The sequence below is a fragment of the Jiella sonneratiae genome (assembly GCF_017353515.1).
Lineage (GTDB): Bacteria > Pseudomonadota > Alphaproteobacteria > Rhizobiales > Rhizobiaceae > Jiella > Jiella sonneratiae.
Genome location: NZ_JAFMPY010000001.1, coordinates 55,764 through 113,434 on the forward strand (window position 1 = coordinate 55,764; position 57,671 = coordinate 113,434).

Below are 57,671 nucleotides of genomic sequence, written 5' to 3' on the forward strand. Positions count from 1 at the left end.
GCTCGACCACCTCGAGCAGCCGCGCCACCGTCAGGTCGATGCCAATCGTGCCGGAGGAGACGTTTCCAGCTTCGAGATTCTCCATCGCCCAGGCTCTCGGCCCGTCGGCGACGAAGGGCGGCCAGAAGGCGACGAGATCCTCCGCGGCGATCGAGGTCGCCCGCACCGTCGCCTTCAGACGGTCGGTCGGGGCGAAACCGGAGAGCGAGGCGCTCGCCTCGAAGGCTCCGGTCGCGCCCTTCAGGCTGGCATCGACGAGGCGGATCGCGCCGGTGGAAAGATCGAGCGAGCCGGCGGCGGCGAAGCGGGCCGCGCGTTCGGCCGAGGCGGGGCGGCCGCTCGCCTGTGTCGAGAGGCTGGAGACGAGCTTCGTGGATTGAACCTCGAAGGGCAGGATTCCGGCCGCCGCGGCGCCGAGGTCGAGGCGGCCCTCAATGGCGGCGTCGAAGACCGATCCGTCGGAGAATTGTGCAGCAAGTGCCGCGGCTTCTCCGCCTTCCTTCACCTCGATCGCGAAGTCGCCGTCGACGCGCTCGCCGGATGGTGTCGGAAGCTGCGTGCGCGTCGAGGCGCGGAGCCGGCGCGCGCCCTCGGCGCCGTCGAGGGTCAGGGCGACGGCGACGGGCGGCATCGGCGCCTCGGCTTCGGACATGCCTGGGATGCTCGTCCGGCTGGCGATCTCGAGCCGCTGCATCGCCCCCTCGTCCGAAAGCTCGGCCGAGCCCTCGGCCTCGACCCTCGCCTTTTCGAGATCGGCCGCGATGGCGAGCGAAAAGCTATTCGTGCCGGTCCGGGCGACGTCGAGGCTGGCGACATGCGGCGCGCCGACCCTGCCGTCACCCGCCAGTGCGACGTCGCGGACCGCGAGCGCGTCGAGCGGCAGCCGCTTCAGGCTTTCGCCCGCCCGGTCGAGCGCCGCGAAGATCTCGCCGACGGTCGGCGCCGACAGGCTGCCGCCACCGAGGAGGCTCGGATCGAGGGAGACGTGCTCGGCGGTGATCGCGTCCGCCGCGAGCCCCCCGCCGAGGAGGCGCGGCAGGCTGAGCCCGACCGAGAGTTTTCCGATCGACGCCAAAGGCTGCCTGTCGCCCTGCCGCGTCAGGACCACGTCCTCGAAGCGCATCGCCACGGCGCCGGTCGGCGAGGCGCCGATGCTGCGGTTTCCGATCTGAAGGTCGATGCCGGGCGGCAAGGCGCTCGCGGCGAGCTGTTCGCTCTGGTCGAGGACGAGGCGATTGCCGAACGGGGTCGCGCAGAGCAGCGCGAGCGCGCCGGCGGCGAACACCAGTCCGCCGACGACGAGACCGCACAGGCATCGCCAGACGAAGCTCATCGGCCGCGCTCCGGACGCTCCGGTGACGCAGGCGCGGCCCCATGCTCTCGCCCCGGCAAAGTGCCGAAGACGTCTGCCCCTCCTCGCGGCCTCTTGCGGCCCGCCCCCTTCCGCATCTATCCCTTTCCAGCTCCGTTCCGGCACGGCACCATGGTCGGCCCCCTCCGCTCCGCTGTCGGTCGCGACCCGGTTCCCGGTGCCCTTCGGATGCTCCTTCATGGTTCTCGCGTCGAAAGGATGACACGATGACGATTTCCGTCGGCGATCCCTGCCCCGACTTCAGCCTGCCCGACGATCGTGGCGAAACGGTCTCGCTCGGACAGCTGCGCGGCACGCCCTTCGTCCTGTATTTCTATCCCAAGGACGATACATCCGGATGTACGCGCGAAGCTGTCGATTTCAGCGGGCTGGCCGGGGCCTTCGAAGCTGCCGGCGTGCGAGTCTTCGGCGTGTCGCCCGACCCGGTCAAGATGCACGCGAAGTTCCGCGACAAGCACGACCTCTCGGTGCGTCTCCTCTCCGACGAGGAGAAGGCGCTGCTGTCGGCCGTCGGCGTCTGGGTCGAGAAGTCGATGTACGGCCGCAAATACATGGGCGTCGAGCGCACGACGGCGCTCGTCGATGCCGGGGGCAGCGTCGCGCGGCTGTGGCCGAAGGTGAAGGTCCCCGGCCATGCCGAGGAGGTTCTCGAAGCGGCGAGGCAACTGGCGAAGCCGGCATGAGCGGTACGTCGGACGACGCCGGGCGGCCGCCTGCGACGCTGCGGGCGGCGACGGTCGAGGCGCTCGCCGCCGCCGATCTCGGCGAGAAGGTGCGGCTGACGAACCTCGCCTGCCGGCTGTGGTTTGCCCGCCGGCTCGGCCTTCATGCCGCGACGGATCCGGCGCATCCCGGCCGCCCCGGCCGGCCGGACCGGCCCGAACTGGTCTCGCCGCGGCTCCTGCCGCGGCGCTCGGCCCACAGCGAGGAGGGCCGGATCACGCTGATCCACGCCCTCGCCCATATAGAGCTCAACGCCATCGATCTCGCCCTCGACATCGTCGCCCGCTTCGCGCGCGAACCGATGCCGCGCAGCTTCTTCGACGGCTGGATGACGGTCGCCCTCGAAGAGGCGAAGCATTTCGGGCTTCTGTCCCGGCGGCTCGGCGAGCTCGGCTCGTTCTACGGGGCGCTGCCCGCCCATGACGGGCTGTGGCAGGCGGTCGAAGCGACGGCGCACGATCTGACCGCCCGGCTCGCCGTGGTGCCGCTGATCCTCGAGGCGCGCGGCCTCGACGTCACCCCGTCGATGATCGACAAGCTGAACGGCGTCGGCGACGGCGACACCGCCAAGATCCTCGAGATCATCTACCGCGACGAGAAGAAGCACGTCGCCATCGGCGCCAAGTGGTTCCGCTTCCTCTGTGCCCGCCAGAACGTCAATGCCGCGGGGCGATTCGCCGAGCTGGTGCGCGAAAGCTTCCGCGGCGAGGTGAAGGCCCCCTTCAACGACCGCGCCAGGGCCGAGGCCGGGCTGACGCCGACCTTCTATCGCTCGCTGTCGCCGCGTTCGCGCTGATTTCGCCGCGCCAAAGCCTCACTTGCCAAGGAAACGTTAACCTTAACGATCTCTAATCGCCGTCGACAAAGGGCCCCGGCGCGGGCCGCCAATGAAGCGATCGACGACGATGCAGGCGACGAAGCTGACCAGCACCTTTGGCCGACGCAGGGATCCCCACACGGTCATCATCGCGAGGGGCGACCGGGTCCGGCATTTCACCGTCGGCCGGAGCTGGCTCGTCCTCGGATCGGCGGTGTCGCTGCTGCTCGTCGCCGGCGCCGCGGCGCTGCCGGCCCGCTATGTCTTCGCCCCCTCGGTGGAGCGCGAGGCCGCCGAGCAGCAGTGGCGGACCCGCAACGAATACGAGCAGCGGATCGCGACGCTGAGGGCCGAGCTCGACCGCGCGACGAGCCGGCAGTTCCTCGCCCAGAAGATGGTCGAGAGCAAGGTCGACGTGCTTCTCGAACAGCAGGAGGAACTCGCCGCGCGCTACGAGAAGCTTCAGCCGCTGTTCGAGCGGGCGAAGTCGACCGGCCTTCTGACCAGCGCCGTCCCGGTGCCGACGTCGCGGCCCGACGACGGCGGCGCCGAAGCGCCGGCAGAGGGCGCGGCCGCCGATTCCCTCGCTTCGGCGGATTCCCTCTCCCCGGACGAAGAGGACGGCAGCACGCCGGACGCGGCGTCCTCCGAGCCGACGATCCCCGCCGCGAGCGGCTTCGCGCCGGCCGACGCGGCCCCGACGGCCGACTGGCTCGGCCGGCTGCGCGCCGGCGCCGAGCCCGCCGAGCCCGCCGACCGACCGGCCTCGGCAGACGCCTCGCCGCAGCGGCCGGCACGAGCCGGCGCCGTCATCTCCGACGAAAGCCTGAAGCGCATCGGCGAGGCGATCAGCACCGCCGAACTCGGCCAGATCCGTCACCTCCAGGCGCTCGCCTCCAGCGCCCGCGGCCGCACCGTGCGGATCGCCTCGGCACTCGCTGCCGCCGGCATCCGGGTTCCGGACGAGGCGGGCGAGGACCGCGCGACCGGCGGCCCCTACGAGCCAGTGCCGGCCGAGGACGGCTTCGAAGCGACCGTCGCCGAACTCGACGCCGCGCTCGACGCGCTGCAGCGGGTCGACAGGGTCGCCAGGGACCTGCCGCTCGACCGGCCGATGCCGGTTGCGGCGATCTCCTCGACCTTCGGCGTCAGGGCCGACCCGTTCCTCGGGCGCAGCGCCTTCCATTCCGGCATCGACTTTGCCGAACCCCAGGGCACCGACATCCACGCGACGGCGCCCGGCACCGTCGTCAAGGCCGGTCCCTTCGGCGGCTACGGCAACATGGTCGAGATCGACCACGGCAACGGCGTCACCACGCGCTACGGCCACATGTCGAAGATCTTCGTCTCGGTCGGCCAGAAGGTCGGCAGGACCGATGCCATCGGCGCCGTCGGCTCGACCGGACGCAGCACCGGCCCGCACCTGCACTACGAGGTGCGGCTCGACGGCCGGGCGATCGACCCGGCGAGGTTCTTCCGCATCGGCGACCGGATCCGCGACATCGGCTGAGCCGGCCGCCTGCGCGAGTGGGCACCGCCGAATCGAAACGGGCCGGGTCTCTAGGGAGACGCCGGCCCGCTCGCTTTTCTTATCCCGTCAGACGCCGGCCTGCGCGTCAGGCGCCGGGCCGCGCAAGGACGTCCCGGTCAGTCGACGTCCTCGACCTCGACCTTGCCGCCGTGGACGCGCTGGGCGAGCGCCGCTTCCATGAAGCCGTCGAGGTCGCCGTCCAGCACCTCCTGCGGCGTCGTGTGCTCGACGCCGGTCCGCAGGTCCTTCACCAGCTGATAGGGCTGCAGCACGTAGGAGCGGATCTGGTGGCCCCAGCCGATGTCGCTCTTCGAGGCGGCCTCGGCGTTCGCCGCCGCCTCGCGCTTTTCCAGCTCGGCCTCGTAGAGCCGCGCCTTCAGCATGTTCCAGGCGGTCGCCCGGTTTTTGTGCTGCGAGCGCTCCTGCTGGCACGCCACCACGATGCCGGTCGGCACGTGGGTGATGCGCACCGCCGAATCGGTGGTGTTGACGTGCTGGCCGCCCGCGCCGGAGGCGCGGTAGGTGTCGATCCGGCAATCCGATTCGTTGATCTGGATGTCGATCGTGTCGTCGACGACCGGATAGACCCAGACCGAGGCGAAGGAGGTGTGCCGCCGCGCCTGGCTGTCATAGGGCGAGATCCGCACCAGGCGGTGGACGCCCGATTCGGTCTTCGCCCAGCCATAGGCGTTGTGGCCCTTGATCAGCAGCGTCGCCGACTTGATGCCGGCCTCTTCGCCGGCATGCTCCTCCAGCACCTCCACCTTGAACCGGGCGCGTTCGGCCCAGCGCATGTACATGCGCTCGAGCATCTCCGCCCAGTCCTGGCTCTCGGTGCCGCCGGCGCCGGAATGGACCTCGAGATAGGTGTCGTTAGAATCGGCCTCGCCGGACAGCAGCGTCTCGATCTGGCGCTTGTCGACGTCAGCCTTGACCCCGCGGATCGCCTTCTCGGCCTCGGCGACGATCTCCCGATCGCCCTCTTCCTCGCCCATTTCGATGAGTTCGATCGAATCGGCGAGCGTCTGTTCGAGGCCGCGGATCGCCGTGATGGAGGTCTCGAGATCCTGGCGCTCGCGCATCAGGCTCTGGCCTTCCATCGGGTCGTTCCAGATCGAGGGATCTTCCGCTTTCTGGTTCAGCTGGTCGAGCCGCTTGAGGGAGCGATCCCAGTCAAAGATGCCTCCTCAGCAGGCTTATGGCCTGCTTGATTTCGTCGACCAACGTCTCGATTTCGGCACGCATGCCGCATTCTCCTTGCAATGGGTCCGGCCCGGCACCGCCGCTTCCGCGCGCCGCGCGAGGCGGCGCCCGGGCTCCGGTGGAGGACGGGTCTTAGAGTTTCGACCGCTCCCGCGTCAACATGCCGGGAGATGCCGCGGGCCATCGCGAGGCGCCGAGGGCGGAACGGCGGGCGGCGAGCCGCCCGCCCGCCCGCAGTCAGAACAGGCCGCCGGCGCCCTGGGTGATCGCCTGCTCGGCCTGCTTGGAGACCTGCCCCGTCGAGCCCGGGCCGGAGGCGATCTCGTCGTCGCCGATCACCTGATAGCTGTCGGCAGGGCCGGTGCCCGGCTTGAACGCCTCCATGATGACGTCCGAGCCCTGGCCCGAGGCGCGCATGCCGGTCTTGCGGTTGACCGCGATCAGCTCCATGCCCTCCGGCACCTTGAAGTCCACCGGCTTCTTTCCCTTCAGCGCTTCCTTCATGAAGTCGACGAAGACCGGCGCCGAGGTGTTGCCGCCGACGACGCCGCGGCCGAGCGGCGCCGGATTGTCGTAGCCGATGTAGATGCCGCAGACGAGGTCGGGCGTGAAGCCGATGAACCAGACGTCCTTCTCGTCGTTGGTGGTGCCGGTCTTGCCGGCGATCGGCACGCCGAGCTGCTTGACCACGGTCGCCGTGCCGCGCTGCACGACGCCCTCCATCATCGAGGTGATCTGGTAGGCGGTCATCGGATCGAGCACCTGGTCGCGCTCGTCGACGAGCTGCGGCTCGGCCTGGCCGTCATAGGCGCGGCTGTTGCAGTCGGCGCAGAAGCGCTGGTCGTGCTTGTAGATCGTCCGGCCGTAGCGGTCCTGGACCCGGTCGATCAGCGACGGCTCGATCGACCGGCCGCCATTGGCGATCACCGAATAGGCGGTGACCATCCTCAGAACCGTCGTCTCGCCGGCGCCGAGGGCCATCGGCAGATAGGGCTTCAGGTGGTCGTAGATGCCGAAGCGCTCGGCATATTGCGCCACGAGGTCCATGCCCATGTCGTGGGCGAGGCGGACGGTCATCTGGTTGCGGCTCTGCTCGATGCCGCGCCGCAGCGTCGACGGACCGGCGCTGCCCTCGTTGCCGTAGTTCGAGGGAGACCAGGTGCCGCCATTGCCGTCCGGGAAGGAGATCGGCGCGTCCATGATCACCGAGGCCGGCGTGTAGCCGTTGTCGAGCGCCGTGGCGTAGACGAACGGCTTGAAGGACGAGCCCGGCTGGCGATAGGCTTGGCTGGCGCGGTTGAACTCCGACTGCCCGTAGGAGAAGCCGCCGACCATCGCCCGGACGCGGCCGGTCTCCGGCTCCATGGCGACGAGCGCGCCCTGCACCTTCGGCGGCTGGCGCAGCATGTAGCCCTCGGCGTCGCCCTCCCCGGACTTCTTCTCGACATAGACGACGTCGCCGCGCGACAGGACGTCGTCGGCGCCGCGCACGCGGCCCTTCTTGTCCTTGGTGTTGAGGGTGAGCGCCCATTTCATGTCGGAAACGTCGATGGTGCCGATCTCGCGTTCGCTCTCCAGCGCGCCGGAGACGGCGCGGTGCGGCTGGAGGCCGATGCTGACGCGGTCGGCATTCGCCTCGAGTACCACGGCGAGCCGCCATTCCGGCACGTCGGAGAGGGCGTCGACCTTGCCGAGCTCGGCGCCCCAGTCGCTGCCGATGTCGATGCTGGTGACCGGGCCGCGATAGCCGCGCTGCTCGTCGTATTTGATGAGGCCGTGCTGCAGCGCCGCCCGCGCCTCGCGCTGCATGGCGGGATCGAGCGTCGTGCGCACCGACAGGCCGCCCTCGTAGAGCGTCTTCGAGCCGTAGCGCTGGACGATCTCGCGGCGCACGTCCTCGGTGAAATATTCCGAGGAGGCGAGATAGGTGCCGGACGGCCGCGGCTTCACCTCGATCGGCTTGTCGCGGGCGGTCGTCGCCTCCTCCTCGGTGATGAAGCCGTTCGCCGCCATCTGCGCGATCACCCAGTTGCGGCGGTCGATGGCGCGGTCGTAGTCGCGGAACGGATTGTAGTTTTCCGGCGCCTTGGGAAGCGCGGCGAGATAGGCGGCCTCGGCGACGTTCAGCTCGGTCACCGACTTGTCGAAATAGGCGAGCGCCGCGGCGGCGATGCCGTAGGAGCCCATGCCGAGATAGATCTCGTTCAGATAGAGTTCGAGGATCTTGTCCTTCGAATAGGCCTGCTCGATCCGCAGCGACAGGATCGCCTCCTTGATCTTGCGGTCGAGGGTGCGTTCGTTGGTGAGGAGGAAGTTCTTCGCGACCTGCTGGGTGATGGTCGAGGCACCCTGCATCCGCCCGCCCTTGGCGAGAACCATGACGGCGCGGCCGACGCCTTCGAGGTCGATGCCGGGATGGGTGTAGAAGTTCTTGTCCTCGGCCGACAGGAAGGCGTTCTTGACGAGGTCCGGGATCGCCTGGATCGGCAGGAACAGCCGGCGCTGGGTGGCGTATTCGGCCATCAGCTGGCCGTCGGAGGCCTGGAAGCGCGTCGTCACCGGCGGCTCGTAGTCGGCCAGCACCTGATAGTCCGGGAGCCCCTCGGCGGTCCGCTCGACGTACCAGGCGACCGCCCCGGCGACGATGATGAAGAGGACGGATCCGATCCCGAAAAAATAGCCGATCAGTCTGATCATCAAAACTCCGTCCGGGCGAGCGCCGTGCTTCGCGTCCGGTGTCTGCGGGCGATCGCCGACGCGGCCGCCCTGCCCCCTTGGAACGGCAACGACCGTTCCCGTTCCGCTGTCCATGCCAAGAACCCATGGATCAGTGCCCGCAAATTGCGGCATCGCCATGGATCGCGGCCGATTTTCGGCATTTTCGGGCTCTCAGCTTGCCGAATTGCCACAACTGCCGTGCCGGCTGTCAAGCTTCCGGCAACCTTTTGCTGTCTGCGCCGCCCGGCACGCGTCTTTTGGCGCGTCGCAGAGGCGCCCCGAAGCCCTTCCGGTGCGGCGTTTCAGTCGTTCTTCTGCGCCGCCTTCAGCGCGTCGGCCTTGCCGCCGCGGAAGAAGCGGATGATCGATTCGGCGATCGCCGAGGTGATCTTCCGGCGCCAGTCCTCGTTCTTCAGCAGCTTCTCGTCGGCGGTGTTCGACAAAAAGCCCATCTCGACCAGCACCGACGGAACGTCCGGCGACTTCAGCACCCGAAAGCCGGCCGAGCGCTTGGGGCGGTTGATCAGGTCGACCTTGTGGGCCGAGAGGTCGGCGACGAGCGCCGCGGCGAAATGCTCCGAAAAGCTGACGGTCTCGCGCCGCGTCAGGTCGAGGAGGATGTCGAAGACCTCGGGCGACTTGTCGGTGAGGCCCTCCGGTGCGAAGCGGTCCGAGGCGTTCTCGTTGGCGGCGATCTGCCGGGCGAGCTCGTCGGAGGCGTCCTCCGAAAGCGTATAGACGGTGGCGCCGCGCAACGACTTGTAGTGGATCGAGTCGGCATGGATCGACAGGAACAGGTCGGCGCCCAGCTTGCGGGCGATCGCCGCCCGCTCGTCGAGCGGGATGAAGGTGTCGTCGTTGCGGGTCAGCTCGGCGTCGACGTTCGGATAGGTGTCGAGGATGTCGCGCAGCATCTTGGCGTTGGCGAGGTTGATGGTCTTCTCCATCGTCCCGGACGGCGAGAGCGCGCCCTGGTCTTCGCCGCCATGGCCGGGATCGATGACGATGACGAGGCGGCGCGGGCCGCCGCCCTTGCCGGGCGTCGGCGGAGCGTCGCCGGACGGTTTGGCGGCCGTGACCCGGCCTGCGGGAACCGGCTCGGCGGCTCGGCCGGCGTCGCCGGTCGCCGCGATGTCGACCTCGACGACCTCCTTGCCGTCTTCCGCCGTCCTGTCGATGGTGGCGACGGCGGGCGCCTTCAGCTTGAAGATCACCCGGTAGCGATCCGCCGTCACCATGCCGTGGCGAACCGTCTCGACCAGCGGATTGTCGGGCAGCGTGTCGAAGGGTACCGCCGGCACGGCATCGTCGAAGTCGACGGCGATCCGGTCGGGGTTTTTCAGCGCGAAGCTGCGCACCGCCGTCTTGCCGGTCAGGATGAAGCGGACGACGAGGCCGGTCTTGCCGGCGATCGGTTCGATCTGGGTGATCACCCGTTCGTCGCCCGCTTGCGCCGGCCGGCAACCGGCGACGAGCAGGGCGCCGACGCAGAGATGGAAGGCGATGGCGGCGAGCCGGCGGCCGATGGTCATGCGAACATCTCTCCCTCGAACCCACGGACGACACTTGAACCCGGATGACGGGCCCGCGGCGGCAGGTGGCGGCCGGGATACGGCGCCGCTGCGGCGGGCGCATGGCACGCCGCTCCGGGCAAAGCGCGCGGCGTCCGCAAACCATCGATGCCGGACGACGGATCGTCGCCCGGCGCCGGCGGGGCCTCTGCCTTTCCTGCCGGCGGTATCGGACGAGGCTTGCCCGAGGCTCGGCGCTCCTGCAACTTTTCGCGAGTGAGGGGCGGAACCCGCCTGCCCGAAAGCCTTCCGAACAGGCAGCGCCCTTGTCATGGTCAATATCCCGTCATAAAAGCGGGAGCGAGGTTGAAGATGGCGGAGAATCGATCGTCGCCGCCGAATGGCTCGGAAGATCGTCGCGGGCGCTGCCGTCCGCTCGGGACGCCGATCCGCCGCATGGCGACGCCGCATCCGCCACTTGGCCTCGTGTCGAGGATTTCCGTCGATGCCGCAGCGTGAACTGCGATCGACATACTTCGTCGTTCGACATGCGTGGGTCCGTCCCACGGCAGCGCAGTCGAGACGTTCCATCGGCCGCCCGCGGGCGGTCATCTGTTGTTGCAAGGTCGTGTTTTTGCCGCCGCTGTCCGATTCGCTCTGTATGCCATTGCCTCGCGCCCGCCTCGATGCGGCCGGTCATCAGCGTGAAATCGTCGCGTCGCGGTCGCAAGCCACGGCCCATTCGGGCTCGCGCCCTTCGAAAGACCGCCAGGCGATGAATTGCCGTCCGCGTGTCCCCTGCGCGAGCGCCGGGGAGTCATCTCATGGCAAACAAAATGCTGATCGACGCGTCCCACCAGGAAGAGACGCGCGTCGTCGTCGTCCGCGGTAGCCGGATCGAAGAGTTCGATTTCGAATCGGAACACAAAAAGCAGCTCAAGGGCAACATCTACCTCGCCAAGGTCACGCGCGTCGAACCGTCGCTGCAGGCGGCCTTCGTCGAATATGGCGGCAACCGCCACGGCTTCCTGGCCTTCTCCGAAATCCATCCGGACTACTATCAGATCCCCAAGGCCGATCGCGAGGCGCTGATCGCCGAGGAAATGGCGCGTGGCGCGGAAGAGGACGAGGACGACGCCGACGAGGCGAAGCCGCGCGGCCGCTCCAAGGGCGGTTCCGGCCGCAGGGGCAGCCGGGCTGCGCGCCGCTCCGAAACCGACACGATCGCCGAGACCGTCGACGCTGGCGAGGCGGCTGAAGGCGCGGATGCGCCGGTGGCGACGGCGGAAGCCGGCACCGGGGCCGACGAAGCGGCGGCGCAGCCGGGCGGCGACGAGGCCGTCGGCGACGCGGATGCGGGTGCGGAACCCGCACGTGCCGAAGCCGGCATTTCCGAGGACGCCGCCAATCCCGACGCGTCGGACGACGAGGATCGCGCGGCCGCGGCCGCGGACGACGCCGACGAAGGCGGCCGCGGCGAGGACGACGGCCGCCGCCGGCGGGGCCGCCGGACGCGCCGTTCGAGCGCCCGTTCGAGGGATTCCGGCGCAGACGGCTCGGATGACGACGGCGACGAGGCCGAGGAGATCGACGATCTCGGCTCCGAGGACGCCATGGAGGAGGTTCCGGTCCGCCAGAGCCGCCCGCGCAAGCAGTACAAGATCCAGGAGGTCATCAAGCGCCGCCAGATCCTGCTCGTTCAGGTCGTCAAGGAGGAGCGCGGCAACAAGGGCGCGGCGCTCACCACCTATCTGTCGCTCGCCGGCCGCTACTCGGTGCTGATGCCGAACACGGCGCGCGGCGGCGGCATTTCCCGCAAGATCACCAACGCCGCCGACCGCAAGCGCCTGAAGGAGGTCGTGCGCGATCTCGACGTTCCGCGCGGCATGGGCATCATCCTGCGGACCGCCGGCGCCAATCGCACCAAGGCCGAGGTCAAGCGCGACTACGAATATCTGATGCGCCTGTGGGAGACGGTGCGTACCGTCACACTCTCGTCGATCGCCCCTGCCCTCGTCTACGAGGAAGGCAGCCTGATCAAGCGCTCGATCCGCGACCTCTACAACAAGGACATCGACCAGATCCTCGTCTCCGGCGAGGCCGGCTACCGCGAAGCCAAGGACTTCATGCGGATGCTGATGCCGAGCCAGGCGAAGGTCGTCCAGCCCTATCGCGATCCGACGCCGATCTTCGCCCGCCAGGGCATCGAGGCCCAGCTCGACAAGATGCTGCAGCCGCATGTGACGCTGAAGTCCGGCGGCTACATCATCATCAACCAGACCGAGGCGCTCGTCGCGATCGACGTCAATTCCGGGCGCTCGACCCGCGAGCACTCGATCGAGGACACGGCGTTCCAGACCAATCTCGAGGCGGCCGAGGAAGTCGCCCGGCAGCTGCGCCTGCGCGACCTCGCCGGGCTGATCGTCATCGACTTCATCGACATGGAGGAAAAGCGCAACAACCGCTCCGTCGAGAAGAAGCTGAAGGACTGCCTGAAGAACGACCGGGCCCGCATCCAGGTCGGCAAGATCTCGCATTTCGGCCTGATGGAGATGAGCCGCCAGCGCATCCGCGCCAGCGTCCTCGAATCGACCATGCAGCCCTGCCCGATCTGCGGCGGCGCCGGCCACATCCGTTCCGCCTCCTCGCTCGCGCTGCATGTCGTGCGGAGCATTGAGGAGCACCTGCAGAAGCACGCCGGCCACGACCTCATCGTCAAGGTGCCGACCGCGACCGCGCTCTACGTCCTCAACGAGAAGCGCAAGCGCATCGACGAGCTCGAGCAGCATTTCGGCCTGAGGATCACCATCGAGGCCGACGAGAGCGCCGGGCACCAGGCGGTGAGCATCGAGCACGGCGCCCCGGCGTCGCAGCCGGTGGTCCGGCAGGAAGCCGCGCATCCGGAATCGGTCGCCGCGATCGACGAGGTCGAGGAAGCCGAAGACGAAGCGGTCGCCGAAGAGGTCGAGACGAAATCCGCCGAGGAAGAGAAGGACGACGGCGACGGCGGCAAGCGCCGCCGGCGTCGGCGCCGCCGGCGGCGCGGCGATCGCGGCCAGGAGCGCGGCCAGTCGTCCGACGACGGCTGGTCTGCATCCGGCGACGAGGATGACGGCGAGGAGGCCGACAACGAAAGCGACGAGGCCGAAGGCTCGGGCGACGAGGATTCCGCCTCGGATGCCGACGGCGGCGAGAACGGCGAGAACGGCGACGACGGCGAGAATGGCGACAATGGCGATCGGGGTTCGCGCCGGCGCCGGCGCGGCCGCCGCGGCGGCCGCCGCCACCGCGACGGCACGGGCGATCTCGAAGGCGGCGATGCCGTTGCCGCCCGCTCCGATGAAGCGGACGAGGTCGGCGGGAATGCCGCAGCCGCGGCAGACATGTCGCAGCCGGCGACCGGCGACGTCGTCACCGCCGCAGGCGCGGTCGAGACCTCCGGTGCTTCTGACGCGGACACCGGCTCGACGCTGCTTGGTGCCGGCGAGCAGGAAGAGAGTGGCGAGAACACAGAGACGCCCATCGCGGTGACGTCGACGGTGATCGTGCCGGAAACCGGCGCCGATCATCTCTCGGCGCCCTCGGCGTCGCCGGCCAGCGAGGACGCTGCGCCCGCCGAAAGCCTCGCTCCTCCTGCCGCACAGGACGCGCCGGCAGCCCTCGTGGCTGAAATCGAGACCGCGGACGCGGCCACGGAGGCGTCGCAGGCCGAACAGCCGGCGGCCAACGACGACGCGCCGGCCCCGGCCGAACGCACCGAGCCGGTCGTCACCTCCACGAGCGCCGAAGAGGCGGCCGGCGAGGACGACAAGCCGCGGCGAACCGGGTGGTGGGCCCGCCGCAGTTTTTTCTGAAACTCTTCGGGCTCGGCCGCTAGGCCGGGCCCGAAGTCCTTTCTGGGGACGGAAGCCTTTTTTTCGGGACCGGATCACGCTGCAGCGGCGCCGGTGCCGACCGCGGCCGACGACCCGCAGCCGCACGGGCCCGGCCGTTCACTGCGCTCGCAGCGGCGACGGCGCATCGTCAGGTCCCTCCGCTCCGATCCCGACTGCCATCGCCTTCCCCTCGGCCTGCCGAAGCCGCCCGCGCCCTCGCATGGCGCCCCGCCCCGCCCTGCCGCGCCTCGGCCCGCCGCGCACCACCGACAATGCGATTGACAGCGCCGCAGCGCGGTGATTGTTTGTATGCGAATGAATTGCGGCGAGCGGAAGCGAATATGAGCATCACGGGGCAGGACGCCGCCGGGCCGGCCGTCGATGACAAGATCCGCTGCGATGCCTGCCCGGTCATGTGCTACATCAAGCCCGGCATGACCGGGGCGTGCGACCGCTACGCCAACCGCGCCGGCGAGCTGGTGCGGGTCGATCCGCACGTGCTCATCGAACGGGCGATCTCGGACGGCGCCGAACTCGTCCCCTTCTCGCAGCCTGCGGACTGGGACGGCACGATCGTCTCCGGCCCGGAGCGTTTCGTCACCGCGATCGGCGCCGGCACCACCTATCCGGACTACAAGCCCGCCCCCTTCATCGTCTCGTCCGAGATCGACGGCGTCGACATGGTCACCGTCGTGACCGAGGGCATCTTCAGCTACTGCGGCGTCAAGGTGAAGATCGACACCGACCGTTTCGTCGGGCCGGAGACCCACGCCGTCAGGGTCGAGGGCGAGCGGATCGGCCATGTGACGACCGGCGAATACGGCTCGCAGATGCTGTCGCTCGGCGGCGTCCACCACCTCACCGGCGGCTCGAAGAAGGAGGGCCGCGTCACCTGCCAGGCGCTGCTCGACCTGTCCAACGGCAAGGCCGTGGAAATGACCGTCGACGGCGGCGCGACGCTCGTCGTCGAGGCCGGCAAGCCGCCGATCGTCAACGGCCAGGAAGAGACGCGCATGCGCGTCGGCTGCGGCTCGGCGACCATCGGCATCTTCGCGCGGCAATGGCTCGGCAAGGCCGACGAAGTCGTCGTCGTCGACGATCACATCACCGGCGTGCTCTCCGAACACCAGGCCGGCAAGCTGCTCGACATCCCGCCGACCGGCATCCGCATCAAGGGCCGGCGCTCCACCCCCGGCCGCTATTTCCAGGTGGCCGAGCCCGGCACCGGCTGGGGCGGCACCGACATCTTGGACCCGCTGGCGATCCTCGGCGACTTCGACCCGAAGCACGCCTATCCGGGCCTTAGGCTGCTGATGGTCTCAACCACCGGCGAACACGCCGCCTATTTCGAGCTCGACGAACGGCTGAAGCCGGTGGAGATGGCGATCCCGGAACCGCTGGTCGAACCGGTGGAGCGCATCGCCGAAAACTGCGAGCCGGCGCTCTCCACCGTCCTCTTCGTCGGCGGCGCCGGCGGCTCGCTCAGGGCCGGCGTCACCGAAAATCCGGTGCGGCTGACGCGCTCGGTCCGCGACGCACTGACCAACGTCACCTGCGGCGGCGCCCCGGTCTATCTCTGGCCGGGCGGCGGCATCACCTTCATGGTCGACGTCACGCGGCTGCCCGAGAACGCCTTCGGCTACGTTCCGACCCCGGCCCTCGTCGCGCCGCTGGAATTCACGTTGAGGCTTTCCGACTACGCGGCGCTCGGCGGCCACATGGACCACGTCCGCCCCCTCGCCTCGCTCGCCTCCGGCGACCGCCAGAGCATTCCGGCGCGCCGCGGCAATCCCTGGCCCTTCGCCCGCCGGATCGCCGGCGAGCTGAACACATAGAGGCCCGCATGCGCCGCGAGCCCCAGGTCGCGCTCCTGCCGGACGGCCGCCGGCTGCACCTGCAGGACGGGCCGATCGACCTGATCGTCGAGGCCACCGGCAGCCGTGAAGCCGTCGTTGCGGCCTATCGCGCGGCAGCGGATCGACTCACCGGCCTCCTCGACGGTCTCTGCGCCGAGCTGGCGCTGCTGCGCTCGCCTGCCGGAGAGCACCTCCCCGTCGACCCGGTCGGCCGGGCGATGCTGGCCGCGGTGCGCCCCCATTCGCGGACGGGCTTCATCACGCCGATGGCCGCGGTCGCGGGAGCGGTGGCCGATGCGGTGCTGGCCGCGATGGTCGAGGCGGCGCCGCTGTCCCGAGCTTTCGTCAACAATGGCGGCGACATCGCACTTCATCTGGCGCCGGGCGAAAGCTTCGCGATCGGCCTCATCGACCGGCCGGACCGGCCCTCGCTCTTTGCCCGTTCGATCATCCATGCGGCGGACGGCATCCGGGGCATCGCGACCAGCGGCTGCCGCGGACGCAGCTTCTCGCTCGGCATCGCCGATGCGGTGACGGTGCTCGCCCGCACGGCCGCCGAGGCCGACGCCGCCGCTACCGTCGTCGCCAACGCCGTCGACCTGCCCGGCCATCCCGCCGTCCACCGCGTCGCAGCCTGCGAACTCCAGCCGGACAGCGACCTTGCGGCGCTGCCGGTGACGCGTGCCGTCGGGCCGCTCGCTCCGGCCGAGGTCCGTCGGGCGCTCGAAGCCGGGCGCGCGGTCGGCGAGGCGCTGGCCCGCGACGGGCTGATCGTCGCCGCCGCGCTGCATCTTGCCGGGCAAACCGCAACCACGGGCGCCATGGCGCTCGCCGCCGCCTGAGGAGGGACAATGCCTGAAATCGTCATGCGAAAGCGCCTCGTGACCGTCGAGGAGATCTTTCACGAGGGCGGGCCGCCTGCGGCCGCGCCGCTGCGCAGGGCCGCCGTCCTCGCCGTTGTGAAGAACCCCTATGCCGGGCGGTATGTCGAGGACATCGTCCCGTTCATGGACGACCTCAAGCCCTTCGGCCTGTCCATGGCGAAGGCGCTGATCGACGTGCTCGGCGGCGATGCCGGCGCCGTCGAAGGCTACGGCAAGGGCGCGATCGTCGGGGCGGCGGGCGAGCTCGAGCACGGTGCGCTGTGGCACGTGCCGGGCGGCTACGCGATGCGCGAGCTGCTCGGCGACGCCAAGGCGATCGTTCCCTCCGCCAAGAAGGTCGGCGGTCCGGGCACCCGCCTCGACGTGCCGATCACCCATGTCAACGCCTCCTACGTCCGCAGCCATTTCGACGCGATGGAAGTGGGCGTGCCGGACGGCCCGCGGGCCGACGAGATCGTCTTCGTCCTCGTCATGACCACCGGGCCGCGCATCCATGCGCGCGTCGGCGGGCTGAAGGCGGCCGAGATCAAGGGAGAGGATGGACTGCGATGACGAAGGCCGAGATCCGCAAGATCGTCACCATCGTCGAGGAGGTGTCGCGCGAGATGGACCGTCCGGTCGATCCGCCGACGCGGCGGGCTGCGGCGATCGCGGTGATCCGCAATCCCTTCGCCGGCGGCTATGTCGAGGATCTGACGCCGCTCGTCGAGATCGGCGAGGAACTCGGCGGCCTGCTCGGCGAGCGGGCGGTGAAGGCGCTCGGCATCGAGGCAGCGAGCGCCGAGAGCTACGGCAAGGCCGCCGCTGTCGGCGAGAACGGCGAGCTCGAACACGCCGCGGCGATCCTGCATCCCAAGCTCGGCGCGCCGCTCCGCAAGGCCGTGGAGAAGGGCGCGGCGCTCGTCCCCTCCTCCAAGAAGCGCTGCGGTGTCGGCGGCGTGCTCGACGTGCCGCTCGGCCACAAGGACGCCGCCTATGTCCGCAGCCATTTCGACGGCATGGAAGTGCGCGTTGCCGACGCGCCCCGGGCCGACGAGATCATGGTGGCCATCGTCGTCACCGACAGCGGCCGGCCGCTGCCGCGCGTCGGCGGGCTGACCACCGCCGAGATCAAGGGCGAGGACGGGCTGCGCTGAGGGCGCGGCTCCGTTCAGCCCCGCCTCGACGCTCGATTCCGTGGCTCCCCGTCCCGATCGAGGGGCCGCGGGATGGGCGGACCATGTGCAAGCCCGGACGCTTCGGTTGCGTGCCGATATGCCCTGGAGCCTGCAAAAGCTGCAAGCGAGCAGGGACCAGTGACGACATGGCGAACCGACGTCGCTCCCCTTCGGCGCCGTCATCCTCGGCCTTGTGCCGAGGATCTACTGCCGGCCAATCGACAGAATCCGTGCAGTCTGTCCCTCGACCGCCAAGCGCCCGACAATCAACCCACAGTCGATCCTCGGGACAAGCCCGAGGATGACGGCGTTTCGATCTCGGCGCCGCTTCGGACCGATGGCCTGCAGGAACGATCCGACCCGACGAGATGCAGGCTTCGGGTCGGGCGCGTCGGTCGGCGACGGCAAGCAAGCCGCATCTGCCCCAGTTCCGGACGGCTCCCCTACCCCCCGATCACCGCCGGCAGCTTCTCCGCCGGCGGCGTGTTGCGGCTGCGGCCGGTCCGCACGACGCCGTCGATGACGGTCATGCCGATGCCCGGGAGATCGCCGAGCTCGATCGAATGCAGGAAGCTCCGACCGGCCGAATGCTGGGCCTTGTCCATGAAGACGAAGTCCGCCGAGCGGCCGGTCTCGACCAGGCCGCAGTCGAGCGCCCGCATCCGTGCGGTGTTGCCCGTGGCGAAACAGAAGGCGGTCTCGGCCGGCACCTCGCCGAGCGAGGCGAGCATCGCCACCATGCGCACGATGCCGAGCGGCTGGACGCCGGAACCCGCCGGCCCGTCGGTGCCGAGGATCACCCGTTCCAGCTGGTTCATCTCCTTGGCGGTGCGCAGCGTGTAGAGCGCGGCGCGCTCGTTGCCGTTGTGGACGAGTTCCAGGCCCCGCCGGCAGCCCTCGCAGATGCAGCGGATCTCACCGTCCGGCAGCGCGGTATGGCCGCCATTGACGTGGCCGACGACGTCCGGATCGACCTCGAGCACGACGTCGGCGTCGATCAGGCCGGAGCCCGGGATCGACGGGCCGCCGGTGTGGATCGTCGAGTTGAAGCCGTGCTTGCGGGCCCAGGCCACCATTTCGCGGCCCGTCGCCCCGTCCTTGACGCCGCCGAGCCCGACCTCGCCGAGCAGCCTGACCCCCTGTTCGGCCATCTCGGCGAAATCTTCTTCTACCATGCCCGGCTCGATCACCGGCGCCCCGGCCATCACCTTGACGCCGCTCGGCCGAAAATTCGAGAAGATGCGCTGGGCATAGATCGCCATCGCCTTGACGCCGGCGACGTCGCGCGGCCGGCCCGGCGTGTGCACCTCGCCGGCGGAGATCATCGTCGTCACCCCGCCGTGCAGCGTCGAATCGATCCAGTTGAGCTGGCTCTGGCGCGGCGTCCAGTCGCCGGCCACCGGGTGGACGTGGCTGTCGATCAGGCCGGGGGCGACCACCGTGCCGTTCGCGTCGATCTCGGTGTCGGCGCCGTCGAGGTCGAGATCGGCGGTCTTGCCGATCGCGGCGATGCGGCCGCCGACCGCGACGATCGCGTCGGCGTCGAGGATCGGCCGGGCGATGTCGCCGGACAGCACCAGTCCGATGTTGCGGATCACCAGCTTCGCGTCCGGCCGTATCGCCTGCTGCACGTCCTGCGCCATGGTCTGCTCCTTGCCCGGGCCACCGGCCGTCGGACCGGGGACCGGCGACGGCGATCATCAGATATCGTTCGCATACGAACGATCTTCGGACTATGATCCGGCTTCGGATGTTTGGCAACCGGGGCCGGGACGCGGGCGGATACCGCCGCCGCCGCGTCGGCCGACCGGAAGGGAACGGTGGTTTGAAGACGGCAGGCGACGGCGACGAAGAACCGGTCGGGCGCGACGGCTACGTCCTCGACGAACAGGTCGGGTTTCTGCTGCGCCAGGCCCAGCAGCGTCATGCGGTGCTGTTCGCCGAGTGTTTCGGCGGCGACCTGACGCCGACGCAATGGGCGGTCCTCGCCAAGCTGGCGGAGATCGGCGAATGCTCGCAGAACCTCCTCGGCCGCTACACGGCGATGGACGTCGCGACGATCAAGGGTGTCGTGCAGCGCCTCGACGCGCGGCACCTGGTGCTCAGGCGCCACGATCCCGACGATCGGCGCCAGCTCCTGATCTCGCTGTCGGCCGAGGGCCGCTCGGTCTATACGGCGCGGCTCGCCGACGCCCGCCGGGCGAGCGAGGCGACGCTGGCGCCGCTCGGCGAGCGCGAGCGCGCGATCCTTCTGCGCTGCCTGAGGACGCTGCGGTGATCGGCCGGGCGTATCCCCGAGATGTCGGACCCCCTGAACAAAATCTGGGCGGGCCCCGGAAGTGGCTTGACGCCGCGCAGAAAGATCGTTCGTATACTAACGTCATCGACTGAAGGGGCCGCTGCCCGAAGGATCGGGCGGGACGGCACGAGCTACGTGGCGAGAGGCTGGAAATGCTGAAGACTTTGTCTCGACTGTTCGCAATCTCGACTCTCGTCGGCACCGGGCTGGTTGCCTCGGCCCCGGCGGGTCTCGCCGCAGACATCAAGATCGGCGAGATCAACAGCTATTCGGCGCTGCCCGCCTTCACCGAACCCTACCGCAAGGGCTGGCAGCTCGCCGTCGAGGAGATCAACGCCTCCGGCGGCATCAATGGCGACAAGCTGGTCGTCATCTCCAAGGACGACGGCGGCAAGCCCGCCGCCGCGGTCACCGCGGCCAACGAGCTCGTCGCCCGCGACGGCGTCGCGCTGATCACCGGCGGGTTCTTCTCCAATGTCGGCCTCGCCATCGCCGATTACGCCAAGCACAAGAAGGTGCTCTATCTCGCCGGCGAGCCGCTGACCGACGCGATCACCTGGAGCGAGGGCAACAAGTACACCTTCCGCCTGCGTCCCTCGAACTACATGCAGGCGGCGATGCTCGCCGAACAGGCGGCGAAGCTGCCGGCCAAGCGCTGGGCGACGGTCGCGCCGAATTACGAATACGGCCAGTCGGCGGTGAAGGTGTTCAAGGAACTGCTCAAGAAGGCCAAGCCCGACGTCGAGTTCGTCGCCGAGCAGTGGCCGCCGCTCGGCAAGATCGACGGCGGCGCCGTCGCGCAGGCGCTCGCCGCCGCCAAGCCGGACGCGATCCTCAACGTCGAGTTCGGCGCCGATCTCGTCCAGTTCGTGCGCGAGGGCACCACCCGCGGCCTGTTCAAGGATCGCAGCGTCGTCAGCTTCCTGACCGGCGAGCCGGAATATCTCGAGCCTTTGAAGGCCGAGGCGCCGGAAGGCTGGATCGTCACCGGCTATCCCTGGTACGCCGTCGACACGCCCGAGCATCAGACCTTCATGAAGGCCTATGAGGCGAAATACGACCAGCATCCCTATCTCGGCTCGGTCGTCGGCTATGTCGAGTTCAAGACGATCGCCGAGATCTTGAAGAAGGCGAAGTCCACCGAGACCGACGATCTCGTCGCCGCGGCCGAGGGCATCTCGCTCGACACGCCCTTCGGCAAGATCACCATGCGGGCGATCGACCACCAGTCGACCCTCGGCGCCTTCGTCGGCAAGACGGCGGTCAAGGACGGCAAGGGCGTGATGGTCGACTTCAAATACGAGGACGGTGCGAACTACCTGCCCTCGGACGCCGAAGTGAAGAAGCTGCGGCCGCAGGGCTGACCGTCGGCGGCAGCGCGAAGGCATCGAACGGATCGGGGACTGCACACGGATGGCACTCTATGTCGTGCAGTTCCTGACCGGGCTTGCCAATGCGTCGTCGCTGTTCCTGGCGGCCTGCGGCCTGTCGGTGATCTTCGGCGTCACCCGCATCGTCAACTTCGCCCACGGCGCCTTCTACATGCTCGGCGCCTATGTCGCCTATTCGCTGACCCAGCGGCTGGAGGGCGGCCTCGGCTTCTGGGCCGGTATCCTCGTCGCTGCGGCGGTCGTCGCGCTGGTCGGCGCGCTCCTCGAAATGTCGCTGCTGCGGCGGATCTACCGGGCGCCGGAGCTGTTCCAGCTGCTCGCGACCTTCGGCGTCACGCTGATGGTCGAGGATCTCGTCCATCTGATCTGGGGCCCGCAGGATCTCGTCGGGCCGCGCGCGCCCGGCCTCGATGGCGCCGTCACGGTGCTCGGCCTGCCGGTTCCGACCTACGACCTCTTGCTCATCGTCCTCGGCCCCCTCGTCCTAGGCGCCTTGTGGCTGCTCATGCACCGCACGCGCTGGGGCGTCCTGGTGCGCGCCGCGACTGAGGACCGCGACATGGTGGCGGCGCTCGGCGTGAACCAGAAATGGCTGTTCACCGGGGTCTTCACCCTCGGCATCTTCCTCGCCGCCTTCGGCGGGGCGCTGCAGATCCCGCGCACCGCCGTCACCCACCAGATGGACCTTTCGATCATCGCCGAGGTGTTCGTCGTCGTCGTCATCGGCGGCCTCGGGTCGATCACCGGCGCCTTCCTCGCCGCCGTGCTGATCGCCGAGCTCAACGCCTTCGGCATCCTCGTCCTTCCGGGCATCTCGCTGGTCCTGATGTTCCTGGTGATGGCCGTCGTCCTGGTCATCCGGCCCTGGGGCTTCCTCGGAAAGCCGATCCAGACCGGCGTCAAGACCATCGGCGAGGCGACGCGGCCGTGGCGACCCTGGTCGCCGGCGACGAGTGTCCTCGTCGCGGCGGCGATCCTCCTCGCCGCGCTCATGCCGCTGCTGCTCGGTTCCTACGGCCTCTCGGTCGGGGCGCAGATCCTGATCGCCGTCGTCTTCGCCGTCAGCCTGCAGTTCCAGATGTCGACCGGCGGGCTCGATTCCTTCGGCCATGCCGCCTATTTCGGCCTCGGCGCCTATGGCGCGGCCCTCGCCGTCGAGTGGTCGGGACTGCCGATGGAGGCGGCGCTCTTGGTCGGGCCGTTGGCCGGCCTCGCCGGTGCCCTGGTCTTCGGCTGGTTCTGCGTGCGCCTGTCGGGCGTCTACTTCGCCATGCTCACCCTCGCCTTCGCGCAGATCACCTGGTCGGTCGCCTTCCAGTGGGTGGAGGTGACCGGCGGCGACAACGGCATTCTCGGCGTCTGGCCCTCGGACTGGGCCTCCAGCCCGGCCGCATTCTACTGGCTGACGCTCGCCGTCGCCGTGGTGTGCGTCCTCGTCCTTCGCCACCTCGTCTTCTCGCCCTTCGGCTACCGGCTGCGGGCGGTGCGGGATTCGACCGTGCGGGCCGAGGCGATCGGCATCTCGCGCCAGCGCACCCAGTATGTCGCCTTTGCCGTCTCGGGCACGGCGGCGGGGCTTGCCGGCGCCCTCTTCGCCTTTCTCAAGGGCAGCATCTTTCCCGACGTCCTGTCGATCCCGACCTCGATCGACGCGCTCGTCATGGTGCTCCTCGGCGGCGTCGCCACGGTTTCGGGCTCGGTGGTCGGCGCGATCGTCTACACCATGGCCTCGATCTGGCTGATGAGCGCCACCGACCTGTCGCGCCTCGTCCTCGGCGCGGTCATCGTCTTCCTCGTCGTCGCGTTCCCGCAGGGCATCGTCGGCTCGCTCGCGGGGCTGGTCGCCGGGCCGCTGGAGCGCTGGCGACGGCCCGCAGGGGCGGCCCGGCCGGTCGCCCTTCCGGCGGAGGGCCGGCAATGACGAACGCCCTCCTCGAGGTCGAACACCTGTCGAAATCCTATGGCGGCGTCCATGCGGTCGAGGACGTCAGCTTCCGACTTTTCGCCGGCGAGATGCTCGCCCTGATCGGCCCGAACGGCGCCGGCAAGAGCACCTGCTTCAACATGGTCGGCGGACAGATTCCGGTCGGCGCCGGCCGGATCCGGATCACCGGCCGCGACACGATCGGCTTGTCGCCGCGCCAGATCTTCCGCCTCGGCGTCGGACGCACCTTCCAGGTCGCGCAGGTGTTCAAGTCGATGACCGTGCGCGAGAACGTCGAGACCGTCTTCGCCTCGCGGGACGGCGGCCTCGGCTTCCTCGGCCGCGCCGGCAGCGCCCATCGGACCGCGGCCGAAGAGGTCCTCGCCCTCACCGGCATGGCGGAATTCGCGAAGCGTCCCTGTGCCGACATGGCCTATGGCGACGTCAAGCGGCTGGAACTCGCCATGGCGCTCGCCAACGATCCGAAGCTGCTCCTGATGGACGAGCCGGCCGCCGGCATGGCGCCGCTGGAGCGCGTCGAGCTGATGGCGCTGACCGCCCGCATCGCCCGCGAGCGGCAGATCGGCGTCCTCTTCACCGAACACGACATGGACGTCGTCTTCGCCCATGCCGACCGGATGATGGTCCTGAACCGCGGCCGGCTCATCGCCGAGGGCGCGCCGGAGACGGTGCGCCGGGATCCGCAGGTCAGGGCCGTCTATCTCGGCGAAGGGCTGGTCTACGACCAGGCGGCCGCGGCGCGGAGGGCGGACGCATGAGTGCAGCTTCCGCAAAGCTCGAGGTCGCGGCGCTGAACAGCTTCTACGGCCCGGTGCAGATCCTCTTCGACGTCGGCTTTTCCGTCGGCCGCGGCGAGGTGGTGGCCCTGCTCGGCCGCAACGGCGCCGGCAAGTCGACCACCTTCAAGTCGCTGATGGGTCTCGTCGACCGGCGCGAGGGCGCGATCCGCTTCGAGGCGGAGGACATCGCCCGCCTGCCGACCTACGAGATCGCGCGGCGCGGCCTCGGCTACGTGCCGGAGGACCGGCGCGTCTTCGCCGAACTCACCGTCGAGGAAAACCTCGAGGTCGGCCGCCAGCCGGCTCGCGGCGACGCCGCCACCTGGACGCCGGAGCGGCTCTACGCCCTCTTCCCGAACCTCGCCGAGATGCGCCGGCGGCCCGGCGGCCAGATGAGCGGCGGCGAGCAGCAGATGCTGACGATCTCCCGCACGCTGATGGGCAATCCCTCCCTCGTTCTTCTCGACGAGCCGTCGGAGGGTCTGGCGCCGAAGATCATTGAGCAGATGGCGGACGCGATCCTCGCCATGAAGCGCGAAGGCCTCAGCATCCTCCTCTCCGAGCAGAACCTCCACTTCGCCCGGCTGATCTCAGACCGTGCCTACATTCTCGAAAAGGGCCGCATCCGCTTTTCCGGCACCGTCGCCGAACTCGAGGCGAACACCGCCGTGCGCGACCAGTATCTCGCCGTCTGAGGCCGCAATGACGCCAAAGAGCGACGCCGCGATCTCACTGACGGTCAACGGCACCGACCATCGCCTCGCCGTTCCGCCGGCCGCGCCGCTTCTCGACGTGCTGCGCAACGACCTTCGCCTCAACGGCCCGAAATTCGGTTGCGGCCTCGGCCAGTGCGGCGCCTGCACGGTGCTGATCGACGGGCTTGCCGCCCGCGCCTGCACCATACCCGCCGGATCGGTCGCCGGCCGGCGGATCGTCACCCTCGAAGGGCTTTCGCGGGACGGTCGCCTCGATGCGGTGCAGGAGGCCTTCGTAGCGGAACAGGCCGTCCAGTGCGGCTACTGTCTCAACGGCATGATCATGACGCTGAAGGCGCTGACCCTGCGCGATCCTGCGCCGGACGAGCGGGCGATCCGCGAGGCGCTCCGCTACAATCTCTGCCGCTGCGGGACGCATCTGGAGATTCTCGCGGCCGCCCGCCGCGCTTGCGGGCTTCGGCCTGACGCGCGACTGTCGGCGAGGGACGGGGGCGCATGACCGACGCCGCACGCACCGGCGATCAGGAGGAAGCCCGCCTCGTCATCGAGCGCGGCTCCGCCTCGGGCAGCGCCGAAACCTTCCTTATCGTCCACGCCGACGGCCGCGTCACCGGCCACAACGGCCATGTCGATCTTGGCACCGGCATTGCCACCGCGCTCGCCCAGATCGTTGCGGAAGAGCTCGACGCCGCGCCCGACCAGGTGGCGATGGTGCTCGGCGACACTGGCCGGACGCCGGACCAGGGCCCGACGATCGCCAGCGAGACCATCCAGGTCGCCGCCGTGCCGCTCCGCAAGGCCGCGGCCCAGGCGCGGGGGATCCTCCTGTCGCGGGCCGCGCGCCTCCTCGACGCGGCGCCGGAGGACCTCGCCATCGAGGCCGGCCTCGTCTTCGCGCCGGGCAGCAACCGCCGCCTCGGCTTCGGCGAGATCCTCGCCGGCGCCACCATCCGCGCCGAACTCGACCTCGCCACGCCGGTCAAGCCGGCGGAGGCCTACCGGCTGGTCGGCACCTCGCTGCCGCGCGTCGACATTCCGGACAAGGTCAGCGGCCGCGCCACCTACGTCCACGACGTCCGGCTTCCCGGCATGCTGCACGGCCGGGTCGTCAGGCCGCCCTATGCCGGGCGCGACAGCGGCGACTTCATCGGCCGCAGCCTCCTTTTTGTCGACCGCGCATCGGTCGCCTCGCTGCCCGGCTTCGTCGAGCTCGTGGTGATCGCCGATTTCGTCGGCATCGTCTGCGAGCGCGAGGATCAGGCGGCGGAGGCCGCCCGGCGGCTGAAGATCGCCTGGCGCGAGCCGCCCCCGCTCCCCGGCCTCGACGACCTCGCGGCGGCGTTGACCGCCCATCCCGCGACGCCGCGCACCTTGTCCGACCACGGCGACGTCGAGGCGGTCCTGCCCGGGTCCGCCGTTCGTCTCAAGCGGCGTTATGTCTGGCCCTATCAGATGCACGCCTCGATCGGCCCGTCCTGCGCGGTTGCGGATTTTCGCGACGGGCTGCTGACGCTCTGGTCGGGAACGCAGAACCCGCACATGCTGCGCGGCGACCTCTGCCGTCTGCTGCAGCTTCCCCCCGAGCGGATCGACATCAGGCGCCACGAGGCGGCGGGCTGCTACGGGCGGAACTGCGCCGACGACGTCAGCGCCGATGCGAGCCTCCTGTCGCGGGCGGTCGGCCGGCCCGTGCGCGTGCAGCTCACCCGCGCTGAGGAGCATGCCTGGGAGCCGAAGGGCGCCGCCCAGCTCATCGACGTCGAAGGCGGGCTTTCCGCCGACGGCGGCCTTGCCGCCTACGACTTCGAGACCCGCTATCCCTCCAACCGCGGGCCGAACCTCGCGCTGCTCCTCACCGGTGCCATTTCACCCGACCCGCAGCCCTCGGACATGGGCGACAGGACGGCGATCCCACCCTATCGCTACGCGGCCGAGCGCATCCGCGTCCACGACATGGCGCCGATCGTGCGGGCCTCCTGGATGCGCGGCGTCTCGGCCATGCCGAACTCGTTCGCCCATGAGAGCTTCATCGACGAGCTGGCGGCCGCGGCCGTGGAAGATCCCGTCGCCTTCCGGCTGCGGCATCTGAAGGATCCGCGCGCCGCCGAGCTCGTCAGGGCGACGGCCGGCCGCGCCGGCTGGGTGGAGCGCAGCGGCCCGCGCCGTACGGGCGACGGCAGCGGCGAGGGCGGCAAGCTCTACGGTCAGGGCTTCGCCTATGCCGTCTACGTCCACGGCGCCTTTCCCGGCACAGCCGCCGCCCACGCCGCCTGGATCGCCGAGGTCGCGGTCGACCGCAGGACCGGCGAGGTCGCGCTGGAGCGGGTGGTGGTCGGCCACGACACCGGCCAGATGATCAACCCGGCCGGCGTCAGGCACCAGATCCACGGCAACGTCGTGCAGTCCGCGAGCCGCGTCCTCAAGGAGGAGGTGGCGTTCGAGAACTCCACCGTTGCGAGCCGCGACTGGGGCAGCTATCCGATCGCGCAGTTTCCCGAGATTCCGGACGTCGACGTCCTGATGCTGCCGCGCCCGGCCGATCCGCCGCTCGGCGTCGGCGAATCCGCGTCGGTGCCGAGCGCCGCGGCGATCGCGAATGCGATCTTCGACGCCACCGGCGTCCGCTTTCGGGAACTCCCCTTCACGCCGGAGAGGATCAAGGCCGGCCTCGACGCGGCCTGGGGCGCGCCAGCGCCGCCGGCGCGGCTCGAACCCGCGGCGCCGGCCCCCGCCCCGGGGACGGTGTCGCCGCGCCGTCGCCCGCCGCTGCTGCGCCGGCTTCTCGCTCCCGTCCTCGCCGGTCTCGCCGCGACGATCGGTACCGCCGCCGTCGGCCTCGTTCTCAGGGCGCCGATCGCGCCCGTCGCGCCGCCGGATCCCGCCACATGGTCGGCCGCCACTCTCGAACGCGGCCGCCAGCTCGCCGCGCTCGGCGACTGCGCCGTCTGCCACACCGTTCCGGGCGGCAGCGCCAATGCCGGCGGACGGGCGATCGAGACGCCGTTCGGAACGGTCTATTCGACCAACATCACTCCCGACCCCGAAACCGGCATCGGCGCCTGGTCCTATCCGGCCTTCGCCCGGGCAATGCGCGAGGGGATCTCCCGCGACGGGCGGCATCTCTATCCCGCCTTTCCCTACAGTGCCTTCGCGAAGACCGGCGAGGCCGACCTCGAGGCGCTCTACGCCCATCTGATGGCGCAGCCGCCGGTGCGCGCGACACCCCCGGCCACCGCCCTCGCCTTTCCCTTCAACCTGCGGCCGCTGATGGCCGGCTGGAACGCGCTCTACCACAAGGCCGAAGCCCTGCGGCCGGTGGTTTCCCGCAGCGAGGCCTGGAACCGCGGCCGCTATCTCGTCGAGGGCCTCGGCCATTGCAGCGCCTGCCACTCGCCACGCAACCCGCTCGGAGCCGAAAAGCGCGGCGCGGCGCATCTTTCCGGCGGCATTGCGGACGGCTGGCACGCGCCGGCGCTGGACGGTACGGGCGAAGCGCCGCTCGGCTGGACGCAAGACGCGCTCTACGCCTATCTGAGGACCGGCCGTTCGGCCGAACACGGCGCCGCGGCCGGCTCGATGGCGCCGGTCGTCGCCTCGCTTACGGGGGTGCCGGATACCGACATCCGGGCGATGGCCGTCTACCTCGCCTCGCTCTCGAAAGCTGCGCCCCAGGGCGACCGGCAGGCCGAGGCGGCGCGGCTCGTTGCCGCGAGCGAGGCCGACATCCGGCCGGCACAGAGCCTCGGTGCGCGGCTCTATGACGGGGCATGCGCGGTCTGCCACCGCTCCGGGGCAGAGGCCACGCTGTTCAATGCCGGAACCCCGCTCGCCCTGACGACGGCGGTCAACGCCGCAGCGCCCGACAATCTGATCCGAACGATCTTCGGCGGCCTCGCCCCGGCGGCGAGCGGCGCCCACAGCGCCATGCCCGGCTTTGCCGAAACCTTCACCGACCGGCAGGTGGCGGCGCTCGTTAGCTATCTCCGCAGCCGGTTCGCCCGCGGCCGCGCGCCGTGGGACGATGTCGAGGCGCGCGTCGCGAAGATCCGGGCGTCGCTGTCGGAGGCCTCGACCGCCGGCGGCTGACGGACTGAGCCCGGCGCCGCGTCGTGCGCCAGGGACCTGGCGCGACTTTTCTCACTCAAGGGGTATCGGCGTTCGACCGTCCCCGCAGGCTTCGAGGGTCCGCCGCTTCGCGGCCCGGGCCGCTCCCGTGGCGCGCGGTGCTGTGGGCTTCACGGACAGGGCAATCGATCGAGGGGCCAGACGCCGTCGGCGACGCCGCGTCGTCAGATCAGGCCGAGGGTCCAGGTCACGATCTCGCCGGTGATCTCGTCGAACGCCCGGTTGAGCGCCGCCACATAAGCGCCGTTGCCGCTGCCCGTGACCGGCGCTGCGGCCGAGAACACCCGCGTCTGCCGGACCGTGCCGTTGCGGTCGTTCAGCGCCTTCACCGAGATGTCGATCCGCGCCGTCGCGGCGCCCGCCGTATCGATCTCGAAGCGCCGGATCTCCATGATCAGCTGGTAGTCGATCGCCAGCCCCTGCCCCGGCACGCCCACCGCGCCGATCCGGCCGGTGTTCTCGAAGGCCTGCAGCAGCCGCAGCTGCACCATGCGCGGCAGCCGGTCGCTCCACTGGCTCTTGGCGAGATACTGGACGGCATAGGGCGCCGTCTTGATGACGATCTTGTCGGTGTCGATCGTCTTGATCGCCGTCGGCTCGGGAATGAGGATCTGCGCCCGCGTCGCGCCGCGCACCGCGACATTGGCCGGCGAGGACAGCTCGAACGTATCCGGGGGCACGGAGGTGCAGCCGGCCAGAAGCACGCCCGCGAGCATCGCCATCGCTGCTGTCTTCGTGACGGTCATCGTCGCGACATTCCCCTCGTCTTTCGGCGCGGCGATCGAAAGCGACTCTCGCGCCGTGAAAGCCCAACGTTTCGCCGGGCTTGCACCGTTGCTTGCATCCGCAACCGGGCCTGTCAATCGCCCGGGCGCCCGCGCCGTCCGGCAGTCACACAAACTTCGCCGGCGGGGCCCGATTGCCACAAGCGGCCGGGCGGCCCGGCTTGCAGGGGCCCGGCCCGACGGGAGAGACCGATGCCGCCGCCGCTACCGGCGGGTGCGCCCGTCATACTGCTTCACTTCGTCGCCGCCGTAGATCAGCCGGCTCGGATTGTTGGAGAAGTCGGAGACGGCGTTGTCGATGCGGTTGACCGTGCGGTTGACGTTGCCGATCAGCGACTGGAACTCCCGCAGCCCCTGGCCCGAGAAGCGCTGCAGATTGGCCGAGATCGGCGCCACCTGCTCCTGGATCGACTGGGCGGCGCCGCGCACCGACTGCAGGGCGCCGGAAAGATCGGCGCCGAGCTTGGTGCCGCTTCCCGCCCCGGCGAAGACGTCGTCGATCGACTTGATCACCCCGTCGATCTTGCCGGAGGCGTTCTTCAGGCTTTCGCTCGTCGCCTGGACGTTGGCGACGATCTCGTCGATCTGCGGCCGCTTCGCGCCGAGGTCGGTGGCGACGCCGGCGATCGAATCGGCGGCCTTGGCGACGTTGTCGGTCGCCGCCGAGACGTTGTCGACCGCCCGGTTCACCTTGGCCGGATCGATGCTGGCGAGAAGCGTGTCGAGCTGCGCGCGGGTTTCCGAGAATCCCTTCACGGCTTCGTCGATGGTCAGCACCGCCGAATTGACCCGCTCGACGATCGACTGGATCTCGGGCGTCTTCTCGCGCAGCGCGGTGGTGATCGCGCCGACATTGTCGATCGAGCGGTTGATCGCCTTGGTGTCGATCGCGTCGACCATGCCCTTGGCGCCGTCGAGCGTCGAATTCAGCTTGGTCGATGCGGCGCTGACGTTCTCGCTGATCGGGCCGAGGCTCGCCATCAGCTTGTCGATGTCGCCCGCCCGCTGCGCCACCGTCGTGGTGATCTGGTTGACGTTCTGGGCGCTGTGCGAGAAGGCGCTGATCGCCGAGGAGATCGCCTCCTTCTGGTCATTCACCGTGTCGGTCACCGAAGCGACGTTGGTCGCCGTCCTGGTCACCTGGTCGAGGGTCGTCGCGACCTTCTCCGGGTCCACCGCGGCGATCACCTTGTCGGCGTTCTGCAGCGTCACGTCGAGCCGGTTGGCCACCCGGTTGGCGGTGTCGGAGATCGGCGCCAGATTGGCGAGCGTCCGGTCGAGCTCCTCGCGCCGGTCGGCGACGGTCTTGGTCACCGCCTCGACGTTCGACATGGCGTTCGACGCGCCTTGCACGATCGTGTCGATGGCGCCGGACTGGTCGCTCAGCTTCTGGCTCAGCGCGGCGACGTTGGTCGCGGTCTGCGACGCGGCGTCGATGGTCGAGGAGACCTTCTTCGGATCGATCGAGGCCACAACCTGGTCGGCCGAGGCGAGCGTCCGGTTGAGCGTCGTCGCGGCCTCGCCGACCTCGTCGGAGATCGGGCCGAGATTCTTCAGCAGCCTGTCGATGTCGGCGGAGCGCTCGGCCACCGTCGTCGTCAGCCGGTCGACGTTCTTGGCCGAGTTGGCGAAACCGCTGATCGCCGAGGAGATCGCCTCCTTCTGCTCATTTACCGTGTCGGTCACCGCGGCGACGTTGGTCGCCGTCCTGGTCACCTGGTCGAGGGTGGTCGCGACCTTCTCAGGGTCCACCGCGGCGAGCACCTTGTCGGCGCTGGTCAGCGTCGTGCCGAGCTTCGTCGCGACGTCGGTTGCGGTGTCGGCGAAGGGTCCGAGCGCGCCGACGAAGCGGTCGATGCCGTCGGCATTGCGGGTGATCACGTCGCCGATCCTGCCGACGCCGTTGGCGGCGGACTGGACGGAATCGACGACGCTGCCGATCCTCTCCGACTGGGCGCGGACGTTGTCGCTCACCGCCGTGACGTTGTCGACGATCCGGCCGACCTCGTCGGTGTCGACCGCGGCGAGAATGTCCGTGGCCTTTTTGATGGCGCTCGGCAGCGCGTCGGCGACGTTGCGGGCGCTGACGGCGAGCTTGGAGATGCTGTCGACGAAATTGTCGATGTTGTCGGTGTTCTTCGCCAGCGCCGCGGTGAAGGTCTCGACGTTCTCCGAGGTCTTGGCGACGTTGGCGATGGTGGTCTGGACGCCCGGCCCGGCGTCCTTCACGATGCTCTCGAACTGACCGAGGATGCTGTTCGCGCGGTCGGCGATGTCGCGCGCCGTCGCGAGAATGTCGGTGACGTCGGAGGGATTGGCCCGGATCACCGGCGTCACGCCCTGCTGGCGCGCCTCCTCCATCAGGTTCGCGCCGCTCGGGTCGCCGCCCTTCAGCTCGATGAAGGCGTAGCCGGTCAGGCCCTGGAAGCCGATGTTCGCCTGGGTGTTCTCCTTCACCGGGATGGTCGGGTCGACCATCGTCGTCGCGATGACGACGCCGGGATTGTTGTTGTCGATCCTCAGCGCCGTGACCTGGCCGACCGGCAGGCCGTTGAACAGCACCTGGCTGCCCTGCTGCAGGCCGGTCACCGACCCCTCGATGCGCACGAGCAGCGGCACGCGGCTGTCGCCGCTCGAGGCGAAGACGCTCCAGTAGGTGAAGCCGAAGGCCAGCGCGAGCACGACGAGCGTGAAGATGCCGACACGGACGTAGTTGGCGTTGGTTTCCATCAGGCGGCTCCATCGAACGGGGTCGGCCGCGCCGGCTTCGCATCATTCGTGACGATGGTGCGGGCGCGCTTGCCGTGGAAATAGGATTTCACCCAGGGGTGGTCGTAGTCGAGCATTTTGGCGAGCGGCCCCTCGACCAGCACCTTGCGCTCGCCGAGCACGGCGATGCGGTCGCAGGCCTGGAACAGGCTGTCGAGGTCGTGGGTGACCATGTAGACCGACAGGCCGAGCGTGTCGCGCAGCGTCATGATGAGCTGGTCGAAGTCGGCCGCGCCGATCGGGTCGAGCCCCGAGGTCGGCTCGTCCAGGAACACGATCTCCGGATCGAGGGCGAGCGCGCGGGCGAGCGCGGCGCGCTTGATCATGCCGCCCGAGAGTTCGGAGGGGTACTTGTCGGCGGCGTCCGGCGCCAGCCCGACGAGGTCGATCTTCAGCATCGCCAGCTCGTGCATCAGCTTCGGCGAGAGGTCGAGATACTCCTTCATCGGCACCTCGATGTTCTCGCGCACCGTCAGCGCGGAAAACAACGCGCCGTGCTGGAAGAGCACGCCCCAGCGCCTTTCGACCGACAGCCGCTCGCGGTCGCTCGCCCGGTCGTAGTCGATGCCGAACACCTCGATCGTGCCGGCATCCTTGGCGTTGAGGCCGAGGATGGTGCGCAGCAGCACCGACTTGCCGGCGCCCGAGGGTCCGACGAAGCCGAGGATCTCGCCGCGCCGGACGTCGAGCGACAGATCGTCGAGCACCTTCTTGCCGCCGAAGGCGACGGTGACGCCGCGCGCCCGGATGACGACGTCGTCATCCGCCTGCCGGGCGGCGGCGGGCGCCTTGTCGCGGCCGGTCACCGTGGCGGGGTCTTCGAGCGTGGCGATGTCAGAGTCCGATCGAGGCATAGAAGATCGCGAAAAGTCCGTCCATGACGATGACGAGGAAGATCGACTTGACCACCGAGGCGGTGACCCGCAGGCCGAGGCTCTCGGCGCTGCCGCCGACCTTCATTCCCTCCGCCGCTCCGACGATGCCGATGACGACGGCCATGAAGGGGGCCTTGATCAAGCCGGAGAAGACGGTGAACAGGTCGACGCTGTTCTGGATGCCCTGCAGGTAGTTGGCGATGGAGATGCCGGAATAGAGCTTCAGCGTCAGCATGCCGCCGAGCAGCGCCGAGAGATTGGCGAGGACGGTGAGGAGCGGCAAAGCGATGGCGAGCGCGAGGAGCCGCGGGAAGACGAGGACGCCGATCGGGTTGAGGCCGATGACGTGCAGCGCGTCGATCTCCTCGCGCATCTTCATCGAGCCGAGCTCGGCGGTGATCGCACTGCCAGACCGGCCGGCGATCATGATCGCCGTCAGCAGCACGCCGATCTCGCGCAGGACCAGGATGCCGACGAGATTGACGGCATAGACCTCGCCGCCGAAGCGGCGCAGCTGGAAGGCGCCCTGCTGGGCGATGATGCCGCCGATGAGAAAGGTGATCAGCACGATGATCGGGATCGCCTTGACCCCCATCTGGTCGAGCTGGTTGAAGATCGCCGCGGGGCGCCGCTGGGTGCGCCCGGCCAGCCGGTTGCCGGCCCCGTAGATCGCGCCGCCGATGATGTTGAGGGCGGAGACCGCCTCGTCGCGGACGCCGTAGACGCCGCCGCCGACGCTGGCGAAAAGCGCGAGGAGCAGATTGCGCCGCGCCGGACGCTCCGGCGGCTGCTGCTTCGCCATGGCGGCGCGCACCGCCGAAAAGAGCGCCGCATTGCGGTTCGGGACACCGGCGAGCTCGACCCTGCGGCCGTCTGCCGAAAGGTCCTGCGTCAGGCGCTCGAGGACGAAGGCCCCCGCCGTGTCGATGCGGCCGACCTTCGAACAGTCGAGGACGACGCTGCCGCCGAGATTGGAGCGGGCGGTCTCGGCGAGGAGGCCCTCCATCTCGCCGACGGTGCGCGACAGCCAGTCGCCGCTGGCGACGAGCCGCACGCCGCCGTCCCGCTTCTCGCCTTCGAGAGCGGGCCTGACGGAAGACAGGCGACCGCTGGCGGCGGTCTCGTCGGCCTTCGAAGCCTGCAGCATTCTACCTCGATCCGCATCCGGCCGCCGGGCGGGTTCGTCTCGGCCGCGCCCCGGGCGCAGCGTTCGCAACCCCTTGGCGACCGCCCCCCTTCACTGGCACAGGGCTTCGTGGGAATAAACCGAGGCCAGCCCCGGGGAGATCATTTACCATGCCGCGTCGACTTTCGGTCACAGTGGAGCGCTTTCCGCTTCGCGAGCCCTTCCGGATCGCCCGCGGCGTCAAGACGGAAGCTGTGGTCGTCACCTGCGCGATCGCCGACGAATACGGGCGGGGCTGGGCCGAATGCGTGCCCTATCCCCGCTACGGCGAGAGCATCGACGGCGTCGTCGCAGAGATCGAATCGGTGCGGGCGCTCGTCGAGGGCGGCGGCTCGCGCGACAGTCTCGCTTCGGCGCTGGCGCCGGGCGCCGCCCGCAACGCCCTCGACTGCGCCCTCTGGGACCTCGAGGCGAAGTCGACCGGCGGGCGGGTCGCGGCGATCGTCTGCGGCGAAACGCCCCGGCCGGTGGAGACCGCCTTCACCATCAGCCTCGATTCGGCCGAGGCGATGGCGAGCGCGGCCCGGGCCAGCGGCCGCCAGCTCCTCAAGGTGAAGCTCGGCACGGCCGACGACCGCGAGCGCATCCGCGCCGTCAGGAGCGCCGCCCGCGGCGCCCGGCTCATCCTCGACGCCAACGAGGGCTGGAGCGCCGACAACATCAAGGCGCATCTCCTCGCCGCGGCCGCCGCGGGGGCGGTGCTGGTCGAACAGCCGCTGCCGGCCGGGTCGGACGAGATCCTCGGCACGATCCCGCACCCGGTGCCGATCTGCGCCGACGAGTCCCTGCATGTCGGCGAGGACCTCGACCACGTCGCCGGGCTCTACGACTACGTCAACGTCAAGCTCGACAAGACCGGCGGGCTCACCGAGGCGGTGCGGCTGATCGAGGCGGCGCGCCGCCACGGCTTCGGCGTCATGGTGGGCTGCATGGTCGGCTCGTCGCTCGCCATGGCCCCGGCGCTGCTCCTCGCCCAGACGGCGGATTTCGTCGATCTCGACGGACCGCTGCTCCTGGCGAAGGACCGCCCGCACCCCCTCGCCTATTCGGGCTCGCTGGTCTCGCCACCGGACCCGGAACTCTGGGGCTGAGCCGCCCGCCCGCTGAAGGCGGCGGCACGGCAGGCGCCGTCACATCGCCTTGATTTCGTCGCGCAGCGTCTTTTCGACCGCCTCGCGCCGCTTCTTCAGCGCCTCGATGTCGCCGTCGATCTTCTTCAGTTGATCCTCCTGGCCGCGCATCGTCGCGAGATAGCTGTCGCGCAGGTCTCCCGGCCCGACGGCCTTGATGTTCTCGCGGATGCGGTCCTGGGCCGCGTAGATGTCCTGCTTGTCGCCGGACAGCCTGTCGATCCGGCGGTCGAGCTCGGTCTTCTCGCCCTGGATCGCGGCGAGTTCGGCAAGATGCAGGGAAAGTTCCTGGTCGTCGGTCTGCTTGGAGAAGCGCAGGAGCTCCGACTGGGCGGCGTCGACCAGCGCGAAGCCCTCGTCGCGGACGTAGCGATAGGTCGCGCCGACGTCGCGGGTCGCGCCGGCCGGAATCGTCGTCTCCAGTCGATAGGCCGATTCGGTCTCGCCGGCCTTGAAGTCGGAGATCAGCTGCCAGCCGTCGAGCTTGGGATGCTCGATGACCAGCTTGCGCTCCTCCGCGCCGTCGTTGCGGGCGCTGTAGACCGTGCGGCGCTCCGAGACCGACTTGTAGCGCAGGACGCCGTCGACGACGCGGATCTCGTTGACGAGATCCTCCGGCCGCTCCTTGCTGTTGATGGTGATCTTGCGGTCGAGGGCGAACTGCACCTGCCGCTCCTCCTTGGCCGGAACCGGCAGCAGCGTCGAATCGCCCACATAGCCGGAGGCGTCGTAGACCGTGACGATGCCCGCCGGCAGTGCCGAGCCGGTGGCGTTGTCGAGCCGGACCGCCGCCGTCGGGTGGGTCTCGCCCCCCGGCACGAAGACCGCGATGCGTTCGGCCGGAACCTCGGCATCGACGACCGGCACCGACAGGGTCGAACCCGCGTCGAGGGTCACCGGCTGCGGCAGCGGATAGGTCACCGACACGTCCCCCTCGACCGCCGCGCCGACGTCGCTCGCCGCGCCGATCGAGAACTCGGCCGCTTCCGGCGTCGGCGCCGCCGCCATCAGGCTGTCGGCGAAGGCCGCCGCGCCGTTCAGCGAGCGCGACGCCTTGGCCATCGGCGAAGGGCTCGGCAGGGCGCCGCGATCGGGCTCGGGAACCGATTGCCTGTCAACGAAGACAGGGACTTCCGGCCGTTCCTTGAAGAACGGGTCGAACAGATTCTGGCGCAGCGTCACCGGCGAGCCGGAGGACAGCGCCACCCTGACGTCGTGCCAGTTCTCGCCGGTGGCGTTCTCGATCACCGCCCAGCTCTGCAGCCGGCCCTTGCCGTCCTTGCCGAGGACGAGACGGTGCGACGACTTCCACACCGGCGCGGCGACCACATAGTCGAACTCGACGGTCCGCGCGCCGGTACCGTCGACCTTCACCGAGACGAGGCGGTTGTCGTCGGAAAGACTGCGTGCCAGCGAGGCCGCCGCCTTCTTCAGCTCCTCGGCCGTCTTCTCGTCGAGAATCTCGACCGAGGTGTCGGCGAAGACCGGCAGCGAACGCACCTCGCCGGTCTCGGCGAGGATCGCGACGATGGCGATCGGCGTCTCGGAGCGGCCTTCGCCCTCCTGCGCCTTCGGCTGCGCGGTCCCGAGGACCGTTCCGGTTACCGACCGGTCGCCCTCGATGCGCACCCGCGCGCCCTTGAGCTTGGAGAGAAGCAGCGGCAGCGAGTTGAGGTCGGCCGGCCGGAAAAGGGCGGCGCGGGAGAGCTCGCGGGCGTTTTTCGACCCTTCGAGCGAGACCTGGCCGACCCCGCCGCCGGGATTGCGCACCACGAGGCTCTTCAGGACGTCGTTGACCTGGTCGAGCGGCACGTCCATGCCGACCGTCGCCTCGCCGACGACGTCGGCGGACCGGACGATCTCGGCGACGCCGCCCGAATAGAGCACGATCGAGCGGATGTCGCCGGTGCGGGCCGGCGCGTCGGCTCCGCCCGCCGCGGCCGCGCTGCCCGCGTCGGCGCCGAGGGCGGCTGCCGGACGCGACGTGTCCGGGGACTGGGCTGCCGCGAGCGCCGTCGACGCCAGGAGGGCGGAGAGGGTCGCGAGTGCTTTCAGGGGCGTGTTCCGCATGAATTCTCCCGATGATTGCAATCGACGCGCCGCCGAGGGCACGTCTCCGAAGACGCCCCTCGATTGCCGACGGCATCGCGAGCCCCGTTCCCCTCTTGCCCGCCATTCGTGGCAAGTTGAAGAAGGATGCCGTCGTCGGGGCCGGACCGGCGAAACGCTTGCCTTCGCCGGCAAACGCACGATTTGGAACGATGAAGCAACCAGACGGAACGGCTGAGAAGATGCCCGCGGAAAACGACCGATCGACCAAGGACGTTCTCGCAAGGGCGAAGGCGGCGGCCGACGCGCTGAACCTTGCCCTGCGCGATGCGGCCGAACGGAACATCGCTCTTTCCGTCGCAGTCTCGAACGAGCCGCTGCATCCCCACGGTCCGGGGCCGGAGGTGGCTGTGGTCGAGCTGCTCCACCACGCCCATCAGGAGGGCCGACGGCCGCAGGACCTCAATTCCGCCAACGACGACTGAGCCGCCGCCCGTCTTAAAGACCGCCCCTGCCGCGGCCGGATCTTCCGCCGGGTCCGGTCGCGATCACGCGCAATTGACCCGGCCCGCGGTTTCCCTCGACGCCATGGCAGCGAACCTTCGGGAATTTCTGAGCCAACCGGGAGACCTGCCGATGCGACCCGCCGTCCTCTTCGCCTTCGCCGCAACGATGCTGCTCGCGACGCCGGTCGCTGCCCGCGCGGACGATGCAGGCGACATCCGCGCGGCCATTTCGGCGCAGCTTCAGGCGTTCAACGCCGACGACGGCGGCACGGCCTATTCCTACGCCGCGCCGAACATCAAGGCGATGTTTCCCTCGCCCGACGTCTTCATGACCATGGTCCGGTCAGCCTACGATCCGGTCTACCATTCGAGCGGCGCGGCCTTCGGCACCCTGAAGCCGGAAGGCACCGGCTTCCGCCAGGAAGTCCATCTGACCGACCGCGACGGCAGGAGCTGGATCGCCAGCTACACGTTGGAGCGCCAGCCCGACGGCTCGATGAAGATCACCGGCTGCTCGCTGCGCAAGGGCGACGACGTCGCGGTGTAGGCTTTACGCCCAGAGCGTCCCGCCGGACGGTCCCGGCTGGGCACCGCCGGTCGCATGCCGGTGCCGCCCCGCGCCGTCCAGCGCCGGACGGCGAACGGGCAGCGCAACCGGTGGCTGACGTTTCGGTGAAGCGGTTTCATCGGCCCCGGGGATGCCGTAAGGGAATACCGGGGCGCATTCATACCGACGAGATCGACACGATGACCTCACGCATCGCCAGGACCTCCTGCGCAACGCTCGCACTTGCCCTCGCCTTTTGTCTCGGCACCGGTACTGCCCTCGCCTTCGACCTTTACGAGCACAACGGGTCGCTGGTCCGGCTCACCGAACGCAACGGCCTGGTGACGATCAGCTACCAGAATCCGAAGTCGAGCCTCAGGAAGCTCGGGGTGCGGAACGGCACGGTGCTGTTTACGGGCCGCTTCAAGGGCCGCGGCCTCGCCGGCACGGCCTACGTCTTCCGCAAGGGCTGCCAGCCGGCGCCCTACGACGTCGCCGGGCCGGCCACCGGCGGCGGGTCGATCTATCTCTCGGGCGCCGCGCCGGTACGCGCACGGGGAAGCTGCGCCGTCACCGGCTATTCGGAAAGGAGCGGCAACGCCCGCCTCGTCTTCGACGCCTTCCAGGGCGACGACTGACGGCCGACGCCCGGCGTCCGACGTCCGACGCGCTTTCACCCGGCGAAGCGGTCCGTCGCGCGGATCAGGCGGTCGAGGATGCCGGGTTCGGAAAAGGCGTGGCCGGCGCCCTCGACCAGATGGAACTCGGCCTCCGGCCATGCCTTCGAAAGCCGCCACGCCGTCCGTGCCGGGCACGGCATGTCGTAGCGGCCGTGGACGATGGCGCCGGGAATGCCCTTCAGCCGGCCCGCCTCGCGGATCAGCTGGTCTTCCTCCAGCCAGCCGCGATGGACGAAATAGTGGTTTTCGATCCGCGCGAAGGCGAGCGCGAAGTCGTCCTGCCCGAAATTCCGGGCGAGGGTCTCGTCCGGCAGGAGGGTGATCGTCTCGCCCTCCCACCGGCTCCAGGCCCGCGCAGCCCGCAGCTGCTCGGCCGGGTCGTCACCGGTCAGGCGGCGGCGATAGGCGGCGATCATGTCGGCGCGTTCGGCCTCGGGAATCGGCGCGACGAAGCGCTCCCACTTTTCCGGAAACATCTCGGAGACGCCGAAGCGGTAGTACCAGTCGAGCTCGGCGCGGGTCAGCGTGTAGATGCCGCGCAGGATGAGCGCCGAGACCCTGGTCGGGTGGGCCTCGGCATAGGCGAGCGCCAGCGTCGAGCCCCAGGAGCCGCCGAAGACCACCCATCGCTCCGCCCCCGTCATCGCCCGCAGCCGCTCGATGTCGGCGACGAGATGCCAGGTGGTGTTGGCGTCGAGACAGGCATTCGGCGTCGAGCGGCCACAGCCCCGCTGGTCGAACAGGAGGACGTCGTAGCGCGCCGGGTCGAACAGCCGCCGATGCACCGGCGAAAAGCCGCCGCCCGGTCCGCCGTGCAGGAAGACCGCGGGCGTCGCGCCCCTGGTGCCGCAGCGCTCCCAATGGATCGTATGGCCGTCTCCGACATCCAGCATGCCCGCATCGAACGGTTCGATCTCGGGATAAAGGCCCCTCACGCCGCCCCCTTCCCGCGCGGCGTTTCGTCCGCGCCCGGCCTGTCCGGATGCTGACAGGAGACGATGCCGGAAAGAAAGGGGTTGCTCGCGACGTCAGCCTCGGTCGAACGCCCGGGCAATTCGTGCAGCCGGTCGACATAGGCGATCTTCGCTTCGGTGCCGAACTGGATCGTGGGCTGCACGGCCGCGGGATCGTCGAAGGCACCGATCGCCAGTGCAGTCCCGTCCGGCGCCTCGTAGGTGAGCGGCGTGCCGCAATCCTCGCAGAAGCCGCGCCGGACGTGATTGGACGAGCGGAAACGCTTCGGCTCCCGCTTGGTCCAGACCAGCGCCCCCTCCTTCACCGAGACGAGCGGGGCGTAGAAGCTGCCGAACGCCTTCTGGCACATGCGGCAATGACAGATCGATGCCTGGCCGAGTCCCGCCTCGACCCGAAACCGCACCGCGCCGCACTGGCTGCCACCCGTCATCGTCGCCATCGCGCATCCCTCCGGCCGTGATCGGCTCCGGCCTGCCGGAACCCCTACGGGACACATGGTATCGCCCGGAGGACGGTGACGGAAGCTCGGGCTCTTCCGCGAGCCGACATTCGCTTCGCCGGCGGCCGCCGCACGGGACCTTCGACGCCGGATCGGCGATCGCCGCCGTGGTTTTTTGGAGCCGACAGCGTTCGTCACTGCAACGATTGTGCTTCAGACGGTCAGTCTACTTCAACCGTTTCAGCAACCAGAAATTAAAGTATCATAATGTTTTTGCTCTCAATGCGTGCATATGCCATCATGCCACAACGTCAATTAGTCGCGTTTTCAAACCGAGTGACTGACGATGCCGCTTCCGCTCGAACATCTCGGCCGGCTCGGCCCGGGTGACCCCCGGGTGAAGATCGGCGTCGTCGACGGCCCGCCGGACCTTGCGATCGCAGCGCTGCGGGATGCGCCGATCGCGGTGGAGGCGACGATGCGGATCGCCGAGGCGCACCGCCCGGATGCGCACGGCACCGAGATCTGCAGCCTGCTGTTCGACGCGGCAAATGGCATCGCCGCCGGTTGTTCCGGGCTGGTCCTGCCGGTGTTCTTCCCGGATCCCCGGCCCTCGCACGAAGCGCCGCGGGCGACGCAGACCGACATCGCCCGGGCGATCTACATGGCGGTCGAGCGGGGCGTCTCGATCGTCAATGTCAGTGCCGGCCAGCTGTCGTCCACGGCCGAGGCGTCGCGGCATCTGGAGGATGCGCTGAAGCTCTGCGAACGCAGCGGCGTCCTCGTCGTGGCGGCGGCCGGCAACGACGGCTGCGCCTGCCTGCACGTGCCCGCCGCGGTGGCGACGGTGCTCGCCGTCGGCGCGATGGACGAGGACGGGCGGCCGCTCGCCAGTTCCAATTACGGTGCCGGCTACGGCGTCAACGGCGTCCTCGCCCCCGGCGTCGTGGCAGATCTCGCCACCGTCGGCGGCGAGCGGGTGAGCCGCAGCGGGTCGAGCTTCGCCACCGCCGTGGTCAGCGGCGTCGCGGCGCGGATGCTCTCGGCGGCGCGCCGGGCGGGCGCAGGCGTCGGCCCGCTCGACATCCGCGACATCATCATCGGGACGGCCCGCCCCTGCGATCCGCAGGCGGACGGCGAATGCGCCCGCGTGCTCGCCGGGCGGCTGGACGTTGCGGCGGCGATCGCCCGCCTGCGCGAGACCACGGATGCGGCACGGGACGAACGGCCGCCGCCCGGGCGGGAAGGACAGGACCAGGAAACAGGGAGAGAGCCGATGATCAGGGACCCGATGTCGATCAGGCCGTCGACGGCGGCCATGCTGCCCCCCGGCAGGAGCCCGGGGCTCGCCGCCGTCGTCCAGTCGGACTGCGGCTGCGGCTGCGGCGGCAAGAAGAAGAAGGCGCGCCAGCAGCAGGACCCTGAGGACGGGGTGGACGACATGTCCGAGGCAGGCGTCTCAGCCGAGGCCTTGGAAGCCCTCGGCGGGCTCGGCGGGCTCGGCGACGACGCGGTGGACGATGACGACGACGAGACGGCCGGCGCGGCAGCCGCGCTGCAGTCGGCGCGGCCGCGGCTCCCGGCGAGCGGCCGCCTCCCGGGCCGCATCGTCCAGGCGGCGGAGCGGGCGGCCGTCACCCAGCAGGCCTGCGGCTGCGGCGGCTCCAGGGAGCCGCAGAAGGTCTATGCCCTCGGCTCGGTGTGGTTCGATTTCGGCAACGAGGCGCGCTACGACGCCATCGTCCAGCGCATGGGCGACCCCGTCGCGGCGAACACGCCGACCGCGCTGATCGACATGCTGTCGAACGACCTCTCCTTCGCCACCGGCATCACCTTCATCCTGATGCAGGACCAAATTCCGATCTACGCGATCACGCCGGCCGGACCGTTCGCCCAGGAGGTCTACCGCGACCTTCTCGACGCGATGCGCACCAGCCTCGACAACACCGGCGACCTGCAGCGGGTGGCCTTGCCCGGCTACGTCCACGGCTCCACCCGGCTGATGAACGGCATGATCCTGCCGGTGATCTATCCTGACCCCCGCGGCATGGCGAAATGGACCGCGCCGCAGCTCGTCACCGCCGCGAAGGCGGCGATCGGCGAGGAGAGCATCGACGAGGAGCCGATCTTCAACTTCCTCGTCCGGGTCTACGACGAGCTCCGCAATCTCGGCATCAGCCCCGAGGAGCGGGCGATCAACTTCGCCGCGACCAACGCCTATCAGGGTGCCAGCGTCTTTGCCGACGGCATGCGGCGGGGCCTCGAACTCTACGGCATCCGCGTCACCAAGAGCCCGATCTGCCGGCCGGATTCCGACTGCTGGGACGTGCAGGTCTCGATGTTCGACGCCGAGAACGAGCGGCGCGCCGGCCGGGTCTACCGCTTCACCGTCGACGTCAGCGAGGTGCTGCCGGTCACCGTCGGTGCCGGCCGCAGCTGGAGCGTGCCGCTCTCAGCGCTCTGAGCGGCGGCCGCGGAACGCCGCGGGAGGCTCCGGCGCGCTGCGCCGCTGCCGCCCCGGGCTTTCAAGGCAAAGGCCCGCGGCGCCCACACGGGCTCGAATGGCCGGCGCACGGTGCGCCGGTCCGCAGGGACCCGGCCATTCGCCGGGTGGAAGGCGCCGGACGCACGCACGTGTCCGGCCATCATCGAAGGAGGAGACCGAAGCATGAGAACACCCAATCTCGCCCGTCCGGTGGAGCGCCGGCCGGCCGGCATGGCGCGGTCCGCGTCGGGCGTGGGCCAGTCCGATTGCTGCGGCAGCGGACAATGCTGCGTCGGCGCCTGTATTCCGTTCGTCAACAAATGCGCCGGCATCTGCGTCCCGAACATCGGCCAGTGCTGAATCGCCAATCCCAAGGAGGAATCCATGCGTTGACCCACCATCGCGGCGCCCGTCATGCGCGGCCACGTCGTCGCTTCCGCGCCGGGCGGCGTCGGACAGTCCTTCAGCTGGTCGTGCCTGCTGAAATGCGGCGCCAAGCTGATCCGCTGCGCCCCGCAATGCATCCCGAACCCGCTCAATCCGGGCTGCATCAGCTGCCTCGGCTCGTCCTGGAGCACCTGCAAGAGCTGCTTCTGAACGCTCCCCGGGCCGCCGCCCGAAGACAGAGTCGCAGGGTCCGGCGGCCCGTCGCCCGGCATTTACCGCGCCGGAGGGCGTCCGACCCCGGCGGACGGCGCAACGGCGACGCGAATGCGTCACCTCATACGAGATCCGCTCGATCAGAGCGGGGCTCGTATCAAGCCCGTGCGGCGAATGAGCGTCTTTGTTTCCGGCATCACGAAGTGATCTGCCGGAAACCGGTTGAGACGCGTCTGCGGCTGCCTTCTCTGCTGCGCGCCAAGCGTGACAAAAAACACCGACGACCGCGCGCCACGGCCGGCCCGGGTCATCGAAACGCTCGTCGACAAGGAGGGTCGTCTGATGGACATGCCCCGCCAGGTGAAGCCGCAGCCGCGCCTGTTCATGCAGGAGATCGTCGGACGCGAGTGGGTGCCCGAGGCCGAGGCGCGGAGCGTTCCCAAGGATCTCCTCGTCGCCAAAACCGCCAAGCCGAAGCGCCGCGGCAGGAAGAGCGCCTCCTCGGCATGCCTGCACCGGCTGACGACCTTCTCCGTCGCCGGCTGAACCGGTCGGCATCCGCAGCGCGGCGATCGTCGCGCGTCAGGCCGCCGGTTCGAAGCGATCGGTCGCCTCGACGAGTTCGTGCAGGATCGGCGGCTCGGCGAATGCGTGACCGGCCCCTTCCGCCAGCCGGAAGATTGCCTTCGGCCAGGCCTGGGCGAACTGCCAGGCGGTGATCGCCGGGGTCACCACGTCGTAGCGGCCCTGGACGATGACGCCCGGGATCGCTTCGAGGCGGCCCATGTTGGCCAGCAGCTGCCCCTCCTCCAGCCACAGGTCGTGAAAGAAGAAGTGGTTCTCGATCCGCGCGAAGGCGATCTGCCCGTCGCTGACGCCGATGCCCGTCGAGCGCGTCGGCGGGTTGCTGGTCCGCATCATCACGGTGGCCGCTTCCCAGGCGGTCCAGGCCTGGGCGGCCTTGGCGCGCACGCTGCGGTCGGGGTCGGTCAACCGTCGCCGGTAGGCCGCGATCAGGTCGTCCTGCTCGGCGACCGGGACCTCGGCCACGAGATCCTCCCAGTGGTCGGGAAACAGCCGGTTGGCGCCGCCCTCGTAGAACCAGTCGAGCTCCGAGCGCCGACCCGAGAAGATGCCGCGCAGGATCAGGCCGAGCACCCGCCCCGGATGCGCCTGGGCGTAGGCGAGCGCCAGCGTCGCGCCCCATGAGCCGCCGAACAGCAGCCAGCGTTCGACGCCGAGATGCCGGCGCAGCCGCTCCATGTCGTCGACGAGGTGCCAGGTCGTGTTGGCCTCGAGCGATCCGAGCGGCGTCGACCGGCCGCTGCCGCGCTGATCGAACAGGACGATGTGGTATTTCGCCGGGTCGAACAGCCGGCGATGCTGCGTCGAGCTGCCGCTGCCCGGCCCGCCGTGCAGGAAGACCACCGGCAGACCGCTGCGGTTTCCGCACTCCTCGAAGTAGATCTCGTGGCCGTCGCCGACGTCGAGGCGGCCGATGCGGAACGGATCGATCGGCGGATAGGGTTTGCGCGGTGCCATCGACGCGCCTTACACCGAACGCCGGCGCTTCTGAACCCGGGCCGGCAAAATTCTCCGCTGCCGCCCGGCCAGTCGCGCGGGCTCGCCGATCCGACCCGGCGCTGCCGGCCCGTATGCCGCGTGGCCGTCGCCGGCCGGAAGAGCCGGACGCACCAACCGGGGCTCCACCGGCACCGGCCGCCGCTCAGAAGAACGGCTGGCGCTCGGCCTCGGTGTCGCGTTCGTAGTTGAAGCCCTCTTCCCAGAGACCGAACAGCCGGTCTTCCTCCGGTCTGTCCGGCTTGTACGGATTGGCCGCCCCGAGCCCCTGCGCCCGGAACGCCTGCCGACCCCGCAGCCAGATCGCCTTCTCGCCGGCGGCGGACAGGATCGCTTCGGACAAAGTTGTGGTATTCATCATCCCCTCCTTCTTCGCCTTCCCCTGAGTAATTCTTAAAAGCTCACTCGCAGGAGAGTCCAGAGGGCGCGTGCCGCCGCTCTCATAGACGGCCACGCATTTGCCGGCAGAAACGGCCTTTCTGCCACGCCGGGTCGGTGCATGTGGAGGCATGTGACGCCGTGGCGCGGAGGCTTCAGCGGGCGTTGGCCGGCAGCCGCCTCGCGGCGGCCGGCGAATGGCGGAGGGCGAAGGGTGTCTTCCCCGAGCGGAACAGGATAAAGGCCGGTCCATGCTCCGCGTCGCATCCTACAACATCCGCAAGAGCGTCGGCACCGACTGGCGGCGTCGCCCGCTGGAGATCCTGGCGGTCCTCAACGAGATCGACGCCGACGTCGTCGCCCTGCAGGAGGTGGACCGGCGCTTCGGAACGCGCACGTCCTCGCTGCCGCCGAAGGCGATCCGCGAGGCGACGCGCTATCATCCCGTGGCGCTTGGCGCCCGGCCGGGCGGTCTCGGCTTTCACGGCAACGCCATTCTGGTGCGCGAGGGCATCGAGGTCCTCTCGGCCACCTGTCTGACGCTGCCGGCGCTGGAGCCGCGCGGCGCGGCCATCGCCGACCTTCGCATCGGCAAGGCGCGGCTGCGGATCGTCGGGATGCATCTCGGCCTGCTCGGCCTCTGGCGCCGCCGCCAGGCCGAAGCCATCCTTGCCTGTCTCGAAGGGCTCGAACCGTCCTTGCCGACGGTGATGATGGGCGATCTGAACGAATGGAACCCCGAGGGCCGGTGCCTAGCGCATTTCGCCCGCCGGCATCGCGTCGTCATGCCCGGGCGCTCGTTTCCCTCGCGCATGCCGCTCGGCGCGCTCGACCGCTTCGTCCTCTCCCGCGACGTCTCGCTGATCGACGCGGGGGTGCATCTTTCCAACCGATCGCGCGGCGCCTCGGATCATCTGCCGGTCTTCGCCGACATCGCCTTTGCCGGCAGCGCGGCCGAGGCCCGCCACCCGCATCCGCTGGTCTCCCATCCCTGACCGCGTCGCCCCGCGGCGACGGGCATCCCCCCGCGAAAATGGCCGCGAGGTCCGGCGTCGCCGGCCCGGTGAAAGCGCGCGGCGGTCGACGCCTGCCATTGCGCTCCGCGGCAAGACTAATAAGATGCCCCCCGCAGCGTATACGTTAGGGAGGAAACGCGATGGCATACGCGAAGATGACGGCGTCGTTGGGAGCGGCGTTGTTCGCATCCGCAGCACTCGTCCAGCCGGCGACGGCCGAGACCGTCCTGAAATGGGCGCATGTCTACGAGGCGAGCGAACCGTACAACACCTGTGCCGTCGCCGCGTCCGACAAGCTCAAGCAGGCAACCGACGGGCGCTACGCGATCGAGGTCTATCCGGCCTCCTCGCTCGGCAAGGAAACCGACATCAACGAGGGGCTCAGCCTCGGCACCGTCGACATCATCTACACCGGCCAGCTGTTTGCCGGCCGCGCCTACGGACCGATCGCCATCGGCGGCGCACCCTACATGTTCCGGGACTTCGACCACTGGGACAAGTATCGCAACTCCGACCTCTTCCAGGAGCTGTCGAAGGGCTACGAGGAGGCGACGGGCAACCATATCACCTCGATGACCTATTACGGCGAGCGGCACGTCACCTCGAACAAGCCGATCCTGAAGCCGGAAGACATGGCCGGGCTGAAGATCCGCGTTCCCGATGCGGCGCTCTACCAGATGTTCCCCAAGGCCGTCGGCGCCAACCCGACGCCGATCGCCTTCGCCGAGGTATACCTTGCACTGCAGCAAGGCACCGTCGACGCCCAGGAAAACCCCCTGCCGACCATCCAGGCCAAGAAGTTCTACGAGGTCCAGAAGGACATCAACCTGACCGGCCACATCACCGACGCGCTCCTCACCATCGTCTCCGGCTCGGTGTGGAACTCCCTGTCGGACGAGGACAAGCAGGCCTTCGAGACGGTGCTCGACGACACCGCCAAATGCGCCACCGAGCAGGTCATCAAGAACGAGAAGGACCTCGTCCAGTGGTTCAAGGACCAGGGCGTCAAGGTCAACGAGGTCGACCGCACGCCCTTCCGCGACGCGACGGTGAAGCTTCACAACGGCCCCGACGCGACCTGGGACCAGGCGACCTACGACCGGCTGCAGGCGATCAAGTGATCGCCTGACCGCCTGAGCGCCAAGGGGGCGGCCGTCGCCGCCCCCGTCGCAACGCCCGCCTGCCGCAATCTCGTTTCCCATATGCCGTGGAGTGCCCGCCGATGACCCGCGACCCCTCGCCCGTGCCCGGCGTCGAGCCGTCTCCGCCGCCCACCGACGCGCAGGACGAGGACATTTCCGACATCAGGGCCGTCGACATCCCGGTGATGATCGTCTTCTGGGCCCTCGCCATCGTCGTGTTCCTGCAGTTCTTCACCCGCTACGTCCTCAACGACTCCCTCGGCTGGACCGAGGAGATCGCCCGCTACCTGCTGATCGGCGTGACCTTCATCGGCGCGATCTCGGCGGTGCGGCGCGAGAGCCACATCGCCGTCGAACTGCTCTACACGCGGCTGCCGCGCGGCGCCCGCCTCGGCCTGCAGTATTTCGTCGACGTCGTCTCGCTGGCCTTCTACGCCACGCTCGCCTGGCTCAGCGTGCATCTCGCCCAGCGCACCTTCCAGAAGATGACCTCGATCGACGTGCCGAAGTCGCTGGTCTACTGGATCGTCGCCGTCTGCTTCGCCGCCATGGCGATCTACCAGCTCCTCGTCCTCGTCCGGCACGCCCGCAGCGGCACGAGCCGCCTCATCGACCCCGACTCCGTGACCTCCACGGGTCCCAGCCTCTGAACGGCGGCCCCTTCCATGCTTCTCGCGCTCCTCTTCGTCGTCCTGTTCGGGCTGATCATCCTCGGTGCGCCGGTGGCCATCGCCCTCGCCGGCTCGTCGCTGGTCTTCCTTCTCGTCGACGGACACGTGCCGGCGGTGGTCGTCGCCCACCGCATGGTCAACGGCGTCGATTCCTTTCCGCTGCTTGCCGTGCCGTTCTTCATCCTCGCCGGCAACCTGATGAACACCGCCGGCATCACCGAGCGGATCTTCGACTTCGCCAAGGCGCTGGTCGGCTGGATGCGCGGCGGCCTCGGCCACGTGAACATCGGCGCCTCGGTGATCTTCGCCGGCATGTCGGGCGCCGCCGTCGCCGATGCCGGGGGCCTCGGCGCCATCGAGATCAAGGCGATGCGCGACGCCAACTACGATCCGGGCTTTTCCGTCGGCATAACCGCCGCCTCCTCGACCATCGGCCCGATCATCCCGCCGTCGCTGCCGATGGTGATCTACGGCGTCGTCGCCGGCGCCTCGATCGGCCAGCTCTTCGCCGCCGGCTTCGTGCCCGGCCTTCTGATGGCCGTCGCCCTGATGATCATGGTGGCGATCTACGCCCGCCGCCGCGGCTATCCGCGCGACCAGGCGTTCCGCCTTTCCAACCTCGCCCGCGCCTTCGTGCGGGCCTTCCTGGCGCTGCTGACGCCGGTGATCATCGTCGGCGGCATCCTCACCGGCGCCTTCACGCCCACCGAAGCGGCGATCGCCGCCTGCGCCTGGGCGATGTTCCTCGGCGTCGTCGTCTACCGCACGCTCAACTTCCGGCGCTTCCTCAGGGTCTCGATGGACACGATCGAGACCACCGCCGTCGTGCTGTTCATCGTCGGGGCGGCGGCGATCTTCGCCTGGATCCTCACCTCCAACCGCGTGCCGGAGCATTTCGCCGGGCTGATCCTGTCGGTGTCGGAGAACTGGATCGTCGTCCTCCTCCTGATCAACCTCATCCTCCTCGTCGTCGGCTGCTTCATGGAGACGGTGGCGGCGATCACCATCCTCGTGCCGGTGCTCCTGCCCGTCGCCGAGAAGGTCGGCGTCGACCCGGTGCATTTCGGCGTGATCCTCGTGCTCAACCTGATGATCGGCCTCCTGACGCCGCCGGTCGGCATGGTGCTCTACGTGCTGTCGCGGGTCTCCAAGGTGCCGTTCGAGCGCTGCGTCGCGGCCACCGCGCCGTTCCTCGTCCCGCTGTTCGTGGTGCTCGCCCTCGTCACCTTCGTGCCGGCGATCACCCTCTGGCTGCCGACGCTGATCTATCGCTGACGCCGCCGGGCGGGCTGCCGCGCTCACGGGAAGGCAGAGGTTCTGCCGCGGGGCCGGGCGCGGCGTTGGTCTTCGACGGGCGATTGCTTACATTCCGCCCATGAGCGATTTCGACGAATCAGCCCCCGCGACCGCACCCCGTCCGGGCGGCATCGCGGCGCGGGCGATGGCCGCCCGCGGCACCGCGACACCGGACTATCTCGCCGGCCTCAACCCCGAGCAGCGCGCCGCGGTCGAGACCACCGAGGGCCCCGTCCTCGTCCTTGCCGGCGCCGGCACCGGCAAGACGCGGGTGCTGACGACGCGCATCGCCCACATCCTGTCGACCGGCAAGGCATGGCCCAGCCAGATCCTCGCCGTGACCTTCACCAACAAGGCGGCGCGCGAGATGAAGACGCGCATCGGCATGCTGGTCGGCGGCCAGGTCGAGGGCATGCCCTGGCTCGGCACCTTCCATTCGATCGGCGTCAAGATCCTCAGGCGCCATGCCGAACTCGTCGGGCTGAAGCCGAACTTCACCATCCTCGACACCGACGACCAGATCCGGCTGATCAAGCAGCTGATCCAGGCGGAGAACCTCGACGACAAGCGCTGGCCGGCCCGCACCTTCGCCACCATGCTCGACGGCTGGAAGAACAAGGGGCTTCTGCCGAAGGACATTCCGGAGGGCGACGCGCGGGCCTTCGCCGGCAAGGGCCGGCGGCTCTACGAGGCCTATCAGGCGCGGCTCTCGACGCTGAATGCCTGCGACTTCGGCGACCTGCTGATGCATCCGATCGCGCTGTTCAGGGCCAATCCGGACGTCCTCGCCGACTACCACCGCCGGTTCAAATACATCCTCGTCGACGAGTACCAGGACACCAACGTCGCCCAGTATCTCTGGCTGCGGCTCCTGGCACAGCGGCCATCGAGAGGGCGGGAGGCCGAAACTGCGATCTCCCCCCTTGCGGGGGAGATCAGCGCTTCATCCGCGGCACGCATCCCGGCCGAAGGCCGCAAGGGCGACCGCCCGTCGGCCGGTCAGGCCGCGCCCCCGCGGAGCGAGCCGCGCAGCGGCGACAGCGCGAGCGAAAACAGACAGCAGCAAATTAATATTTGCTGCGTCGGCGACGACGACCAGTCGATCTATGGCTGGCGCGGCGCCGAGGTCGACAACATCCTCCGCTTCGACAAGGACTTTCCCGGCGCCACGGTGATCAGGCTCGAGCGCAACTACCGCTCCACCGGCCACATCCTCGGCGCCGCCTCGCACCTCATCGCCCACAACGAGGACCGGCTCGGCAAGACGCTGTTCACCGACAGGGCAGACCCCGAGGATCCGAAGGTCGAGGTCAATGCCGGCTGGGACTCCGAGGAGGAGGCGCGGGCGATCGGCGAGGCGATCGAGGACCTGCAGCGGCGCGAGGACCACGACCTCAACGACATGGCGATCCTGGTGCGCGCCTCGTTCCAGATGCGCTCCTTCGAGGACCGCTTCGTGACGATGGGGCTGCCCTACCGCGTCATCGGCGGCCCGCGCTTCTACGAGCGCATGGAGATCCGCGACGCCCTCGCCTATTTCCGCTGCGTCTCGCAGCCCGCCGACGACCTCGCCTTCGAGCGCATCGTCAACACCCCGAAGCGCGGCCTCGGCGACGCGACGGTGCGGCTCCTCCACGACTACGGCCGCGAGCGCGGCATCCCGCTGATCGCCGCCGCCGGCGAGATGACCGAGACCGAGGAGCTGAAGCCCAAGCCGCGCAACACGCTGCGCTCGCTCGTCGCCGACTTCCGCCGCTGGTCGGACCTTTTGCCGACCATGAAGCACACCGAGCTCGCCGAGCAGATCCTCGAGGAGTCCGGCTATACCGAGATGTGGCAGAACGACCGCTCGGCCGAGGCGCCGGGGCGGCTGGAAAACCTCAAGGAGCTGATTCGCTCGATGGAGGAGTACGAGTCGCTTCCCTCCTTCCTCGAGCACGTCGCTCTGGTCATGGACGCCGAACAGGACGCCGAGCTCGACGCCGTCTCGATCATGACGCTGCATTCGGCCAAGGGGCTGGAATTCCAGACGGTCTTCCTGCCCGGCTGGGAGGAACGCCTGTTCCCCCACCAGCGGGCGCTCGACGAGGGCGGCAGATCGGGTTTGGAGGAAGAGCGCCGCCTCGCCTATGTCGGGCTGACGCGCGGCAAGCGGCGGGTGAAGATCTGGTTCGTCTCCAACCGCCGCATCCACGGCCTGTGGCAGTCGACCATCCCGTCGCGCTTCCTCGACGAACTGCCCGAGGCGCATGTCGAGGTGATGGAGGCGAACACCTCCTATGGCGGGTACGGGGCGTCCGGCTTCGGCGGCTACGGCGCCTCGCGCTGGGACGGGGCGAGCGCCTTCCGCGAGAGCGCCTATTCCACCCCCGGCTGGAAACGCGCCCAGGCGGCGCAGGCCGGCTTTGCCTCCGGCGCCGGCTTTGCCGAAAGCGGCCGCCAGCGCGGCGGCCCCTCGCGCGGCGGAGACGGCTGGTCGGGCGGCCGCACGCGCGAGATCACCTACGACGCCGAGCCCGGCTCCCGCGGCTCGGGGGGCCATCGGCAGGGCGGCAACGGTTCGCCTGACAACGCGTCCGGTTTTGCGGGGCGCATGCCTGATCCTCATCCTGAGGTGCGAGCGGAGCGAGCCTCGAAGGGCGAGGATCACGCGCAACCCTTCAGCCCCACTCCGGGCCGCGGCCACAACCAGCCTCCGAAGAAGGGCTTCGGCCTCTATTCCTCCGCCAAGCGCGGCGGCCCGCGCGAGATCCAGGGGGAGCTCGTCGCCAAATCCGTCGCCGCCGAGGACAGCCGTTTCGCCAAGGGCGACCGGGTCTTTCATCTCAAATTCGGCAACGGCACCGTCGCCTCCGTCGACGGCAACAAGCTCACCGTCGACTTCGACAAGGCCGGGCAGAAACGCGTGCTGGAGGGATTCGTCGAGGCAGTGTGAGGCGCGCCCCGCGCGCCGGCCGACGTCGGCGGCATGCGCCCCCCTCTGGGCTGCCGCCCATCTCCCCCGCAAGGGGGGAGATCGACCCTTCGCCGGCACTCTCGCCCACTCTCCCCGCCGTCCGGATCGCGCAACGGCCCGAACCACCCAGGCGCCGCCAAAAGCCGCCCATCTCCCCCGCAAGGGGGGAGATCGACCCTTCGCCGGCACCCTCGCCCACTGCCCGCCGTCAATATCGCGAAACGGCCCGCGGCGCCCGATGCGCAGCGCCGAAGCCGCGCCCGGGCACGGCGATTGGCCTGATCTCCCCCCTTGTGGGGGAGATGCCCGGCAGGGCAGAGGGGGGTGTCTCGGCACCGCCCTCGCCGCTGCGTCATCCCCGGCCTTGCGCCGGGAACCATGCCGAACCGCCGGCCGCCGCTCGCTTGCGGGCCCCCGTCAGCCGTCAGATCGCCGCGAACACGGCCTCCTCGACGGCCACCTGCTCGACCATGCGGACCGTCACGCCGCGCGCCGCGCGGCGAAGCGGCCGTCGCCGAGCGCCGTCACATGGCCGTAGCGGGCCAGCACGCTCAGCGCGTTCACGACGCGCGGCTCGATGCGCTTGCCGCCGCGCTTGAAGCTCCGCGCGATCTCTTCCGGCCCCATCGGCCGACCGCTGGCGATGAGCACCGCGTCGACGGCGAGCGGCTGTTCGGTGCGCTCGGTCGGGAAGGCCGGCTTGCCGGCGTCGATCGCCACCACCTGGTCTTCCAGTGCCAGCTCGCCGCTTTTCGCCGCCTTGCCCTTGGCAAAGCGCGGGATCTGGTAGTCCGGCCGCAGCCAGCGCACGTGCCCCGCCGCCTCCTCCTTCGCCCGCTCGGCGTTGAGCGCCACCAGACGCTCCAGAATTTCCTCGTCGGAAAGGTCCGCCGGCCAGCCATAGGCCTCGGCGGTCAAGGCATCGATGGTCTCGTGAAGCTCTTTCAAAATCAGCACCAGCCCGCGCCGCTTGACGTCCTCCTCCTTCTCGCTCAGCGCCTCGCCGGATTTCAGCTTTTCCAGAACATTGTAGAGCCCGGTCAGGGTCAGGTCGGCATGCTCGGCCAGCACCCGCTTGCGCGTTTCGTCCAGCTCCTCGCCGGCGGCGCGGAGTTTTTCGCGCAAGGGCTCGGAGGGATCGGGGAAGGGAAAGGGGTCGAAGCAGCGGGATTTGACGTAGACAGGGTCGTTGCCGTAGCCAATCCAGCCGCCTGCCGTAACTGCCCAATACGTATGAACCCGAGAAGATAACATTGCTAAATGGCTTGCTTCAGAAGAGGCGATGATAAGTAACTTATTATCCGGAAGCACCGAGCCCTCTAAAAACTGGAAGACGCGGTGCTTCGCGGTCTCGACCGCAGCGATAAACCGCCGCAGACCTGCCCAAGCGTCGCGAGCATCAGGGACATTCTCGCCGAACAACCACCAATTCTTTCGCCTGTATTCGCGCGGGTTTAGATCTCGCTCCGGCTTAACAGTTTCTATTACATGTTGATATACGGCTGGGTATCGCGTCCGGACTTCTTGATCAGTTAGTTCGAACAGATCGATGGCAAAGACGCCACGCGAGCGACCCGTGAGATCACGCCCGTTGCGATAGGGCCGAACCACCCGGTCAATATTTGGCGTATCGTCCTTCCCAAGCAACTTGGCTTGAGCGGACGTTAATATGAATCCCTTGCCATGCAGAACAACGCCACGCGAAGAGAGCCCCTTGTTTGCATCGAGTTTTGTTAGGGAAGATAGATCAACGCCAACGCTCAAATCCGAATTGACGCTTCCCTCCCGCCGCGCGAACACGATCTCCGGCTCATCCGTATCCAGCCCCTTCTCCGACACCGTCTCCAGCAGCACCCCGTCCCGCTTGCCCGCCTCCGCCACGGTCATGGCGATCCGCACCGCCGCGCTGTCCCGCGTCGCTTTCGTCCAGGGATGGTCGGGAATGGCGTAGACGAGGCTCGCCGGCGCCTTGGCGTTCAGGTGCTTCTCCATCACCCGGCGCTGGAACACCTGGGTGATCGAATTGGTGGTGACGAAGCCGAAGCGTTTCAGCTTCGTCTTCTTGCGGGTCAGGATATCCGCCGCCCGGTCCCACCAATACATGACGAAGTCCGCGCTCTCGTTCATCTTCACCGGCTTGTGCGCCTTCCACAGCGCCTCGGCATAAAGGGAGCCGAGCCGCGAGCGGATGTCCTTGCCGCCGATGAACGGCGGGTTTCCCACGATGAATTCCGCCTCCGGCCAGTCCGGCCGGCGCGGGTTGGGAAACGTCTCCACCCGCTTGCCGTCCCGCTCCTCGACGGTCGGTAGCGGATATCCGTCCCAGGTCAGCACCGCGTCATAGCCTTCGGGACGGCCGAAATTGATGTTGCGGAACGCCTTCAGGATCGGCTCGGCGGGGTGGCCGTCTTTCGAGCGGTAATGCTGCTGGAGATAGCCGATCCAGACGACGAGTTCGGCGATGGCGGCGGCGCGCGGGTTGAGCTCCAGCCCGAGAAACTGGTGCGGGTCCACGGTCTCGCGTTCGAGGCCAAGGCTTTCCGTCGCGCCGAGGCGGGCGAGCGTCTCCAGCACCTCGCCCTCCAGCCGCTTCATCAGTTCGAGGCTGACATAGAGAAAATTGCCGGTGCCGCAGGCCGGATCGAGGACGCGGGTCTCGCACAGCCGGTGGAGAAAGCCGCGGACGATTTCGGCGGCCTTCTTCTCCTCGCCCTCCTCCTTGGCCGATTCCGCCCGCGTCAGCGCCTTGCGCCAGTCCTCGCGCAGCGGCTCCATGACGGTCACCTCGACCAGCCGCTGCACATAGGCGCGGGGCGTATAATGGGCGCCGAGGCGCTTCCTCTCGGTCTTTTCCAGCGCCTGTTCGAGAAGCGTGCCGAAGATTGCCGGGTCGACCTCGGTCCACTTCGCCTTCGCCGCCGCCAGAAGCTCGCCGATTTCCTCACGGCCGAGCGGAAAGGCGCGGGCATCCTTGAAGAGATTGCCGTTGAAGTGGCGCAGATGCGTGCGGAAGGCCGAGTAGAAGCGCTTGTCGCGGACGGGCTCGTCCATCTTCGCCCACAGCTCTTCGAGAAGCGGAACGAAGGAGCCGGGGCTCTCCACGCAATCAGAGAGAAGTTCGGTGAACTTTCCCTTCGGGATCAGGTCGACGTCTTCGGCGAACATCGTGAAGATGCAGCGCATGAGGAAATGCGCCACGTCCTCGGCCGGGTGATCGGCCTCCAGCGCCTTCGAGACCTCCGCCAGCCTTTTGGCGATCTCGCGGGTGACGCGGGCGGATTCCCTCGCCGGATCGAGGCTCTTCGGGTCGGTCCAGATCGTCGCGAGCCGTTGGCGGATCTCCGGCTTTTTCAGGTCTTCCAGATAGATCCGAAACCCCTTGCGGTCGGGGAACTGGCCGTAGGCCCGGCCGGTGCCGGAGAAATCGGCGAAGATCTCCAGCGCGTTGCCGACGTCGCAGGTGATGAGGAAGGGCGGCGCCGGGTGGCTCGCATCGAGCAGGAAGACGTAGGTCTCCGCCTGTCGCCGGGCGTTCTGCATCATCACGTCCCAGCCCTTGGCCGCCGTGCGCCGGCCGAGCCGTTCGGGCTCCTCGCCGAACAGCGAAACCTGACCGGGAATGGCGTTCTTCATGCCCGGCAGGCGCGACTGCTTGGCTTCGAGGATGAAGCAGCCCTTCTTGTAGAGGTCGATGCGCTTGGGGGCCGTCGCGCCCTCGCTCTCGCGCGGGCGGACCGCCCGCTCGAACACGTAGTCGTTGAAGCCCTTCTCCGCCCCCGCCGGATCGGGCCGGGGAACGTCGAGGACGTCGCAGAGCTCGGCGAGAAACATCTGGTAGTTGGCACGCTCGGCCCCGCCCTCCCGCGCGGTCCAGCGTTCGATGAATGCGTCGATGTCGCCCATGCCCGGCCCTGTGCTCCCCCGCCCGCTTCAAGCCGCCTGCCGCGACTCCCCCCTGCGCGTATAGGTTGGATGTCCAAAGGAGCCGATAATGCGGTTGATGACAAGTGACGCCTCCCGCAGGCAGGACAATCGCTCGAAGCCGGGGGCGCGCAGGGCGATTGGGCTGATTTCCCCCCTTGCGGGGGATATGCCGGCAGGCAGAGGGGCGCGCGCCGGATATTGACCCGTCAGGGGGCACGCCAGGGGCACGAAAACGTTGAAAATGCGTCATCCTCGGGCTTGTCCCGAGGATCTGCTGCCGGCTCGGCGACAGAATCGCTGCCGTTTGGCCCCGGACCGCGAAGTGCCAAAAATCAACCCGCAGTAGATCCTGGGGACAAGCCCGAGGATGACGACGTGGCGATGTCAGCGCCCGAATGTCATCCGTCTTGGCAAATCGTTTTTGTTGAAGCCGGCATCCGCATCGAATGATCCGGCGAGATGAGTGCAGCTCGCAGTGCCCCGTCCTGAGAATGACGAAGCGTCGAGGCCGGCGCCGACATGCGCACTGAGGCCCGCTGAAGGACGCCCTCTCTCCCCCTTGCGGGAGAGAAAGCGATTTCATCGGCTTAGGCGCGAAGCGGCTAAACGATAGAAATCGCAAGAGAGGGGTTTCACCCTGGCCGCGCATGCACCGTGGCATCGCCAATGCGCCCTCTTCTCGGTCGCGGCGGCTGAAGCGGGGATACCCCTCTCTTGCCATTCTCAAGGTTTGGACGACGCTGCGCGCCGCCCAACTCCTTGGAATGGCTTTCTCTCCC

At 69.1% G+C, this 57,671-nt stretch carries 43 protein-coding genes (1 of these 43 only partly in view); 28 read left to right on the forward strand and 15 right to left on the reverse strand.

What is annotated here, in order from left to right; all coding sequences use genetic code 11:
- On the reverse strand, positions 1 to 1,333 hold the 5' portion of the coding sequence (locus tag J1C47_RS00280; RefSeq protein WP_207348713.1) for a hypothetical protein. The gene continues 1,868 nt to the left of window position 1, outside the view; only the first 1,333 of its 3,201 coding nucleotides appear in the window; it begins with the start codon at positions 1,331 to 1,333; its stop codon lies beyond the left edge, outside the window.
- A 245-nt stretch (positions 1,334 to 1,578) separates the two neighbouring features.
- On the opposite strand from J1C47_RS00280, the gene J1C47_RS00285 reads away from it, so the two are divergent.
- The 3 genes from J1C47_RS00285 to J1C47_RS00295 all read left to right on the forward strand — a co-directional run bounded on the left by J1C47_RS00285 (position 1,579) and on the right by J1C47_RS00295 (position 4,422).
- Positions 1,579 to 2,055, forward strand: a complete 477-nt coding sequence (locus J1C47_RS00285; RefSeq protein WP_207348714.1) for a peroxiredoxin — start codon at positions 1,579 to 1,581, stop codon at positions 2,053 to 2,055.
- Positions 2,052 to 2,891 (forward strand): ferritin-like domain-containing protein, encoded by an 840-nt coding sequence (locus J1C47_RS00290; RefSeq protein WP_207348715.1) that lies wholly within the window; start codon positions 2,052 to 2,054, stop codon positions 2,889 to 2,891. Before J1C47_RS00285 ends, J1C47_RS00290 begins: the two co-directional genes overlap by 4 nt.
- Positions 2,892 to 2,982: 91 nt before the next feature.
- Positions 2,983 to 4,422 (forward strand): M23 family metallopeptidase, encoded by a 1,440-nt coding sequence (locus J1C47_RS00295; RefSeq protein WP_207348716.1) that lies wholly within the window; start codon positions 2,983 to 2,985, stop codon positions 4,420 to 4,422.
- A gap of 137 nt (positions 4,423 to 4,559) precedes the next feature.
- Here the strand turns inward: J1C47_RS00295 and prfB are convergent.
- The 3 genes from prfB to J1C47_RS00310 form a co-directional block, all read right to left on the reverse strand.
- Positions 4,560 to 5,688, reverse strand: a protein-coding gene (gene prfB / locus J1C47_RS00300; protein ID WP_207348717.1) for a peptide chain release factor 2 whose coding sequence is annotated in 2 segments (ribosomal slippage) — positions 4,560 to 5,618 and positions 5,620 to 5,688 — 1,128 coding nt in all. Because the reading frame shifts where the segments join, the coding sequence is not laid out codon by codon here.
- 195 nt (positions 5,689 to 5,883) lie between these two features.
- Positions 5,884 to 8,343 carry a penicillin-binding protein 1A gene (locus J1C47_RS00305; protein WP_207348718.1) on the reverse strand — a complete coding sequence of 820 codons (2,460 nt, stop codon included), beginning with the start codon at positions 8,341 to 8,343 and terminating at the stop codon, positions 5,884 to 5,886.
- A 323-nt stretch (positions 8,344 to 8,666) separates the two neighbouring features.
- Positions 8,667 to 9,896: an N-acetylmuramoyl-L-alanine amidase gene (locus tag J1C47_RS00310; protein WP_207348719.1), complete on the reverse strand. Its 1,230-nt coding sequence runs from the start codon at positions 9,894 to 9,896 to the stop codon at positions 8,667 to 8,669.
- A gap of 803 nt (positions 9,897 to 10,699) precedes the next feature.
- Here J1C47_RS00310 and J1C47_RS00315 point away from each other — a divergent pair.
- The 5 genes from J1C47_RS00315 to J1C47_RS00335 all read left to right on the forward strand — a co-directional run bounded on the left by J1C47_RS00315 (position 10,700) and on the right by J1C47_RS00335 (position 17,626).
- Positions 10,700 to 13,729 carry an Rne/Rng family ribonuclease gene (locus tag J1C47_RS00315; protein ID WP_207348720.1) on the forward strand — a complete coding sequence of 1,010 codons (3,030 nt, stop codon included), beginning with the start codon at positions 10,700 to 10,702 and terminating at the stop codon, positions 13,727 to 13,729.
- A 362-nt stretch (positions 13,730 to 14,091) separates the two neighbouring features.
- Positions 14,092 to 15,585: a 6-hydroxynicotinate reductase gene (locus tag J1C47_RS00320; RefSeq protein ID WP_207348721.1), complete on the forward strand. Its 1,494-nt coding sequence runs from the start codon at positions 14,092 to 14,094 to the stop codon at positions 15,583 to 15,585.
- Between the two features lie 8 nt (positions 15,586 to 15,593).
- Positions 15,594 to 16,448 (forward strand): UPF0280 family protein, encoded by an 855-nt coding sequence (locus tag J1C47_RS00325; RefSeq protein WP_207348722.1) that lies wholly within the window; start codon positions 15,594 to 15,596, stop codon positions 16,446 to 16,448.
- Between the two features lie 9 nt (positions 16,449 to 16,457).
- Positions 16,458 to 17,042: an amino acid synthesis family protein gene (locus J1C47_RS00330; RefSeq protein ID WP_207348723.1), complete on the forward strand. Its 585-nt coding sequence runs from the start codon at positions 16,458 to 16,460 to the stop codon at positions 17,040 to 17,042.
- Positions 17,039 to 17,626, forward strand: coding sequence for an amino acid synthesis family protein (locus J1C47_RS00335; RefSeq protein ID WP_207348724.1), 588 nt, complete (start codon positions 17,039 to 17,041; stop codon positions 17,624 to 17,626). The genes J1C47_RS00330 and J1C47_RS00335 overlap by 4 nt, the downstream gene beginning before the upstream one ends.
- 464 nt (positions 17,627 to 18,090) lie before the next feature.
- Here the strand turns inward: J1C47_RS00335 and J1C47_RS00340 are convergent, their stop codons facing one another.
- The gene (locus J1C47_RS00340) at positions 18,091 to 19,290 is read right to left on the reverse strand and encodes an amidohydrolase family protein (RefSeq protein WP_207348725.1); all 1,200 of its coding nucleotides are present in this window, start codon (positions 19,288 to 19,290) and stop codon (positions 18,091 to 18,093) included.
- 182 nt (positions 19,291 to 19,472) lie between these two features.
- Between J1C47_RS00340 and J1C47_RS00345 the strand changes: the two genes are divergently transcribed.
- The 7 genes from J1C47_RS00345 to J1C47_RS00375 all read left to right on the forward strand — a co-directional run bounded on the left by J1C47_RS00345 (position 19,473) and on the right by J1C47_RS00375 (position 28,863).
- A complete protein-coding gene (locus J1C47_RS00345; protein WP_245396276.1) occupies positions 19,473 to 19,925 on the forward strand; it encodes a MarR family winged helix-turn-helix transcriptional regulator in 453 nt (150 codons plus the stop codon).
- Between the two features lie 173 nt (positions 19,926 to 20,098).
- A complete protein-coding gene (locus tag J1C47_RS00350) occupies positions 20,099 to 21,310 on the forward strand; it encodes an ABC transporter substrate-binding protein (protein WP_207348727.1) in 1,212 nt (403 codons plus the stop codon).
- A gap of 49 nt (positions 21,311 to 21,359) precedes the next feature.
- Entirely contained in the window at positions 21,360 to 23,258 is a 1,899-nt protein-coding gene (locus J1C47_RS00355; protein WP_207348728.1) for an ABC transporter permease, read from the forward strand.
- Positions 23,255 to 24,040, forward strand: a complete 786-nt coding sequence (locus J1C47_RS00360) for an ABC transporter ATP-binding protein (RefSeq protein ID WP_207348729.1) — start codon at positions 23,255 to 23,257, stop codon at positions 24,038 to 24,040. Before J1C47_RS00355 ends, J1C47_RS00360 begins: the two co-directional genes overlap by 4 nt.
- Entirely contained in the window at positions 24,037 to 24,756 is a 720-nt protein-coding gene (locus J1C47_RS00365; RefSeq protein WP_207348730.1) for an ABC transporter ATP-binding protein, read from the forward strand. The genes J1C47_RS00360 and J1C47_RS00365 overlap by 4 nt, the downstream gene beginning before the upstream one ends.
- 7 nt (positions 24,757 to 24,763) lie before the next feature.
- Entirely contained in the window at positions 24,764 to 25,276 is a 513-nt protein-coding gene (locus J1C47_RS00370; RefSeq protein WP_207348731.1) for a (2Fe-2S)-binding protein, read from the forward strand.
- The gene (locus tag J1C47_RS00375) at positions 25,273 to 28,863 is read left to right on the forward strand and encodes a molybdopterin cofactor-binding domain-containing protein (RefSeq protein WP_207348732.1); all 3,591 of its coding nucleotides are present in this window, start codon (positions 25,273 to 25,275) and stop codon (positions 28,861 to 28,863) included. Before J1C47_RS00370 ends, J1C47_RS00375 begins: the two co-directional genes overlap by 4 nt.
- A 203-nt stretch (positions 28,864 to 29,066) precedes the next feature.
- Here J1C47_RS00375 and J1C47_RS00380 read toward each other — a convergent pair whose 3' ends face one another.
- The 4 genes from J1C47_RS00380 to J1C47_RS00395 form a co-directional block, all read right to left on the reverse strand.
- On the reverse strand, positions 29,067 to 29,648 hold the full coding sequence (locus J1C47_RS00380; RefSeq protein ID WP_207348733.1) for an ABC-type transport auxiliary lipoprotein family protein: 582 nt from the start codon (positions 29,646 to 29,648) through the stop codon (positions 29,067 to 29,069).
- 243 nt (positions 29,649 to 29,891) lie between these two features.
- Positions 29,892 to 32,417 carry an MlaD family protein gene (locus tag J1C47_RS00385; RefSeq protein WP_207348734.1) on the reverse strand — a complete coding sequence of 842 codons (2,526 nt, stop codon included), beginning with the start codon at positions 32,415 to 32,417 and terminating at the stop codon, positions 29,892 to 29,894.
- Positions 32,417 to 33,262 (reverse strand): ABC transporter ATP-binding protein, encoded by an 846-nt coding sequence (locus J1C47_RS00390; protein WP_342591900.1) that lies wholly within the window; start codon positions 33,260 to 33,262, stop codon positions 32,417 to 32,419. Before J1C47_RS00390 ends, J1C47_RS00385 begins: the two co-directional genes overlap by 1 nt.
- 28 nt (positions 33,263 to 33,290) lie before the next feature.
- Complete coding sequence (locus J1C47_RS00395; protein WP_207348736.1) at positions 33,291 to 34,478, reverse strand: ABC transporter permease; 1,188 nt, start codon at positions 34,476 to 34,478, stop codon at positions 33,291 to 33,293.
- Positions 34,479 to 34,627: 149 nt separating this feature from the next.
- Here J1C47_RS00395 and dgcA point away from each other — a divergent pair, with 149 nt between their 5' ends.
- Positions 34,628 to 35,608 carry an N-acetyl-D-Glu racemase DgcA gene (gene dgcA, locus J1C47_RS00400; RefSeq protein WP_207348737.1) on the forward strand — a complete coding sequence of 327 codons (981 nt, stop codon included), beginning with the start codon at positions 34,628 to 34,630 and terminating at the stop codon, positions 35,606 to 35,608.
- Between the two features lie 39 nt (positions 35,609 to 35,647).
- Here the strand turns inward: dgcA and J1C47_RS00405 are convergent, their stop codons facing one another.
- On the reverse strand, positions 35,648 to 37,717 hold the full coding sequence (locus J1C47_RS00405) for a DUF4139 domain-containing protein (RefSeq protein ID WP_207348738.1): 2,070 nt from the start codon (positions 37,715 to 37,717) through the stop codon (positions 35,648 to 35,650).
- 221 nt (positions 37,718 to 37,938) lie between these two features.
- Here J1C47_RS00405 and J1C47_RS00410 point away from each other — a divergent pair, with 221 nt between their 5' ends.
- From J1C47_RS00410 to J1C47_RS00420, 3 genes are all read left to right on the forward strand, one after another.
- A complete protein-coding gene (locus J1C47_RS00410) occupies positions 37,939 to 38,181 on the forward strand; it encodes a hypothetical protein (protein WP_207348739.1) in 243 nt (80 codons plus the stop codon).
- 151 nt (positions 38,182 to 38,332) lie between these two features.
- Complete coding sequence (locus tag J1C47_RS00415; protein ID WP_207348740.1) at positions 38,333 to 38,749, forward strand: DUF4864 domain-containing protein; 417 nt, start codon at positions 38,333 to 38,335, stop codon at positions 38,747 to 38,749.
- Between the two features lie 200 nt (positions 38,750 to 38,949).
- Positions 38,950 to 39,387, forward strand: a complete 438-nt coding sequence (locus J1C47_RS00420; protein WP_207348741.1) for a hypothetical protein — start codon at positions 38,950 to 38,952, stop codon at positions 39,385 to 39,387.
- A 35-nt stretch (positions 39,388 to 39,422) separates the two neighbouring features.
- On the opposite strand, the gene pip (J1C47_RS00425) is transcribed toward J1C47_RS00420, so the two are convergent.
- Entirely contained in the window at positions 39,423 to 40,364 is a 942-nt protein-coding gene (gene pip, locus J1C47_RS00425; protein WP_207348742.1) for a prolyl aminopeptidase, read from the reverse strand.
- Positions 40,361 to 40,843 carry a GFA family protein gene (locus J1C47_RS00430; protein WP_207348743.1) on the reverse strand — a complete coding sequence of 161 codons (483 nt, stop codon included), beginning with the start codon at positions 40,841 to 40,843 and terminating at the stop codon, positions 40,361 to 40,363. Before J1C47_RS00430 ends, pip (J1C47_RS00425) begins: the two co-directional genes overlap by 4 nt.
- 346 nt (positions 40,844 to 41,189) lie before the next feature.
- Between J1C47_RS00430 and J1C47_RS00435 the strand changes: the two genes are divergently transcribed.
- The 4 genes from J1C47_RS00435 (at position 41,190) to J1C47_RS00450 (ending at position 44,474) form a co-directional block, all read left to right on the forward strand.
- On the forward strand, positions 41,190 to 43,307 hold the full coding sequence (locus J1C47_RS00435) for a PatA/PatG family cyanobactin maturation protease (RefSeq protein ID WP_207348744.1): 2,118 nt from the start codon (positions 41,190 to 41,192) through the stop codon (positions 43,305 to 43,307).
- Between the two features lie 204 nt (positions 43,308 to 43,511).
- Positions 43,512 to 43,688: a hypothetical protein gene (locus J1C47_RS00440; protein WP_207348745.1), complete on the forward strand. Its 177-nt coding sequence runs from the start codon at positions 43,512 to 43,514 to the stop codon at positions 43,686 to 43,688.
- A 54-nt stretch (positions 43,689 to 43,742) separates the two neighbouring features.
- A complete protein-coding gene (locus J1C47_RS00445; RefSeq protein WP_207348746.1) occupies positions 43,743 to 43,925 on the forward strand; it encodes a hypothetical protein in 183 nt (60 codons plus the stop codon).
- A 345-nt stretch (positions 43,926 to 44,270) separates the two neighbouring features.
- The gene (locus J1C47_RS00450) at positions 44,271 to 44,474 is read left to right on the forward strand and encodes a hypothetical protein (protein WP_207348747.1); all 204 of its coding nucleotides are present in this window, start codon (positions 44,271 to 44,273) and stop codon (positions 44,472 to 44,474) included.
- A gap of 36 nt (positions 44,475 to 44,510) precedes the next feature.
- Here J1C47_RS00450 and pip (J1C47_RS00455) read toward each other — a convergent pair whose 3' ends face one another.
- Together pip (J1C47_RS00455) and J1C47_RS00460 are read right to left on the reverse strand one after the other, a co-directional pair.
- Positions 44,511 to 45,470 carry a prolyl aminopeptidase gene (gene pip, locus J1C47_RS00455; protein WP_207348748.1) on the reverse strand — a complete coding sequence of 320 codons (960 nt, stop codon included), beginning with the start codon at positions 45,468 to 45,470 and terminating at the stop codon, positions 44,511 to 44,513.
- 184 nt (positions 45,471 to 45,654) lie between these two features.
- Positions 45,655 to 45,870: a hypothetical protein gene (locus J1C47_RS00460; protein ID WP_207348749.1), complete on the reverse strand. Its 216-nt coding sequence runs from the start codon at positions 45,868 to 45,870 to the stop codon at positions 45,655 to 45,657.
- Positions 45,871 to 46,138: 268 nt separating this feature from the next.
- Here J1C47_RS00460 and J1C47_RS00465 point away from each other — a divergent pair, with 268 nt between their 5' ends.
- The 5 genes from J1C47_RS00465 to J1C47_RS00485 all read left to right on the forward strand — a co-directional run bounded on the left by J1C47_RS00465 (position 46,139) and on the right by J1C47_RS00485 (position 52,947).
- Positions 46,139 to 46,882 (forward strand): endonuclease/exonuclease/phosphatase family protein, encoded by a 744-nt coding sequence (locus tag J1C47_RS00465; protein WP_207348750.1) that lies wholly within the window; start codon positions 46,139 to 46,141, stop codon positions 46,880 to 46,882.
- 161 nt (positions 46,883 to 47,043) lie between these two features.
- Complete coding sequence (locus J1C47_RS00470) at positions 47,044 to 48,024, forward strand: sialic acid TRAP transporter substrate-binding protein SiaP (RefSeq protein WP_245396277.1); 981 nt, start codon at positions 47,044 to 47,046, stop codon at positions 48,022 to 48,024.
- Between the two features lie 101 nt (positions 48,025 to 48,125).
- Positions 48,126 to 48,695 carry a TRAP transporter small permease gene (locus tag J1C47_RS00475; RefSeq protein ID WP_207348751.1) on the forward strand — a complete coding sequence of 190 codons (570 nt, stop codon included), beginning with the start codon at positions 48,126 to 48,128 and terminating at the stop codon, positions 48,693 to 48,695.
- A gap of 15 nt (positions 48,696 to 48,710) precedes the next feature.
- On the forward strand, positions 48,711 to 49,991 hold the full coding sequence (locus J1C47_RS00480; RefSeq protein ID WP_207348752.1) for a TRAP transporter large permease: 1,281 nt from the start codon (positions 48,711 to 48,713) through the stop codon (positions 49,989 to 49,991).
- A 100-nt stretch (positions 49,992 to 50,091) separates the two neighbouring features.
- Positions 50,092 to 52,947: an ATP-dependent helicase gene (locus tag J1C47_RS00485; protein WP_207348753.1), complete on the forward strand. Its 2,856-nt coding sequence runs from the start codon at positions 50,092 to 50,094 to the stop codon at positions 52,945 to 52,947.
- A gap of 501 nt (positions 52,948 to 53,448) precedes the next feature.
- Here the strand turns inward: J1C47_RS00485 and J1C47_RS00490 are convergent.
- A complete protein-coding gene (locus J1C47_RS00490; RefSeq protein ID WP_207348754.1) occupies positions 53,449 to 56,871 on the reverse strand; it encodes a class I SAM-dependent DNA methyltransferase in 3,423 nt (1,140 codons plus the stop codon).
- Positions 56,872 to 57,671 lie beyond the last annotated feature (800 nt).

Coding starts and splice junctions, on each gene's coding strand:
- J1C47_RS00285 (WP_207348714.1), top strand. CDS start 1,579: ATGACGATTTCCGTCGGCGATCCCTGCCCCGACTTCAGCCTGCCCGAC.
- J1C47_RS00290 (WP_207348715.1), top strand. CDS start 2,052: ATGAGCGGTACGTCGGACGACGCCGGGCGGCCGCCTGCGACGCTGCGG.
- J1C47_RS00295 (WP_207348716.1), top strand. CDS start 2,983: ATGAAGCGATCGACGACGATGCAGGCGACGAAGCTGACCAGCACCTTT.
- J1C47_RS00305 (WP_207348718.1), bottom strand. CDS start 8,343: ATGATCAGACTGATCGGCTATTTTTTCGGGATCGGATCCGTCCTCTTC.
- J1C47_RS00310 (WP_207348719.1), bottom strand. CDS start 9,896: ATGACCATCGGCCGCCGGCTCGCCGCCATCGCCTTCCATCTCTGCGTC.
- J1C47_RS00315 (WP_207348720.1), top strand. CDS start 10,700: ATGGCAAACAAAATGCTGATCGACGCGTCCCACCAGGAAGAGACGCGC.
- J1C47_RS00320 (WP_207348721.1), top strand. CDS start 14,092: ATGAGCATCACGGGGCAGGACGCCGCCGGGCCGGCCGTCGATGACAAG.
- J1C47_RS00325 (WP_207348722.1), top strand. CDS start 15,594: ATGCGCCGCGAGCCCCAGGTCGCGCTCCTGCCGGACGGCCGCCGGCTG.
- J1C47_RS00330 (WP_207348723.1), top strand. CDS start 16,458: ATGCCTGAAATCGTCATGCGAAAGCGCCTCGTGACCGTCGAGGAGATC.
- J1C47_RS00335 (WP_207348724.1), top strand. CDS start 17,039: ATGACGAAGGCCGAGATCCGCAAGATCGTCACCATCGTCGAGGAGGTG.
- J1C47_RS00340 (WP_207348725.1), bottom strand. CDS start 19,290: ATGGCGCAGGACGTGCAGCAGGCGATACGGCCGGACGCGAAGCTGGTG.
- J1C47_RS00350 (WP_207348727.1), top strand. CDS start 20,099: ATGCTGAAGACTTTGTCTCGACTGTTCGCAATCTCGACTCTCGTCGGC.
- J1C47_RS00355 (WP_207348728.1), top strand. CDS start 21,360: ATGGCACTCTATGTCGTGCAGTTCCTGACCGGGCTTGCCAATGCGTCG.
- J1C47_RS00360 (WP_207348729.1), top strand. CDS start 23,255: ATGACGAACGCCCTCCTCGAGGTCGAACACCTGTCGAAATCCTATGGC.
- J1C47_RS00365 (WP_207348730.1), top strand. CDS start 24,037: ATGAGTGCAGCTTCCGCAAAGCTCGAGGTCGCGGCGCTGAACAGCTTC.
- J1C47_RS00370 (WP_207348731.1), top strand. CDS start 24,764: ATGACGCCAAAGAGCGACGCCGCGATCTCACTGACGGTCAACGGCACC.
- J1C47_RS00375 (WP_207348732.1), top strand. CDS start 25,273: ATGACCGACGCCGCACGCACCGGCGATCAGGAGGAAGCCCGCCTCGTC.
- J1C47_RS00380 (WP_207348733.1), bottom strand. CDS start 29,648: ATGACCGTCACGAAGACAGCAGCGATGGCGATGCTCGCGGGCGTGCTT.
- J1C47_RS00385 (WP_207348734.1), bottom strand. CDS start 32,417: ATGGAAACCAACGCCAACTACGTCCGTGTCGGCATCTTCACGCTCGTC.
- J1C47_RS00395 (WP_207348736.1), bottom strand. CDS start 34,478: ATGCTGCAGGCTTCGAAGGCCGACGAGACCGCCGCCAGCGGTCGCCTG.
- dgcA (WP_207348737.1), top strand. CDS start 34,628: ATGCCGCGTCGACTTTCGGTCACAGTGGAGCGCTTTCCGCTTCGCGAG.
- J1C47_RS00405 (WP_207348738.1), bottom strand. CDS start 37,717: ATGCGGAACACGCCCCTGAAAGCACTCGCGACCCTCTCCGCCCTCCTG.
- J1C47_RS00410 (WP_207348739.1), top strand. CDS start 37,939: ATGCCCGCGGAAAACGACCGATCGACCAAGGACGTTCTCGCAAGGGCG.
- J1C47_RS00415 (WP_207348740.1), top strand. CDS start 38,333: ATGCGACCCGCCGTCCTCTTCGCCTTCGCCGCAACGATGCTGCTCGCG.
- J1C47_RS00420 (WP_207348741.1), top strand. CDS start 38,950: ATGACCTCACGCATCGCCAGGACCTCCTGCGCAACGCTCGCACTTGCC.
- J1C47_RS00430 (WP_207348743.1), bottom strand. CDS start 40,843: ATGGCGACGATGACGGGTGGCAGCCAGTGCGGCGCGGTGCGGTTTCGG.
- J1C47_RS00435 (WP_207348744.1), top strand. CDS start 41,190: ATGCCGCTTCCGCTCGAACATCTCGGCCGGCTCGGCCCGGGTGACCCC.
- J1C47_RS00440 (WP_207348745.1), top strand. CDS start 43,512: ATGAGAACACCCAATCTCGCCCGTCCGGTGGAGCGCCGGCCGGCCGGC.
- J1C47_RS00445 (WP_207348746.1), top strand. CDS start 43,743: ATGCGCGGCCACGTCGTCGCTTCCGCGCCGGGCGGCGTCGGACAGTCC.
- J1C47_RS00450 (WP_207348747.1), top strand. CDS start 44,271: ATGGACATGCCCCGCCAGGTGAAGCCGCAGCCGCGCCTGTTCATGCAG.
- pip (WP_207348748.1), bottom strand. CDS start 45,470: ATGGCACCGCGCAAACCCTATCCGCCGATCGATCCGTTCCGCATCGGC.
- J1C47_RS00460 (WP_207348749.1), bottom strand. CDS start 45,870: ATGATGAATACCACAACTTTGTCCGAAGCGATCCTGTCCGCCGCCGGC.
- J1C47_RS00465 (WP_207348750.1), top strand. CDS start 46,139: ATGCTCCGCGTCGCATCCTACAACATCCGCAAGAGCGTCGGCACCGAC.
- J1C47_RS00470 (WP_245396277.1), top strand. CDS start 47,044: ATGGCATACGCGAAGATGACGGCGTCGTTGGGAGCGGCGTTGTTCGCA.
- J1C47_RS00475 (WP_207348751.1), top strand. CDS start 48,126: ATGACCCGCGACCCCTCGCCCGTGCCCGGCGTCGAGCCGTCTCCGCCG.
- J1C47_RS00480 (WP_207348752.1), top strand. CDS start 48,711: ATGCTTCTCGCGCTCCTCTTCGTCGTCCTGTTCGGGCTGATCATCCTC.
- J1C47_RS00485 (WP_207348753.1), top strand. CDS start 50,092: ATGAGCGATTTCGACGAATCAGCCCCCGCGACCGCACCCCGTCCGGGC.
- J1C47_RS00490 (WP_207348754.1), bottom strand. CDS start 56,871: ATGGGCGACATCGACGCATTCATCGAACGCTGGACCGCGCGGGAGGGC.